The following is a 56,848-nucleotide window of genomic DNA, read 5'->3' on the forward strand; positions in this document are numbered from 1 at the left end:
AGTAGGCATGGCCGAGCCGGTCGTTGCGGCCGGTGCCGCCCTCGGCGATCTTGAGCGCCTTCGGGCTGATGCAGATCAGGCCGAGGCCGGCCGGCAGCATGAAGCCCTTCTGGGAGCCCGCGATGGCGCAGTCGACCTTCCAGTCGTCCATGTAGAACGGCAGCGAGCCGATCGACGAGATGCCGTCCACGAACAGCAGGGCCGGGTGGCCGGCGGCGTCGATCGCCTTGCGCACCGCGCCGATGTCGCTGGTGACGCCCGTGGCGGTCTCGTTGTGGACGACCATGACGGCCTTGATCTTATGGTCCTTGTCGGCGCGCAGGGCCTCCTCGATCTTCTGCGGATCGGCGCCGGTGCCCCACTCCTCCTCCTGGACGACCACGTCGAGGCCGAGGCGCTGGGCCATGTCGACCCAGAGGTGGCTGAACTGGCCGTAGCGCGAGGTCAGCACCGTGTCGCCGCGGCAGAGGGTGTTGGACAGGGCCGATTCCCAGATGCCGGTGCCCGAGGACGGGAACAGGATGACCGTCCCGGCGGTCGAGCCGAACACCATCTTGGAGTCCTGGAGCAGCGGCTTCACCAGCTCGGGGAAGCTCGGCGAGCGGTGATCCTCCGACGGCACATGCATGGCGCGCAGGACGCGCTCCGGGATGTTCGTGGGGCCGGGAATGAAGAGGTGGTTGCGACCGGGGCGCCGAGTTGCGGCCATGATGTTTCCTCCGAAAAATCCATTGTGCGCGGGCGTGAACCCGCGCCGGGTTGTCCAAGCGTCCTCAGGGAGTCGGTCCGGCGCCGTCGAAAGCGGCTCGCGCCGCGCCCCCTCGAACGCCATCCTCTGCCGTGATCGGGGGGCCTCCGCGGAGCGGCAGGCGGCCTCACGCCGCTCGCGTCGCGGCACGCCCCCGCGCGCCGGTCGCCTCCGAAATGCCGTCCCGTCCAACGGCCTCAGGGCCGTCCTCGCCGCCTTCCTGTCAAGGTCCGGCCGAACTCGTGCCGAGCCGCCGGTTCCTGGTATTATGAGCGGGCGAAGCTCGAAAGGAAAACCGGAAAAACTTCCAGAACTTGGCAAAAAAATTTTTTGTGCGGCGCAACGAAGCCGAGGTCCGGTTGAGATGCTTTGCGGCGCCGCAACGCGGACGGGTGGCCCCGCCGGGACTCCGCGTCATCAAACTGAGATGGGATCGCGCTCTGGATCCCGGCACCGTTCAGCCGCCGGGAGAGGGTTGCCGTGGCCGAGGTTGAGGAGATGCCGGTCCGCGTGCGGACGCTGTTCCTGTCCGACCTGCATCTCGGAACGCGCGGCTGCCAAGCCGGCCTGCTCCTGTCGTTCCTGAAGGATTACGACGCCGACACGATCTATCTCGTCGGCGACATCGTGGACGGGTGGCAGTTGCGCTCGGGCTGGTACTGGCCGCAGGAGCACAACGACGTGGTGCAGAAGCTCCTGCGCAAGGTCCGCAAGGGCGCGCGGATCGTCTACCTGCCCGGGAACCACGACGAGTTCCTGCGCGACTATGTGGGCACGAGCTTCGGCGGCATCGAGCTGGCCGAGACCGCGATCCACGAGGCGGCGGACGGCAAGCGCTACCTCGTGATCCACGGCGACCAGTTCGACATGGTCGTGCGGCACTCGCGCTGGCTCGCCCATCTCGGCGACGGCGCCTACACCCTGGCCCTGTCCCTCAACACCTTGATCAACAAGGTGCGGCGGCGCCTCGGCCTGTCCTACTGGTCGCTCTCCGCCTGGGCGAAGCTGCGCGTGAAGAACGCCGTGAGCTTCATCGGCCGCTTCGAGACGATCCTGGCCGAGGAGGCGCGCCGCCAGGGTGCCGACGGGGTGATCTGCGGCCACATCCACCATGCTGCGGACCGGCCGATCGGCGACCTGCGCTACCTCAACACCGGCGACTGGGTGGAATCCTGCACCGGTCTCGTGGAGCATTACGACGGCCGGATAGAGGTTCTGCACTATCCGAGCCTCCTGCGGGCGCAGGCGGCCGAGGCCGTGCCGCAACCCCTGGCGGGCCGGCGCGCGGTGGCTTGAGGGCACCGCCGTGAAGCTTCTGATCGCCAGCGACGCGTGGCATCCCCAGGTGAACGGCGTCGTCCGCTCCCTGGAGCAGATGGTCCGCCGCGCCCCGGAACACGGCTTCGCGACGGCCCTGCTCTCCGTGGCGGATTTCCGCTCGCTGCCGCTCCCGGGCTATCCCGAGATCCGCCTCGCCTATGCCAGCCGGGAGCGGGTGGCGGCGCGCTGGACGGCGGAACGGCCGACCCACGTGCATATCGCCACGGAGGGGCCCGTGGGGTTGGCCGTGCGGCGCCATTGCCTGGCGCACAACCTGCCGTTCACGACGAGCTACCACACCCGCTTCCCGGAATATCTCGCGGCCCGCGCGCCGGTGCCGGAAGCGTGGTCCTACGCCTATCTGCGCCGGTTCCACAGCGCGGCGCGGGGAACGATGGTCAGCACCGCCTCGCTCCAGGGTGAACTGGCGGCGCGGGGATTCGGCCGGCTGATGCGCTGGACCCGGGGCGTAGACACGGAACGGTTCCGGCCCGCCGGACCGGGGACGCCCGTGCCGGCGGAACTCGCGGACCTGCCCGGGCCGCTGTTCCTCTATGTCGGGCGGCTGGCGGTGGAGAAGAACGTCGCCGCCTTCCTCGCCCTCGACCTGCCCGGCACCAAGGTCGTGGTGGGCGACGGGCCGGACCGCGCGCGCCTACGGGGTCTCGCGCCGGGGGCGCGCTTCCTCGGCACCCGCACCGGCGCGGACCTCGCGGCGGTCTACGCCGCCTGCGACGTCTTCGTGTTCCCGAGCCTCACCGACACGTTCGGCATCGTGCTCCTCGAGGCCCTGGCCAGCGGCCTTCCGGTGGCGGCCTTCCCGGTGCCGGGCCCCAACGACGTGGTCGGCGGCCGTCGCGTCGGGGTTCTCGATCAGGATCTCCGGGCTGCCGCGCTGGCGGCCCTGCGGCTGTCGCGGGCCGAGTGCCGGGCCGAGGCCCTGCGCTGCGGCTGGGACGTGAGCGCGCGGCAGTTCTTCGGCAATATCATCGAGGCGCATGGCGGCGCGCGCGGCACCCGGGACGCCGCCTGACCCGTGACGGCGCCCGCGCGGGATGGCAGGACGGCGTCATGCCGCCCGCCAAGCCGTCCGCCCCGCCCATCGCCAAATCGACTGCCAAATCGACTGTTAAGTCGGTCGGCAAGTCGGTCGCCGCCACGTCGCCGACCAAGCCGATGGCGGGCCGGCCGCCCTTCGATCCCAACCGGGCCGCAGCCTACCCGGCGGTGATCGGCTGCGACGAGGTCGGTCGCGGCGCACTCTGTGGGCCGGTCGTGGTGGCCGCGGTCTGGTTCGATCCGGCGGCGATCCCCGCCGACCTGCTGGGCGCCCTCGACGACAGCAAGCGCGTCCCGGAGCCGGCCCGGGAACGTCTGGCCCCCATGATCCACACCCATGCCCGGGTCGCGGTGGCGGCGGGCTCCCGGGCGCTGATCGACCAGATCAACATCCGCGGCGCAACCCTCGATGCAATGGCGCGGGCGGTCGCCCGGCTCGGCCTCGCCGCGCCCGTGCTGGTCGACGGGCGCGACGCCCTGCCGGGCCTTCCGGGTCGCGCCGTGGTCGGCGGCGACCGGCTGGTGCCGCAGATCGCCGCCGCATCGATCGTCGCCAAGGTGTTCCGCGACCGGCTGATGCGGCGCCTGGCTCAGCGCCATCCCGGCTACGGCTGGGAGCGCAACGTCGGCTACGGCACGGCCGTCCACCGCGCCGGCCTGACGCAACTCGGCCGCAGCCCGCATCACCGGCTCAGCTTCACCCGGGCCTTCGACTGATCCCGGCCCCCAGGGGTCACGCAGCCCGGACGCCGGCCAGGAAGCGACCGACCTCGACGGCGAGCTGCTCCGACTGACGCGTGAGCGCGGTCGCGGCCGTCAGGACGTGGTCGGCCGCGCGCCCCGTCTGGTCGGCTGCCTGCGCAACCCCGGCGATGGTGCCGGTCACCTCCTGCGTCCCCGTAGTGACCTGCGTGATGTTGCGGACAATCTCCTGCGTGGCCACCCCCTGCTGCTCCACCGCCGCCGCGATCGCGGCGGCCACCGCACTGATCTCCCCGATCCGGCCGGTGATCGTCCCGATCGCCTCCACCGCCTGACCGGTGACGGTCTGGATGTCGCAGATCTGCCGCCCGATCTCCTCGGTGGCGCGGCCTGTCTGGGCTGCGAGGTCCTTCACCTCGGTGGCGACCACCGCGAAGCCCCGCCCCGCCTCGCCGGCCCGCGCCGCCTCGATGGTGGCGTTGAGCGCCAGCAGATTCGTCTGCGCGGCGATGCCGGCGATCAGCTCGACCACCGCGTCGACCCGGGCGGCCGCCGTGTTCAGCGCGGCCACCAGCACGGCGGTCCGGTCGGCCTCGCCGACGGCGGCCCGTGCCAGTTCGGACGAGCCCTGGACCTGGCGCGCAATCTCCTGGACGGAGGTGCCGAGTTCCTCCACGGCGGCGGCCACGGTTCTGACGCCGGTGGACGCCTCCTCGGCGGCGGCGGCCACGGTATCGGACTGGCTGGCAGTCTGCTGGGCGGTCGTGGTCATCTGCCAGGCCGTGGTCTGCAATTCGGCCGCGGCGGCGGAGACCTGACCGACGATGCCGGCCACCGCCGACTCGAAACCCTGCGCCATCGTGAGCGTCATGCTCCGACGCTGCGCCTCCGCGGCCAGCGCCGCCTCGGCCGCCTCGGCCTCCAGGGCGCGGGTGCGGACGAGGTTGTCCCGGAAGACCTGCACGGCCGCCGCCATCGCGCCGATCTCGTCCCGCCGCTCGCGGGCCGGGATCGGCACGTCGGCGTCTCCTCCCGCGAGCGCCTGCATGGCCTGGGTCATGGCCCGCAACGGCCGGAGCACCCAACGGAACACGATGACGATACCGCCGACCGCCAGCAGGACCGCTGCGGTCAGGAACAGCACGGCCCCGAAAAGCGCGCGCTGCGACTCGGCGGCGAGGAGCTGGGCCCGGTCGATCATCGCGTCGAGACCCGCGTGGGCCAGATCGAGAAGCGCCCTCCCGTCGGCGATGTCGCGCGCGCGCAACGCATCGGCCTCGATGCCGGGCGCCCTGCCCCGGCTGAGCGCGTCCGTGATCGCGACGCGCCGCCGCGCCGACTCGCCCTCGAAGTTGCTGGCCTGCGCCTTCTGGAAGGCGGCACGCAGGGCGACCGGGACGTCTTCCGTGAACAGGTCGACGACTTTACCCCAGTCCGCCATCAGGCGTCCCCGCTCCTCGGCCGCCGCGATGATCTCCTCCTGCGACCAAGCCGCCTTGGCGGCCACCGAGGTTTCCATACGGCGCCAGGAATTGCCGAGTGCGACCCGCGTCGCCCAGCTGGCACGCTTGATGTCGAGGGCCTGCGCGACCGCCGTGTCCCGGCGCGGGATGGCCGCGTCCACCGCGGCGTTGGTTGCCGCGAAGGCATTGAGGAGGCTCGTGACGGCTGTGTCGAAGGTCTGTCTGAACGCCGCATCGCGGCGTTCCCTCGGGAGCGCGACGACCGCGTCGATCTGTGGCCTCAGCGCCGCCAAGGTCGCCTGCGCGCTCCGAAGGGGCTCCAGAGTCGCCTGGACCGACGGCACGGCGAGGTCGCGCACAAGGGTCCAGAATTCCGTCTCCGCGTCCATCAGGGCCTGCCGCTCGGACAGCTGATCCGCCCTGTCGGCCACCGAGATCGGACCCTCGACGGCCAGGACCTTCTGAACGATGCCCCGCGCCATGCGGGTCGCGATCACCGACCGGAGCAGCGTGCGGCTGACCCGCGTGAGCGTGACGACGCGCTGCCCCTCTCGCGCGTGCTCCACAGCGCTGAGGAGCGTGTCTGTACGCACGGCAAGCAGCATTACTCCCATACTCAGCAATACTAATCCGATAATCGATCCTATTGAAAATCTGAAATATCGAGACAAAGCGCAAGTCCTTCTCAATGAAAACATAGAAAACGACTTCATAGATGACAAAAGATCTTTGCTGTCAACCTCGAATTCAAGACTCAATCGAAATATGTATTTTGGCAATTAAGATTAAACCTAGAGTCAACAAGCCGAGTATTCGCGCAATCGAAGTCCGGATTGACGCGACGAGTGCGGTACGTCGCCATTTCGAGCGGAATTGGAGATGGATGATCGATAAGCTGCTGCACCGACGGCGGATTCATCTGGCCCGGCAGGCGCTCCGCTCATACGATCCTGGCCAGCCGGGCTCGACGCCGCGCCGTCTCAGAACAGCGACAACTGTGCCCCCGGTCTGCGGAAGAACTCCCGGTTCAGCGCCATCCGCCCGAAGGCGAAGCCGAGTCGCGTGCCGGCGAGCCGGACCCGCTGGCCGATCATCGCCGCGTAGGCCCCCTCCCCGCGGAAGCGGTGGCCGAAGCGCGGGTCGTTCTCGCGCCCGCCCCGGGCTTCCCGCAGGAGTGCGAAGGCCCGCGCCCTGCGCTCCGGATAGTGCTCGGCGAACCAGTCGGCCACGAGGTCGGCGACTTCGCCGGGGAGGCGCAGCAGCGCGTGGCCGATGCGACTCGCCCCGTGCGCACGCGCCTCGGCCAGGATCGATTCGATCTCGTGATCGGTCAGGCCGGGAATGATCGGCGAGACGTTGACCATGACGGGCACCCCGGCCGCGCTCAGCGCGCGCATCGCCGCGAGCCGCTTGTCCGGCCGCGGCGCCCGCGGGTCGAGGCGGCGGGCGAGGTCCGGATCCAGCGTCGGCAACGAGATCGCCGCGAGCACGAGATTGTCCGCCGCCATCGCCGCCAGGATATCGAGGTCGCGCAGCACGAGGTCCGACTTGGTGGTGATGCTGACGGGATGTCGGGCGTCCCGCAGCACCTCCAGCACCGCGCGGGTGATCCGGTGCGCGCGCTCGACGGGCTGGTAGGGATCCGTGGCGGTGCCGAGGGCGATCGTCTCGGGCCGGTAGCCCGGCGCGGCCATCTCGCGGGCCAGCAGCCTTGCGGCGTCCGGCTTGGTGAAGATCCGCGACTCGAAGTCGAGCCCCGGCGACAGGCCGAGCCAGGCATGGGTGGGGCGCGCGTAGCAGTAGATGCAGCCGTGCTCGCAGCCCCGATAAGGGTTGATCGACCGGTCGAAGGGGATGTCGGGCGAGCTGTTGCGGGCGATGATCCGCGTGGAGCGCTCCGGGGTGACCTGCGTGCGCAGGGGCGCCGGCGCGTCCGCCATCCCGGTCTCCTCGTGGAACGTCTCTCGCCGGGCCGGCTCGTGGCGGCCGGTGGGATTGGCCGTGGCACCACGCCCGCGCCGAGCATCCCGCGGCACGCCGCTCGGGCCGAGTCGCTGGGCGGGCCGGCCCGAGACGTCATCGGGTATCGACACCATGGCGACTCGTCTCCTGCCCGATCCCGCTCGGAACATAGAGCGAACAGCCGTCGGCCGAACGCCTCTTTTTCAGGCAGACACAGCTTTGTCGCCTGTCCGGACAGCGACACGGCCGCCCGACGGCGGCCGGGCGGTTTACGGCGGCGCAGAATCGTCTATGCGCGCGCTCATGCTCTCCGCCGTGACCTATCTGGCCGACCCGGCCGATCCGGACGCGATCGATCGCCTGGCCGACACGCTCAGCGTGCTGGTCTCCGGCGTGGCCGGCGGCCTCATCGGCGACGCGGTGATCGTTTCGGGCAGCGAGAGTGAAGCCGTGGCAGCCGTCGCGGAGGCCACGGGCGCGACGCTCGTGCTGCACCGGAGCGGCAATCCCTACGCCGCGGGCGCTGCCGCAGCCCGCCGGGACTGGATCCTGTGCCTTGAGGCCGGGGACGTTCCGGCCGAGGGCTGGATCCGCACCCTCGACCGCTTCGTCGGGACGGCGCGGCCGGAGACGGCCCTCGGCCGCCTGCACCGTACGGCCGCGGGCTGGCTCGAACGGCTCGTGGGCCGGTTGGAGAGCGTGATGGGCGCCCGGCAGGCCCGGGCCGGGGACGTCGTCCGGCGCGAGGCCCTGCGGAGCGGCGGCCCGTTCGCGGCGCGCCTCAAGGTCCGGCCCTTGATCGCCCGGATCGAACGCGCCTGACCGGCAGAATCTTGCGCCGGCCCTCGTTGTTGTCGGTCAGTCCGCCTCTACAACACTTGAAGCGCGGCAGAAATTTCGCCGACTCTACATCTGTGGAAGCGGGCTGACCCGGCTCGATCTGGAAGGATGGTGCAATGGAATCGTCGGGCCTGATGGGGCGCAAATCGGTCGACGACATCGTCGAGAGCGGCGAGGGCGAGCAGCAGCTCTCGAAGTCGCTCGGCGCCCTCTCGATCACCGCGATGGGCATCGGGGCGATCATCGGCGCCGGCATCTTCGTTCTCACCGGCACGGCGGCGGCCCAGTATGCCGGACCGGGGATCATGCTGTCCTTCGTGCTCGGCGGCATCGCCTGCGCCTTCGTCGGCCTGTGCTACTCCGAGATGGCCGCGCTGATCCCGGTGGCGGGGTCGAGCTACACCTACACCTACGCGACGCTGGGCGAGTTCTTCGCGTGGCTCATCGGCTGGGACCTGATCCTCGAATACGCCATGGGTGCCGCCACCGTGGCGGTGGGCTGGTCGGGCTACGTCATCAGCATCCTGAAGACCGTCGGGATCGTGATCCCGGCCCAGTTCGCGAACGCGCCCGGCACGCCGATCGACGGCGGCGGGACGGCTCTGTTCAACCTGCCGGCGGTGCTGATCGTGGCGCTGATCACGATTTTGCTGATGCGCGGGACCAAGGAATCGGCGCGCTTCAACAACATCATGGTCGCGGTGAAGCTCACCGTGGTGGTGGCCTTCATCGCGCTGGGCTGGGGCCACGTCGACACCGCGAACTGGAGCCCGCTGATCCCCGACAACGACGGCACCTTCGGGCATTTCGGCGCCAGCGGCATCCTGCGCGGCGCCGGCGTGGTGTTCTTCGCCTTCATCGGCTTCGACGCGGTCTCCACCGCCGCCCAGGAGGCGCGCAAGCCCCAGAAGGACATGCCCATCGGCATTCTGGGCTCGCTGGCGGTCTGCACGATCCTGTACGTGCTCGTCGCCGCCGTGCTCACCGGCCTCGTCCCCTACAAGGAGCTGAACGTCCCCGACCCGATCGCCAAGGGCGTCGACGTGATCGGCATCGGCTGGTTCGCCCTCCTGATCAAGCTCGGGGCGCTGACCGGGCTCACGACGGTGATCCTCGTGCTGCTCTACGGCCAGAGCCGGATCTTCTTCACCATGGCCCAGGACGGCCTGCTGCCGAAGATGTTCTCCCACGTCCATCCGACCTATCAGACGCCGTATCGCAGCCAGGCGCTGATCGGGGCCGTGGTCGCCGTGGTGGCGGCCCTGGTGCCGATCCACATCCTCGGGGAGATGGTGAGCATCGGCACGCTCGCCGCCTTCATCCTCGTCTGCGGCTCGGTGCTCTACCTGCGGCGGACCGAGCGCCACATGAAGCGGCCGTTCCGGGCCCCCGCCGTGCCGGTCGTGCCGATCCTCGGCATCCTGTTCTGCCTGCTCCTGATGATCGGCCTGCCCCTCGACACGTGGCTGCGGCTGGTGATCTGGATGGCGATCGGCCTCGTCGTGTACTTCTTCTACGGCCGCAAACACTCGGTCCTACGCCGGAAGGAGGGGAACGCGGCGTAGGTCAGACGGACCGGCCCCTCACGATCCTCCATGACGATCCCGTCATTCCGGGCCGCCGCGGGCGGGCCCGGAATGAGGCTCATCCTCACACCGCGATGCTGGCCCCGCGCCGCAGGTGCTCGTCGAGACGCGGCATGATCTCCACGAAGTTGCAGGGCCGGTGCCGGTAGTCGAGCTGCTGGGCCAGGATCCCGTCCCAGGCGTCCCGGCAGGCGCCCGGTGAGCCCGGCAGCACGAACACGTAGGTCGCGTGCGCGACCCCCGCGGTGGCGCGGGATTGCAGGGTCGAGGTGCCGATCTTGTCGTACGAGATCCGGTGGAACACGGCCGAGAAGCCGTCCATCCGTTTCTCGAACAGCGGCTCCAGCGCCTCGGGGGTGACGTCGCGGCCGGTGAAGCCGGTCCCGCCGGTGGTGATCACCACGTCGACGCCGGGATCGCGCAGCCACGCCTCCACCTGGCCGCGGATCGCCGGGACCTCGTCCGGCACGATCGACCGGGCCGCAAGACGATGCCCCGCCTCGGTGAGGCGCTGCGTCAGGGTGTCCCCCGAGCGGTCGTCCTCCGGGCGGCGCGTGTCGGAGACGGTCAGGACCGCGATGTTCAGGGGGATGAAGCGGCGGGCGTCGGTCTGATCGGCCATCGTGCGGGCTCTCCGGGACGGAAGACCGATATGGGCCGGCCGAAGCCGCTTGTCGCCCCCGGGCGGCCGCGTCCACGTCCCACTTGCGGTGCACGGCAAACTCGGCTGTGCTCTTCCGATCCCGTCGGAGATCGCTCCCCATGCACATGTACGGCAACTGGCGCTCGGCTGCGGCCTTCCGGGTGCGGATCGCCCTGAAGCTGAAGGGCATCGCCTACGAGGAGACCTTCATCGATCTCGACGCGGGCGATCAGCACAAGCCGGAGTTCCGGAGGATCAACCCGCAGGGCGCGGTACCGGCCCTGTTCGACGGCGACGGGCCGCCGCTCACCCAGTCGCTCGCGATCCTCGATTACCTGGAGGAGACGCGGGGCGGCGTGCGCCTCCTGCCGGAGGAGCCCCGGGCGCGGGCCCGGGCCCGCTCGCTGGCACAGGTGGTCGCCTGCGACACCCACCCGCTCTACGTGCCCCGGGTGCGCACCTTCCTGATGGAGCATTACGGTCTGCCCCGGGAGCGGATGCTGGATTTCCTGCGCAACGCCTTCACGACCGGCCTCGTGACCCTGGAGACGCGGCTGTCCACCGAGGCGGGCACGGGACGCTTCTGCCAGGGCGATTCGGTGAGCCATGCCGATCTCTGCCTCGTCAGCCTCTGGGTCGGGACCGGCATCTTCGGCATCGACACGGCGGCCTACCCGACAGTCGCGCGAATCGCCGAGGCCTGCCTCGACCTGCCCGCTGTCGCGGAGGCACACCCGTTGCGTCAGCCGGGTGCCCCGTCGGCGTGATCGCACGCCACGCGTGCGCGTGAATCCGCGCTGGTGACCTGGGGCCGCGACAAGCGGTTGTGGAATTCGGCGGCCCAGGCCGTGTAAGGAGGCCGGCGATTAATCCCGGTCCGGGGAAAGAAAGAGTGTCGATGGCATCCGTCGAGAACGAGTCCGGCCTGCATCGTGTCGTGGTGGTCGGCGGCGGCGCCGCCGGCCTCCAGCTGGTGACGAAGCTCGGCGACAAGCTCGGGCGCGGCAAGCGCGCGCACATCACCCTCGTGGACCGCGCCCGGACGCATATCTGGAAGCCGCTGCTTCACGAGGTGGCGGCCGGCAGCCTCGATGTGGGCCACCACGCGGTGGATTACCTGCATCACGCCCACATGCACGGCTTCCGCTACCGGATCGGGCGCATGACCGGCCTCGACCGCGAGGCGCGCACGGTCCAGCTCGCGGCGAGCCACGACGCGGAAGGGCGCGAGGTCACGCCCGAGCGCGCCGTCCCCTACGACACGCTGGTGATGGCGGTGGGCTCCACCACGAACGATTTCGGCACGACGGGCGTCGCCGAGCATGCCATCGCCCTCGACACCCAGGAGCAGGCGGTGCGCTTCCACCAGCGCCTCGTGAACGCCTCGCTGCGGGCCCACACCCAGGTCGGCCCGGTCCGGCCCGGCCAGCTCCACGTCACGGTGATCGGCGCGGGCGCCACCGGAACCGAACTCGCCGCCGAGTTGCACCGGACGCTGCGCCACGTCGTCTCCACCGGGCTCGACAAGATCGACCCGGGCAAGGACATCCGCATCACCCTGGTGGAGGCCGCGGACCGGATCCTGCCGGCGGTGCCGCAGCGCCTCTCGGCCGAGGTGATGCAGCTCCTCAACAAGATCGGCGTCGACGTGCGCGTGAAGGCCCGGGTGACCGAGGTGCGCGCCGACGGCGTCCAACTCGCCGACGGGACCTTCATCCCGTCCGAGCTGGTCGTGTGGGCGGCGGGGGTGAAGGCGCCGCCGTTCCTGCAGGGCATCGGCGGCCTGGAGACCACGCGGACCAACCAACTGGTGGTGACCCCGACGCTGCAGACGACCCGCGACCCGGATATCTTCGCCATCGGCGACTGCGCCTATCTGGTGGAGGCCGGCTCCGACACGCCGGTGCCGCCCCGCGCCCAGGCGGCCCACCAGCAGGCGAGCCACCTCATCAGCCAGATCCCGGCCAAGATCGCCGGGAAGCCGCTGAAGCCGTTCCGGTACAAGGATTTCGGCTCGCTGGTCTCGCTCGGCGAGTATTCGACCGTGGGCAGCCTGATGGGGTTCGTCCGCGGCAAGAACATGCTCATCGCCGGCCTGTTCGCCCGCATGATGTACCGCTCGCTCTACAAGATGCACGAGCGGGCGCTCCACGGCACGGCCAAGACGGTCCTCGACACCCTGGCGCGCGCGCTGACCCGGCGCACCGAGCCGCGGGTGAAGCTGCACTGACCGTCGCCCCACGAACCGAGGACGGGCGCCCGGGCGGACCGGGCGTGACACAGAAGGGAAGCCCCATGATCCTGGTAAGCGTGATGTATCCGGCCGGCCCGAGCTTCGACATGGGCTACTATCTCGGCCATCACATGCCGCTGGTGCGCGAGCGCTGGTCGTCCCTCGGCCTGCACGAGGCCAAGGTGGTCAAGGGCGCCGGCACGCCGGACGGCGGCACCGCCCCGTTCCAGGTGATGGCGCTGCTGACCTTCGCGTCGGTCGACGCCTTCCAGAAAGCCGTCGCCGCCCATGGCGAGGAGATCTTCGCGGACATTCCGAACTTCACGTCGGCGCAGGCCCAGGTTCAGATCAACGACTTCGCGGAAAGCCCGTGATCGACATCGTCAAGGCTGTTCAGGAGGCCGATCCGAGCCTCGGCACCTACGTGGTCGTGCTGCGCACCGACGCCCGGGCCCTCGACGGCCCGGAACGCTTCACGCCGGACGCGCAGGCCTGGATCGCCGACAAGGCGCCCAGCGGCCGGCTGGCGCGGGTGCGGATCCTGCTCGCGCCCTATCCGGGCGCGGAACCGGCGGAGCGGGAGGTCACCGTGGCGGCCTTCACCGACGCCCGGGAGCTCGCCGCCTTCGCGACGACCTGGACCGGCGACCCGCTGCCCGAGACCGACGAGGCATAGGTCCCAACCGCGCGGGGCGGCCCCTGTCGGGGCGCCGGCCCGCGCCTCAGCCGCGTCGCATCAGGCCGCGCGCAGCTGCCGGATGGCGCGCAGCGCCGTCGCCCGCTGGATTTCCAGGCGCCGGATCAGCGGCATCAGGTCGGCCCCCGCATGGGCGGCGGCCTCGACCTCGCGGCACAGGCTCGACAGGCCGACGAAGCCCAGGAGCCCCGCCGCCGCCACCAGGGCGTGCGCGTCGTGAGCGATCTGAAGACGGTCGGTCTCGCTCGGCCGGAACCGCTCGGACAGCTCGTTGGCCAGGAGATCGAGCAGCGCCCCCACCCGGTCGGAGCCGAAGCTCGCCGTCATTTCGGTGAGAACCGCGGCATCGAGGACGGCGGAATCGATGTCGGGTACGGTGCGCGGCTCCTCGGCCCGCGCCGGGCGGCGCGCGCCCGGGGCCGTCCAGCGGCTGATCGTGGCGAAGAGATCGGCCCGCCGGAACGGCTTGCCGACATAATCGTCCATCCCGGCCTCGCGCAGTTCCTCGATCTGCGACGGCAGGACGTTCGCCGTCATGGCCACGATCGGGATGTCGCAGGCGGGCGGCGCCAGGGCGCGGATGCGCCGGGTCGCCGTGAGCCCGTCGACCCGGGGCATCTGGACGTCCATGAGCACGAGATCGTAGGCGCGCCCCGCCGCGACGGACGATCCGACCGCCGTGATCGCCTCGGCCCCGTCCCCGGCGACATCCACCGTGTAGCCCTGGGATTCGAGCACCGCGCAGGCCAGTTCCTGGTTGAGCGGGACGTCCTCGACCAGGAGCAGCCGGATCGGGGAGGCCGGCACGGCGCCGGCCGCCGGGGCGGCCACGGACTGCGACCGCAGCAGCGCCGGATCCGCCTCGATCCGGTCCTCCGCCGCGTCGGCGCCCTGCTCGCCCCGCGGCAGCACCAGGCGGAACCAGAAGGTCGAGCCCTCCCCCTCGCGGCTCACGACGCCGATCTCGCCGCCCATCAGGGTCACGAGGTGCCGGGAGATCGCGAGACCGAGGCCGGTGCCGCCGAACCGCCGGCTGATGGAGCCGTCGACCTGACTGAACCGCTTGAACAGCCTGTCCTGCTGCGCCGGCGCGATGCCGATGCCGGTATCGATCACGGAAAACCGCACCGCGTCGCCGGGGCGACCGTCGGCGGCGCGATCATCGCCTTCCCGCTCCACGGTCACCGTGACGGAACCCTCGGGCGTGAACTTCACGGCGTTGTTCAGGAGGTTGAGCAGCACCTGACGCAAGCGTCCCGCGTCACCGATCACGAAGGTCGGAAGGGCCGGGTCGATCCGGGCCTCGATGGCGAGGCCGCTGCGCAGCGCACTGCCGCGCACGATCGAGACCGTCCCGTCCACGATCGAGACCAGCGGGAAGGGGACCGGATCGAGGGTCAGCTCGCCCGCCTCGATCTTCGAGAAGTCGAGGATGTCGTTGACGACCGTGAGCAAGGCCGCTCCGGAACTCTGGATCAGCTCCAGGCGCCGCCGGTCCTCGCTCTGGATCGCATCGCCGTCGAGGAGCAGCTCGGCATAGCCGAGGATGCCGTTGAGCGGCGTGCGGATCTCGTGGCTCATCGCGGCGAGGAACTCGCTCTTGGCCGCGCTCGCGCGCTCCGCCTCGGTGCGGGCCGCCTCGACCGCCTTGCGCTCGGTGATGTCGAGATGGAGGCCGACCATGCTCTGAGGGTGCCCCTCGGCGCCGCAGAGCGTCCGCCCGCGCGCGTAGAGCCAACGCCCGCCGGCCCGGAATTCGGCCGCATAGGAGGTCCCGGACTCGACCGCCCGTCGGATCTCGATCCAGACATCGGCGACGTCGTCGGGATGAATCAACGCGGTCCATTCGGACGCCGACAGCGTGTGCGCAGCGCCGTTATCCCGCAGACCGTGCATCCGGGCGCTTTCCGGGCTCAGCGTGACGAGCCCCGTGCGCATGTCCCAGTCCCAGGTGCCGGCCTCGGCCGCGTCCAGGGCGATGCCCAGCAGGCCGCGGGCCTCCTCGACGGCGAGCCGCGCCGTGATGATGTCGTCGACATCGAGTGCGGTCCCGAGCCACTCCGCCACAGCGCCGTCCGCCGGATCGAGGCGGATCGGAATCAGCGAGATCTTGTGCCACCGGTAGAGGCCGTCGTGGCGGCGGATCCGCCACTGGCCGCTATAGCCCGTCCCGGTCTCGACCGCCCGGGTCCAGGCCGCCTCCATGGCGGGCGCATCCTCCGGGTGGTTCCGGATCAGGCGCTCCGCGCGCTCGGGCCCGATCGGCCCGTAATAGGACTGGAACTGGGCGTTGGCGTAAGTGGACTGTCCGTCCCCGACCCGCATGGTCCAGACCAGCAGCGGCAGCGCTTCGGCGAGGCCGCGATAGCGCAGCTCGCTCCGGCGCACCTCGTCTTCGGCGCGCCGGCGCTCGGTCACGTCGATGAGAACGCCGACGAGGCCGGCATTGGGGTCCTCCCCCCGGCACATGCCGCGGACGACCACGTCGCGGAGCTCGCCGTCCGGACGGATCAGCCGCGCCTCGAAATCGAATCGCGTTCTGCGGGCGACCGCGTCGGCGACGATCGCCTCGAGCCGGGCGCGGTCGTCGGGATGGTAGATCTGCGAGAAGGCGTCGAGACGCGGCGGCGGTGTCGCGGGGTCGCGACCGGCGATGGCGTAGAGGCTGGCCGACCAGACCGGCTGACCGTCCGAGAGGTCCACGCGCCAGTTTCCGACGCTGGCGAGTTGCTCGGCCATCAGGAGCTGGTGGTTCGCCGCCTCCTGAGTGCGGGACCGGGCATGGATCTCGCGATGCTGCTCGCGGATCACCGCCTCGCGGATCGCGGCCTGCGCGATCTCGCGTTCGCGCTTGGCATTGGCCTCCGTCAGCCTCAGATGGGCCACGACGATCGCGGCGAGGTCGCGGAAGGCGGCGGCGTCCGCCGGCGAGAGACCGGCTCGGGGTTCCGGGTCGGCGAGGCAGAAGGTGCCGATCCGCAGGCCGGGCTCGAGGCTCAGCGGGATACCGGCATAGAACCGGATCCCGTCCGGCGCAGCGACGGCGGGCAGGTCACGGAAGCGCACGTCGAGCCGGGTGTCGGGTACGACGAGCAGGGCATCGCTGCGAATCGTGTGCTGGCACAGGCTCTGATCCCGCCGCATCGTGGTCGGCAAGGCCTGGCAGGGCGTCTTGAGCCACTGATGCGTGTCACCGAGGAAGGCCACGAACGCGTGGCGCACGCCGAACAGACGGCAGGCTGTCCGGCAGACGGCCTCGAAATGCGGCTCGGGCGGCGTGCCCACGATCCCGAGGGCCTCAAGGGCGGCGAGCCGATCGCCCTCGTTGTCCGGCTGTGTGTTCACGTACCGTCTCCGGGTGCGGATTGGCAGCTCGGCCGGAGCCGAGCGATGCCGCGCCTAGCGCCGCGTTTCAAGCGCACCCGCCTGCGGCGCGCCCGCGCGCAGCCGCGCCGCCTCCAGCGCCCAGACCATGCCCAGCATCATGTAGACGTGGCGCCACTTCTCGATATCGATCTGGACCGCCTGCAGGAAGAACATCAGCAGCGCCGGCCAGACGATCTGCGCGTGCGCCCGGACGGGCGACGGCCGTGCCAGGAGCCGGAACCCGACGATGCCGGTGATCACCACGAGGCCGATGAACACCGTGCCCCCGAGCCAGCCCCCGTTGGCGAAGGAGCCGATATACGAATTGTGCGGTTCGAGCCCGAAGATCAGCCGCCAGTGCATCGGCCCCATGCCGAACGGCCGCTCCAGCAGCATCGCGAAGCCGCGGATCTGGTTGCCGAAGCGGCCGGTCTCGCCCTGGTCGTAGTCCTGGGTCAGGGCCGCGCGGGTTTCGAACATCTTGTGGACGTGGTCGACCGAGAGCAGCCCGATCACCGCGACGGTGCCGAGGACGACCGTGGCGAGGGTCAGGAGCACGATGCGGCGGCGCAGGCGCGGGGCGGTGCTGCCGGCATAGACCGATCCCACCATCAGGAGCACCGCGACGACGCTCCCGCCCCAGGAGCCCCGCGAGAACGACAGGAAGATGCCGGCGACGATGATCAGCAGGCCGACGAGCGAGACCAGCGGTCGCCGGGTCGAGCCGGTGAGCAGGCCGTGCATCAGGTAGAGGGCGCCGAGCGTCAGGAAGGAGCCGAACACGTTCGGGTCCTGGAAGGTGCCCGAGGCCCGGTCGTATTTGTAGAACAGGTCCTCGATCCCGAGCCACTGGAGATAGCCGACGATGCCGAGCACCGCCGAGAACACGCAGCTCGCCGTGTAGGCCTTGAGCGCCAGCTCCATCCGGGCGTGGGTGTCGTCCGCGAAGAACATCGCGAAGAAGATGCAGGTGATCGCGAGGTAGATCAGCTGCACCGTCCAGGTGACCGGGAACTCCTCGTTCAGGTAGGGCAGCAGCGCGGAGACGATGGCCGCGAGGTAGAGCAGGAGGAGTGCGACCAGCGGCACCGCCCCGCGGTGCAGCCGCACGCCGAGGCAGAGCCAGAGCAGGATCGTGGGGATCGCCACCGCGTCGTACGGGGAGGTCTCCGAGAAGGCGAAGCAGGCGAAGAAGATGAACGCCGCAAACAGCGCCTTGGCCAGCCCCTCGACGGCCACGATGAGCGGGAGTCCGCCCGCGATCCCGGACGGGACCGGGCCTGCAGGCGCTGCGGTGTGGGCCATGGCTACGCGGGCTCCACGGGCCGGTTACGCTGGCCCGCTCGTGCCGTGATGCCATCCAATCGTTGAGAATCGCCTTCGGGCGGCGCTCAGGGCCCGGCCGCCCCCGTGGGAGGCGGCCGGTCGGCTCACGCGCGGCAGGCCTCGAAGCCCTCCGTGATCGCCGCCGGATCGAGGTTGCGCCCGATGAACACCACCCGCGAGACCCGCTTTTCGTCCTTCCCCCAGTCGCCCTGCACGTCGCCGTCGAGGATCATGTGCACGCCCTGGAAGACGAAGCGCTTCGGCTCGTTCGGGAAGGCCACGATCCCCTTGCACCGGAGGATGTCCGGACCCTGCGACTGGGTCAGGTTCGAGATCCACGGCATGAACTTGTCGGGATCGACCTCACCCTCGATCTTGGCCGAGACCGAGCGGATGTCGGAATCGTGATGGTGGTGGTGTCCCGCCTCCAGGAAGTCGGGTTCGACGTCGAGGATGCGGTCGAGGTCGAAGGCGTTGCGCTCCAGCACGGCCTCGAGGGGCACCGCGCAGTTCTGCGTGCGGTGGAGCTTGGCCAGGGGGTTGATCGTGCGGATCTCGGCCTCGACCCGGTCGAGGTCGGCCGGGGAGACGAGATCGCTCTTGTTGAGCAGGATCACGTCCGCGAAGGCGATCTGGTTCTTCGCCTCGGGCGCGTCCTTCAGGCGGTCGGACAACCATTTGGCGTCGGCCACCGTCACCACCGCGTCGAGGCGGGCGGCCTCGCCCACGTCCTGGTCGACGAAGAAGGTCTGCGCCACAGGGGCCGGATCGGCGAGGCCGGTGGTCTCGACGATGATCGCGTCGAACTTGCCTCGGCGCTTGACCAGCCCATCCATGATCCGGATCAGGTCGCCGCGCACCGTGCAGCAGACGCAGCCGTTGTTCATCTCGAACACTTCCTCGTCCGCGCCGACGACGAGGTCGTTGTCGATGCCGATCTCGCCGAACTCGTTGACGATCACGGCGTAGCGCTTACCGTGATTCTCGGTGAGGATCCGGTTGAGGAGCGTGGTCTTGCCAGCGCCGAGATAGCCGGTGAGCACGGTGACCGGGATCTTGCCGGCGGCTGAGCCGGATGCGGCCGGGGCGGGAGCGTTGCTCGTTTCGGACATGACGGGTTCTTCGGTGACGGAATCGGGATCGGGCGGGTCAGGCCCCGCGAGCGTTGTCATATTGTAACAAATCCCGTCAAAGGAAGACGGGGCCACACGGTTTCGCGACTGGGGCGCCAGATCGATTGCCTGTCTGACAAGCTTTGCTCTAGGCACGCGTTGCTGCCGGGAACCATCCCGCGCAGCGCCATAGAAAAGCACCAGCGATCGCATTGATCTTGGCGTCGTCCTGGCACGAATCGTACCCTCGTCAATCAGCCCGGTCCCTCGCCCGGACCTAGAAGATCATCCGCATGGACGCCCGAAATCCGCTGGACCAGGACGAGGCCGTCACCGTGCCCCCGCGCAACCGTCGGTGGTCCGGCCTCCTGGTCGTCGCCGTCCTGCTCGCGGCCGCTGCGGGCCTGGCCTTCGCGTTCTCCGACCGGACCCGCGAGACGGCCTCGAACCTCGTCGCCGCGCTGACGGGGCTGTTCGCACCAGCCAACCCTGACCCGGGCATCGATGTGGAGAAGGCCGGCCCGGTGGAACGGGTGTTCCGGCCCTCCAAGGAGCAGCGCGCCGCCTTCGAGATCCTGCCGGTCGCCAACCTGGTGTTCCGGCCCGAGGGCACCGCCGAGGGACGGATCGCCCTCAACGAGGACGACAACGTCCCGGTCGTCTCGCCCTATGCCGGCCGCGTGACGAAGGTCCTGGCCCGCGCCGGCGACGACGTGAAGGCCGGCGACGTTCTGCTGACGCTCGAGGCCACCGACATGGTCCAGGCGCAGAACGACTATCAGGCGGCCGTGAACAACCTCCAGAAGCAGCAGGCGCTTCTGAAGCTCGATCAGACCATCGCGCAGCGGCAGCAGGAGCTGTTCCAGGCCCACGCGACGGCCCTGAAGGACTACCAATCGGCCCAGAACGACGTCATCGCCGCCCAGAGCGACCTGAAGACCGCCGAGGGCGCCCTCGACGCGGTGAAGAACCGTCTCCGGATGCTGGGCAAGACCGACGCCGAGATGGCCGCCTTCGAGAAGAAGGGCACGATGAGCGCCGAGACGCAGATCCGGGCACCGATCGCCGGCACGATCGTCCAGCGCAAGGTCGGCACCGGCCAGTACCTCTCTGCCTCCAGCGACCCGGTCTTCGTGATCGGCGACCTGTCGACGGTGTGGCTCGTCGCCAACGTCCGCGAGAGCGAGATCCCGAAGATCCGCATCGGCCAAGAGGTCGAGGCGAAGGTGGCGGGCTTCGGCGCCCGGGTGTTCAAGGCCCGGGTGAACTACATGGCCTCCAGCCTCGACCCGGCGACGCGGCGGCTGGCCGTGCGCAGCGAGGTCGACAACCCGGACCGGGTGCTGCGCCCGGAGATGTTTGCCACCTACACGATCATCACCGGCAAGGGCGAGCCGAGCCCGAGCGTGCCGGTGGCCGCCATCGTGTACGAGGGCGACCGCACCCATGTCTGGGTGGCGCGGCCCGACGGAGCCGTGGAGGCGCGCGACGTCAAGCTCGGCCTGATCAACGGCGACAATGCCCAGGTCGTCCAGGGCCTGCGCGCGGGCGAGCAGGTGGTCACCCGGGGGGCCCTGTTCATCGATCGGGCGGCCACCGGCGACAAGGCGTCCTGAGCGGGGATCCGGTCCGATGAACGCCCTGATCACCTTCTCGCTGCGCCAGCGCGTGCTGGTGGTGCTGCTGTTCGTCGTGATGCTCGGCGTCGGCTACGGCGCCTACACGCAGCTCAACATCGAGGCCTATCCAGACCCGGTCCCGCCGCTGGTCGACGTGATCACCCAGAACCCGGGCCAGTCCGCCGACGAGATCGAGCGCTACATCACCATCCCCCTGGAGGTGGCGCTCGCCGGCATCCCCAACGCCCAGGTCGTGCGGACGATCTCGCTGTTCGGCCTCTCGGACGTGAAGGTCCAGTTCAACTACGAATACACGTACGAGCAGGCGCTGCAGCGGGTGCTCAACCGCCTGTCGCAGGCGCCGACGCTGCCCAACGGAGCGACGCCGCAGATCTCGCCGACGAGCCCGGTGGGCGAGATCATGCGCTACAAGCTCGTCGGCCCGGCGGGCTACTCGCCCATGGACATGAAGACCCTGCAGGACTGGGTTCTGCAGCGCCGGTTCAAGGCGATCCCCGGCGTCGTGGACGTCACGGCCTTCGGCGGCAAGGCCAAGGAATACGAGGTCGCGGTCGACCTGAACCGCCTCCAGGCCCAGGGCCTGACCCTGGTGCAGCTGACCAACGCGCTGAACAACGCCTCGATCAACGTCGGCGGCCAGACGCTGAACGTCGGCCAGCAATCGGCGGTGGTGCGCGGCATCGGCCTGATCCGCGACATGGACGACATCAAGGACACGATGATCAGCCTCGTCAACGGCACCCCGGTGCTGGTGCGGGACGTGGCGGAGGTGCGCGTGTCGAACGCCCCGCGCCTCGGCATCGTCGGCCACGACAACCAGCCCGACATCGTCGAGGGCATCGTGCTCATGACCCGCGGCGGCAAGAGCCTGCCGACGCTGGAACGGGTCGAGGCCGAGATCGACAAGATCAACAGCTCCACGATCCTGCCGCCCGACGTGAAGATCGAGCGGATCTACGACCGCTCGGGCCTGATCCACACCACGACCCACACGGTGATGCACAACCTCGTCTTCGGCGTGGTGCTGGTCTTCGTCGTGCAGTGGCTGTTCCTGGGCTCGCTCACCAGCGCGATCATCGTGGCAGCGACGATCCCGTTCGCCCTCGGCTTCGCGATCCTGATCCTGGTGGTGCGCGGCGATTCGGCGAACCTCCTGTCGCTGGGCGCCATCGATTTCGGTCTGATCGTCGACGCCACCGTGATCATGGTGGAGAACGTCTTCCGCCACATCGCCGAGCCCGACCACGTGAAGGGCGAGACGCCGCCCGACGGCCTGACGGGCCGGCTCGGCACCATCGCGGTCGCCGGGCGCGAGGTGAACCGGGCGATCTTCTTCTCGGCGACGATCATCATCGTCGGCTTCCTGCCGCTGTTCACGATGACCGGCGTCGAGGGCCACATCTTCGGCCCGATGGCCAAGACCTACGCGTACGCGCTGCTCGGCGGCCTGCTCGCCACCTTCACGGTCTCGCCTGCGCTCTCGGCCCTGATGCTGCCGAAGAAGCTCGAGGAGCGCGATACGCTCATCGTGCGGGTGCTGCGCGTCGGCCATGAACGCGCGCTGGCCTTCGGCCTGCGCAACCGCGTCCTGGCGCTTGCCGTGATGCTGGCGGTGCTGCTGGTCTCGGGGCTCACGGCCCGCAATCTCGGCCTCGAATTCCTGCCGCGGCTCGAGGAGGGCAATCTCTACGTGCGCGGGACGATGCCGGCCTCGATCTCGCTGGAGGCCGGCAACGCCTACGTCCAGCGCATGCGCAAGATCTTCCAGGAGGTCCCGGAGGTCACCACCGTCCTGTCGCACCAGGGCCGCCCGAACGACGGGACCGACGCCACGGGCTTCTTCAACGTCGAGATCCTGGCGCCGCTCAAGCCCATCGACCAGTGGCGCAAGGGCCTCGACAAGGAGACGCTGATCCAGGACCTGAGCAAGAAGCTGGAGGCGGAGTTTCCCGGCATCGAGTTCAACTTCTCGCAGTATATCGAGGACAACGTCCAGGAGGCCGCCTCGGGCGTGAAGGGCGAGAACTCGGTCAAGATCTACGGCAACGACCTCACCCAGCTCACCAAGACCGCCAATGCCGTGAAGGCAGCCCTCGCCAGCGTCCCGGGCGTCACCGACCTGTCGGTCTTCGAATCCCTCGGCCAGCCGACGGTGCGGATCGATGTCGACCGCCACAAGGCCGCCCGCTACGGCCTCTCGATCAGCGACGTGAACACCACCATCCAGGCGGCGATCGGCGGCCAGACCGCGGGCGACCTCTACGAGTACGGCTCGGACCGTCACTTCCCGATGCGGGTGCGGCTCGCCAAGGAGTACCGCTCGTCGCTGGCCGGCATCCGCAACATCGCGGTCGGTGCCCAGAACCCCAACGGCGGCGTCATCCAGGTGCCGCTCTCCGAGATCGCCGATGTCGACCTCGTCTCGGGGGCCTCGTTCATCTACCGCGAGGACCAGGAGCGCTACATCCCGGTGAAGTTCTCGGTGCGCGGCCGCGACCTCGGCAGCGCGGTGATCGAGGCGCAGCGCAAGGTCGCCGACGCGGTGGACCTGCCGCCGGGCTACCGGCTGGAATGGGTCGGGCAGTTCACCAACCTGAAGGAGGCGGCCACCCGGCTCAGCCTCGTGGTGCCGATCACGCTGCTGCTGATCGCGCTGCTCCTCTACATCAACTTCTCGTCGGTGGCCGACATGCTGCTGACCCTGTCGGTGATCCCGATGGCGATGATCGGCGGCATCTTCGCCCTGGCGCTGACCGGCACGCCGTTCTCGATCTCGGCGGCGATCGGCTTCATCGCGCTGTTCGGGATCTCGACCATGGAGGGCGTGATCCTGCTCGCCTACTACAACCAGCTGCTCGACGAAGGCTGGAAGCGGCAGGAGGCGGTCTGGCACGCCGCCGTGGTGCGCATGCGCCCGGTGATGATGACCTGCGTGGCGGCCTGCGTCGGCCTGCTGCCGGCGGCGGTCTCCACCGGCATCGGCTCGCAGGTGCAGAAGCCGCTGGCGCTCGTGGTGGTGGGCGGCATCATCCTGGCGCCGAACCTGATCCTCGTGGTCGTGCCGGTGCTGATCTCCCTGTTCTCCCGACGGCACCCGAACCCGGACGCACAGGCCCGGTCCGCGCATCGGGCCGCCGCGTGAGCCGGTTCACGACCGCACGGGCGGGGGCTCTGCCCGTTGCAGGGGCGCCACAACGGCATCCCCGCGGGCGCCAACAGGGGACAGTTGCATTGACTTGGATGCGGTCCGCGCCGCTCTACCGAGGTGGGGTTTTCGGGGGCGGGATGGTGGACTTTGCGCCGGGACGGTGCAGACGGGCAGCCGCTGTGCTGGCGGCCTCCCTGTGCCTGTCGGCCTGCGCGGTCGGCCCGAACTTCGTGCCGCCCGAGGATCCGCCGGTCGGCCGCTACACCAAGGAACCGCTGCAGAATCCCTCCGCGGCCGACAAGATCCGGACCCGGCAGGGCGGCTCGGCCGACCAGAGCTTCGTCTCCGGCGCCGACATCCCCGGCCAGTGGTGGACCCTGTTCCACTCGAAGGCGCTGAACCGCCTCGTGGAGCAGGCCCTCGCCAACAACCCGACGCTGGAGGCCGCGCAGGCCTCCCTGCGGGTGGCGCAGCAGAACGTGCTGGCCCAGAAGGGCACGCTCTATCCGAGCCTGACCGCGACCCCGCAGATCCAGGGCGCCCAGGCGCCCGGCCTCGACCTGCAATCGCCCCTCAACAACCAGAACCAGTATCTCTACAGCCTCTCCACGCCGCAGGCGGTGGTCTCGTACAATCCGGATGTGTTCGGCGGGAACCGCCGGCAGATCGAGTCCCTGGAGGCCACCACCGAGAACCAGCGCTTCCAGCTGGAGGCGGCCTATCTGAGCCTGACCGCCAACGTGGTCGCCGCCGCGATCCAGGAGGCGTCCCTGCGGGCGCAGATCGACGCGACCCGCAAGGTGATCCAGGCGCAGACAGAGGTGCTGCAGCTCTACAACAAGCAGCTCTCCCTGGGGCAGATTGCCGGGGCCGACGTGGTGCAGCAGCAGGCGGCGCTGGCGCTGTCGCAGCAGCTGCTGCCTCCGCTGGAGAAGGCGCTCGCGCAGCAGCGCAACCTGCTCACCGCGCTGGCCGGGCGCCTGCCCTCGGACGAGGTCTCCGAGACCTTCGACCTCGCCGCCCTGCGCCTGCCGACGCGGCTCCCGGTGAGCCTGCCCTCGCGGCTCGTGCAGCAGCGGCCCGACGTGAAGGCGGCGGAGGCCCTGGTGCAGCAGGCGAGCGCCACGGTGGGCGTCGCGGTGGCGAACCGCCTGCCGCAATTCAGCCTGACCGCCACGGGCGGCTCCAGCGCCACCCGGATCGCTCAGGTCACAAGTCCGGGGGCGGCGTTCTTCACGATCATCGGGCAGGCGACGGCGCCGATCTTCGATGCCGGCACCCTGTTCCGGCGGCAGCGCGCCGCCGAGGAATCGCTGACGGTGGCGCAGGCGCAGTACAAGGCGACGGTGATCACCGCCTTCCAGAACGTCGCCGACGCGCTGCGGGCGCTCCAGGCCGACGCGAAGGCCGTGGCCGCCGCCGACGCGGCGGTGAGCGCCACGAACCAGAGCCTGGGGCTGATCCGCAAGCAATACACGGCGGGGGCGATCACCTCCTCGCAGGTGCTGATCGCCCAGCAGGGCTACCTCTCGGCGCTGGTCACCTCGGCCGCGGCGCGCGCCACGCAGTACGCCGACACCGCCGCCCTGTTCGTGGCCCTGGGCGGCGGCTGGTGGAACCGCGCCGACGTGGCGCCGCCCCCGCCCGAGAAGGACCCGCTGAAGTTCCTGTGATTGGTTGCCCCGTGTCGTGACCGACCGCGTCCTGACATTCGCCCCCGTCCCGGGGGCCACCCTGATCCTGGACGACCGCTCGGGCCGCCCCGCTACCGCGTCAGGTGTACATCGCGATGGCGTCCTGCAGCATCTGGTCGGTGGTGCTCATGACCTTGGTGTTGGCGGTATAGGCCTGCTGGGTCTCGATCATCTTCGAGAACTGATCCGAGATGCTGGCGTTCGACTGCTCCACGGAGCCGGCGGCGATGGTCGCGCCGTTGAGGCCGTAGCTCGGCGTGCCCGACTGACCCGTCGCCACGTAGGTTCCCCCGTCGAGGGAAGCGAGATTGTCCTGCAGTCCGAACTGCGCCAGCTGAAGCGAGCCGAGCGCCACGGAGCTGCCATCCGCGGCCGTGCCGGTGAGCGTGCCGGCCGGCGAGACCGTGAGGCTCGACAGGGTATTGGCGCCGGTGGGGACTTGGACGGGGGCGGTCGCCGACGGGCCGGCGAACAGGTAGTAGCCCGCACCGTTGCTGAGATAGCCGCTGGCGTCCGGAGCGAAGTCGCCGCGTCGCGTGTAGCCGGTATCCCCGGTGAAGCTCGGGCTCTGGGTCGTCCCGGTGTTCTTCCGGACGATGAAATAGCCGTTGCCCGAGATGGCGAGATTGGTCGATACGCCGGTCGACTGCACCGTACCCTGGATGTTCAGGCTGTTGCGCGTGCCCGGCGACACCCCGCCGGCCAGCTGTGTGCTGCGATCGGTCTCGGCCAGCATGTCGGCGAAGCTCGTCTCGGTGGACTTGAACCCCGCCGTCTGGGTGTTGGCGATGTTCCCCGAGATGTTGTTCAGGGCGAGCGACTGCGCCGAGGCGCCGGAAATCGAATTCGAGAGCGCGGTGAAAAGGCCCATCGGGGTCTCCATTCGCCGGAGCGGCACGGCTCCCGATCCGACGACGACCCATAGGCGTGCGCTATGGTTAACCGACGGTGTGTATGCACATGTTGCTGAGCCGGCCCGGGGGCGTCGGGGGTAGCGGGGCGACGCAATCCCGCCGCGCCGAGCCCGATCCGGTCGCACTGGCCCGGGTCGCTTCGCTCCACCTGCGGCGACCGTGGAGGCGTCAGGCCCCGAGGGCGCTCAGCACGATCTCCCGCCGATGCGGCCGGTCGCGGTGCTCGATCAAGTAGATCCCCTGCCACGTGCCGAGCGCCAGCGTTCCGTCGACCAGCGGGATGGTCAGGGCCGAATCGGTGACGAGGGTGCGGATATGGGCCGGCATGTCGTCCGGTCCCTCGGCGCCGTGGACGTAGCCGGCCTGCCGCGGCGCGAACCCGTCCAGCGCGGTCATCAGGTCGGTCTGGACGTCGGGGTCGGCATTCTCCTGGATGGTGAGCGAGGCCGAGGTGTGCCGGCAGAACACCGTGACGAGACCGTCCCGGATGCCGCTGCCGCGCACGAAGGCCGCCACCGCGGCGGTGAAATCCGTGAAGCCCGGCCCCGCGGTTGCGATGGTGAGGCGCCCGCTCGCGCGGCGCTCCAGGGCGCCGGAGGCCAGCGCCTCGACCGGACCGATCGTGCCGGCCCTGGTGTTTCCCCGTCTCATCCGGTCTCCTCCATCAGGGTCGCCCCCGGCGCGATCTCGCGCTCGCCGCGAGCGAGGATCCGTTCCAGCACGTCGATCCGGTCGGCCTCGGCGGGCGGCTTGTCCCAGCGGATGCGGCTGACCCGGGGGAAGCGCATCGCCACCCCCGATTTGTGCCGGGTCGAACGCTGGACGCCCTCGAAGGCAATCTCCAGCACCAGCCCGGCGTCGCGTCCATGGGCGACCTCGCGCACCGGGCCGAAGCGCTTGGTGGTGTTGTTGCGGACGTAGCGGTCGAGCTTGGCGAGTTCCGCGTCGGTGAAGCCGTGATAGGCCTTGCCCACCGGCACCAGCTCGTCGCCGCCCTCGGGCGCCGCCCGCCAGACCCCGAACGTGTAGTCCGAGTAGAAGGACGAGCGCTTTCCGTGCCCGCGCTGGGCGTACATCATCACGGCATCGACGATGTGCGGCTCGCGCTTCCACTTCCACCACGGTCCCTTGGGACGGCCCGGCAGGTAGGGGCTGTTCCGGCGCTTGAGCATCACGCCCTCGATGGCGTCGGCATCCTCGCCCGCCCCCACCGAGGCCGGATCCGCCCGTGCGGCTGCCAGCGCCGCCCAATCCGCGAAGGGCACACGGGGCGAGATATCGATCCGCGCGTGGTCGAGGCGGGTGACCAGCGCCTCCAGCTTCTCCCGACGGGCCTCGAAGGGTTCGGCCCGCAGGTCCTCGCCCGCGAGGGTGAGGAGGTCGTAGGCCCGGACATGGGCGGGAAACTCCTCCAGGAGCTTGGCCGTCACCGCCTTCCGGTTCAGGCGCTGCTGGAGGACATTGAAGCTCTGCACGCGCCGCTCGCGCAGGATCAGCAATTCGCCGTCGATCGCCCCTGTGAAGGTGATGGACTCGGCGAGATCCGGGAACGCCCCGGTGATGTCCTCGCCGGTGCGGGAATAGACCTTTCCGACTTGCTGACCCGCCCGGTCGGGGCCGCCGACGAGCTGGACGCGGATGCCGTCCCACTTCCACTCGGCCGAGAAGGCCTCGGGCTCCAGCTTCTCGAGGTCGGCCTCCTCCTCGATCGGGTGCGACAGCATCGGCGGCCGGAACGGGGCGGGATTCAGGGTCTCGGGCCGCTCGGCCCGGCCCTCGACCCAGGCGAACAGGGTCGCGAAGGGCGGGGTCAGCCCGTGCCAGACCTCCTCCACGGCATCGGCCTCGTGGCCGCCCAAGGCGCCGACGGCCGTCTTGGCGAGCCGCGCCGAGACACCGACCCGCAGGTTGCCGGTGACGAGCTTCAGGAGCGCCCAGCGCCCGGTCTCGTCGAGGGCATCGAGCCAGCCGGCGAGGTGACGGGAGAGCTCGCGCTTGGGGATCGTGCTGAGCGTCTCGACGACTTCGGCCAAGCTCGGTGGCGGCGGGTTGTTGTGGCCGATCCCGGCGGCCCCATCCCCTCCCGCCTCTGCGGGGGGGGAGAGAGATGGGACGGGCCAGATCAGCGCCGTCGTCTCGGCGAGATCCCCGACGTAGTTGTGCGACAGCCGGAACAGGACCGGGTCGATCCGCTCCTCGACGAGTCCGCGGATCAGCGCCGGCTTGGCCTCGCGGAAGCTCAGCGTGCCGGTCATGGCACCGAGCGCGTAGCCGCGTTCAGGATCGGGGGTGCGCGAAAAATAGTCCTGCAGCATCCGCAACTTGGCGTTGCGGCGCGGCTCGTAGGCGAGGCGGTCGAGGAGGTGGGCGAATGCGTTCACGCCGCCGCCTCCGTCCCGGAGCCGGCCTCGACGGAGCCCGGCTCGGCCTCGCCGTCATCGCCGTAACCGAGCAGGTGGAGGGGCTTGGCCTTGATGCCCTGCGTCCCGCACCAATGGACCAGCGCATCCTCCTGACCGTGCGTGACCCAGACCTCGCCGGCACCGGTGTCGCGGATGGTGCGGCACAGGTCCGGCCAGTCGGAATGGTCGGAGATCACCAGCGGCAGCTCGACGCCCTTCTGGCGGGCGCGGGCGCGCACCCGCATCCAGCCCGAGGCGAAGCAGGTCACGGGATCGGGGAATTTCCGGGACCACAGATCCTGGATCGACGAGGGTGGGCAGATCACGATCGCCCCCTGCAGGTCCTTGCGCTCGGCAGCCACGACCTTGGGCGTGTCGCCCAGCGGCACCCCTTCCTCCTTGTACAGCGTCGTCAATTTCTCCATGGCGCCGTGCAGGTGGATCGGGCGGTCCCAGCCCTCCTCCCGGAGAAGCGCCATCACCCGCTGCGCCTTGCCGAGCGCGTAGGCGCCGACGATGTGGGCGCGTTCGGGGAACAGCCGCGCCGAGTCGAGGAGCTTGCGGACCTCGCCCCGCGTGTCGGGGTGCGTGAAGACCGGCAAGCCGAAGGTCGCCTCGGTGATGAACACGTCGCAGGGCACCACCTCGAAGGGCAGGCAGGTCGGATCCGGCGCCCGCTTGTAGTCGCCCGAGACCACGACCCGAACCCCGTCCCGTTCGATGGCGATCTGCGCCGAGCCGAGCACGTGGCCCGCCGGCGCGAAGCGCACGGTAACGTCGCCGACGCGGAGTGCCGCACCGAGCGGCGCCTCCTGCCGCTGGCGGCAGAACTCCGCGCCGTAGCGCACCGCCATGATCCGCAGAGTCTCGGGCGTCGCCAGAACCTGTCCGTGGCCGGCGCGGGCATGGTCGGCGTGCCCGTGGGTGATCAGCGCGCGCTCCACCGGCCAGGTCGGATCGACGTGGAAGCGCCCGAGCGGGCAATAGAGACCCTCGCGGGTCAGGGTGAGGAGATCGCTGGCGCGTATCGGCATCGGGTCCGTGCAGCCGGTGGAGTCCGCCGGTGGCCCCGATATATAGGCGCCCCCGACCCGGCAGACGCATGGCCTCGCAGCTCAGTTCCGGCGACCTCCTCGCCGATCGCCGCTATCGCTACGCGGAGGCCTGCTTGGCCGACGGCGACCATGCGGGCGCCGCCGACCTCGCCGAGCAGGTCCTGGACCTTGCTCCGCGCTACGCGCCCGCCTGGCTCCTGCTGGGCCGGGCGCGGGAGGGTCTGGCGGCCTCCGGCGCCGATCCGGCCCTGCGTGCCGCGGCGGCACGCGCCTATGCCAGCGCCCTCGAGATCGATCCGGAAGACGGGCTGGGCGTGCGCACGCATCTTGTCCGCCTGGGTGTCGGCGACGGCCTCCCGGTCCTGTCGCCCGCCTATGTCCGGGCTCTGTTCGACGACTACGCGCCGCGTTTCGAGCACCACCTCGTGGAGGGCCTGGGCTATGTCGGCCCGCAACGCGTCCGCGACGCCCTGCCGGGCGTCCCGGAGCGCTTCCCGGTCGCGCTCGATCTCGGCTGCGGCACGGGGCTGATGGGCACCGTTCTGCGCGACCGGGTCGATCATCTCACCGGGATCGACCTCTCCCCCGGGATGCTGGCAATGGCGCGGGCCAAGACGTGGCGGGATCGGCCGCTCTACGACCGCCTGATCGAAGGCGACCTCGCCGCCGCCCTGGCGGACCTGCCGGAGGCCTGCGCCGATCTCTGCCTCGCCGCGGACGTCCTGATCTACGTGGCGGACCTCGCTGCGTTCCTGACGGGGATCGGCCGGGTCCTGCGACCGGGCGGGCTCGGCGCCGTCACGGTGCAATCCCACGACGGTGCCGGCTCGGTCCTGGGCAAGGACGGACGCTATGCCCATGCCGATGCCCACATCGCGGCGACGGCCGCCGGCGCCGGACTGGAGATCCTGACTCTGCGTCCCGCCCACATCCGGCGCGAGGGTGGGCGGCCGGTGCCGGGGCGCGTCGTTGTGCTGCGCCGCACATCGGCATGAAACCGCTTGGCTCTTCGTCCATTGTTTGTCGGCCGTGAATGGGCGCGGCCGCTCGATCGGGGGATCAGCATGGCGGATTACGGAAACAGGACAGGCCGCGCGACACCGGAGCGGAAGCCAGAACCGCCGGCCGACAAGTCCTTTCCGGCCGATCCGCGAACCCGCATCCCGTTCGCGATCGCGTTGGCCGCGCTCGCGGGCTGCGCCGATTCCATCGGCTTCCTGGAATTCTCGCAGCTGTTCATGTCGTTCATGTCGGGCAACACCACCCGCTTCGGCGTGGCGGTGGCCAATGGCGACTGGGAGAACGTCACCCGCGTCGCCAGCACCATCTGCATGTTCTGCTTCGGCGCCTTCCTGGGGACTTTGATCGCCGCCTGGGTCGGGCGCTGGCGCCTCGCCGTGCTGCTGACGCTCCAGGCCCTGCTGCTCGCCGGCGGCCTGCTGATGCCGTGGGGCACCTTCGCCTATCCGCTGCACGCCTATCCCATCGTCCTGGCGCTGGGCCTTCAGAACGCGACGCTGCAGGACGAGGGCGGCCGCTCCCTGGCGCTCACCTACGTCACCGGCGCCGTGGTGCGTTTCGGCACCGGCTGCGCCAACCTGCTGCTCGGCACGGTGGCGCCCTCCTTCTGGATCCAGGCGCCGCTCTGGGCCGGTCTCAGCACCGGCGCGGTGGTGGGCGGTCTGCTCGACATCCGCTACGGCGAATCGGCCTTCCTGTTCCCGGCGGCGCTCGCCGCCATCCTGGCGCTGATCGCGATCGTGCTGACCATCGCCAAGCCGGGCAGCACGCTGGTGGCGGGCTCCTCTCCGGCGCCCGATGCCAGCCCCAAGGCCGAGGTCATCGACGCGATCCACTGAGATCCCACCGGGGCGGGTGCGGGATCAGCCGTCGGAATCCCGGTAGCTGCCCCGGCCCTGCTTGATCACGGCACGGCTCTTCTTGGCGACGATCCGCCGTTCCTTGGAGCCCTTCGTGGGCTTCGTCGCCCGGCGGATCGGGGGCGGCGGCTTGGCGGCCTCGGCCACGAGGTCGACGAGGCGCTGCAGGATCTCGGCCCTGTTGCGCTCCTGCGTCCGGTGCCGCTGCCCGATGAGGACCAGGACGCCGTCCTTGGTCATGCGCCGCCCCGCGAGCCGCACCACGTTCGCCTTCACGCGGTCATCCACGGAGGGCGAATCCAGGACCGGCCAGCGGAGCTGGACCGCCGTCTCGACCTTGTTGACGTTCTGGCCGCCCGCGCCCGAAGCACGCATGAAGGACAAGGTGATCTCGTCCTCCGCGATGGCGATGCGCGGCGTCACCCGCAGGGACATGGCGGCCTCTCCGAGAGGATCGTCAACGGCCGCCGCGCCCGCGTATCGGGCGCGGGGCGGAGGATGCAGAGGGGTATCCCCATAACCACATTCCCCTCAATCCGCTGCCCCGCCCACGCCACCGACCCGGGCGGACCGAGGGCTGCCCGCGGGCGGCCGCGCAGCCGGGTCAGGCGGCCTCGGCCGGCGTGCGGGCGCGCACGGCGAGGGCGTGGAGACCGCGCTTGAACGCATCGTCCAGGACTGCGTTCACCAAGCGGTGCCGCTCCACGCGGCTCTTGCCCTCGAACGCCGACGCGACGATGTCGAGCCGATAGTGGGTCTCGCCCCCCGGCCGTGCCCCCGCATGACCGGCATGCAGATGCGACTCGTCGATCACGTCGAGGCGCGCCGGCGCGAGTTGCTCCCGCAGCCGCGTCTCCATCCAGTCCCGCAGGGTGCCCCCCGCGCCCGCACCATCCGTCATCCTGCCCTCGCGTCGCGTTCGTGGGCTGCCGTCAAGCCCGATCCCGCGCATGCGTCATCAGGCCCGGTGCCCTTGTGTCTTAGGTCTGCCCCCTCATAATCGGCCCGTCATGGATCTCAACTCGCGCCTGTTCGACAGCATCCGGATCAAACCGTCCTGCGACGAGCCGAAAGCCGCGGCCGAGGGCGTCTGCGAGAGTCCGGGCTGCACCCATCCGGGTCTGTACCGGGCGCCCAAGGGCCGGAAGGCGGAGGGCCAGTACTGGCGCTTCTGCATGGACCACGTCCGCGCCTACAACGCGACCTACAACTACTTCGACGGCATGAACGATGCCGCCGTCCAGGCCTATCAGAAGGACGCGATCATCGGACATCGCCCGACCTGGGCGATGGGCGTGAACCGGACCGGCCAGGCGAAACCGGCGGACGAGCCAGCCCGCGACTGGGCCTATGTCGATCCGCTGGGCATCCTGCGCGGCGAGGGCGTCGGCGATGCCCGCCGGCGCGCGCGTCAGCCCGAGGAGCCGCGCAAGCCCCGCCACTCGGCCACGGTCCGCCGGGCCCTCGACGTGATGGGCCTTGAGGAAGGCGCGGATTCGGCCGCCATCAAGGCGCAGTACAAGATCCTGGTGAAGCGCTTCCACCCCGACGCCAACGGCGGCGACCGGTCGTTCGAGGAGCGGCTGCGCGACATCATCCGGGCTCACGACGTGCTGCGTGGAGCCGGACTCTGCTGACCGGCACGAACCCTGCACGCCGGTTCGCATCCGGGATAGGGCAATCCGCACGGCGCGACCCTATATGGGGTCGATGCCGGTCGGTGGCGCCCGGGCGCGTCGCCGTCTAAGGATGGCTTCGCCCCGCCGCGGAGGCCCGGCTCGACGTCCTTTCGCGCGGATGCTCCACTGCTAGGGAGTGGAGCGACCGCGCCTCACGAGGTTCCGAATGCTCTCTGACGATACGCCCGCCGCGCTGCCCGACCGCACCGTCTCCGTCCGCGATGTCTTCGGCATCGACCTCGACCTCAAGGTCCCGGCCTATGCCGAGCCCGAGGAGCACGTGCCGGATCTCGATCCGGACTACATCTTCGACCGGGAGACGACGCTCGCGATCCTGGCGGGTTTCGCGCGCAACCGCCGCGTGATGGTCACCGGCTATCACGGTACCGGCAAGTCGACCCATATCGAGCAGGTGGCCGCCCGGCTGAACTGGCCGTGCATCCGCATCAACCTCGACAGCCACGTCTCGCGCATCGACCTCGTCGGCAAGGACGCCATCGTCCTGAAGGACGGCAAGCAGGTCACCGCCTTTCAGGACGGCATCCTGCCCTGGGCGCTGCAGAACAACGTGGCCCTCGTGTTCGACGAATACGATGCCGGCCGCCCGGACGTGATGTTCGTGATCCAGCGCGTGCTGGAACTCTCGGGCCGCCTGACGCTCCTCGATCAGAAGCGCGTGATCCGCCCGCACCCGGCCTTCCGGCTGTTCGCCACGGCCAACACGGTGGGACTGGGCGACACCTCGGGCCTCTATCACGGCACCCAGCAGATCAACCAGGGTCAGATGGACCGCTGGTCGATCGTCACGACGCTGAACTATCTGCCCCACGACCGCGAGGTCGACATCGTGCTCTCGAAGGCCACGCATTACCGGAGCGACCAGGGCCGCGACATCGTCAACCGGATGGTTCGGGTGGCGGATCTCACGCGCAACGCCTTCATGAACGGCGATCTGTCCACCGTCATGAGCCCGCGCACGGTGATCACCTGGGCCGAGAACGCCGACATCTTCAAGGATATCGGCTTCGCCTTCCGGGTGACCTTCCTGAACAAGTGCGACGAGCTGGAGCGGACCCTGGTGGCCGAGTTCTACCAGCGCGCCTTCGGCAAGGAGCTGCCCGAGAGCGCGGTGAACGTCGCGCTGAGCTGATCTGCATGGAGGACGCGATGGCGCATCCGGCCCCGACCCGCGAGGACGCTCCGGCGGCTCCGCATGCCGAGGGGCGGACGCGCTACGCGGATGATCTCTATAGCTGGGTTCAGGAGCAGGTGGCGTTGCTCCGCGCCGGCCGGGTGGACGCCCTCGACCTCGACAACATCGCCGAGGAGCTGAGCGACGTGGGCCTGAGCGACTATCATCGGCTCACCAGCGCTGTGGAGATCGTCGTGCTCCACATGCTGGAATGGGATCATCAGCCGGAACGCCGCAGCCGCAGCTCGACGCTCAGCATCGCCGAGCACCGTGAGCGCATCCTGATCCAGCTGCGGAAGAAGAGCCCCGGGTTGAGATCCAGCCTGGACGAGCGCAGCGCGACGGGTTCCGCCTCGGTCGCCTCGGGGCGGCCCGGCAGATGAGGCGCTCGCCCAAAACCCTGCCCGCGGAGTGTCCCTACAGCTGGGACGACATCCTGAATCGCCCCTTCGAAGTCGACGTCGACCGGTAGCCCGCATGTCCATCTCCAACCGCAAGCCCGGCGAGCGCCGCGAACCCGTGGCCGAGCCCCTGAAGCGCTCGGTGGCCGGCTGCCTGCGCGCCATCGCCCGGCGCTCCGAGGTCGAGGTCACCTACGCCACCGACCGGCCGGCGCTCACCGGCGACAAGGCCCGGTTGCCCGAGCCGCCGCGCAAGCTCTCGGCGCAGGACGTCGCGGTGCTGCGCGGCAATGCCGACGCCATGGCGCTGCGGCTCGGCTGCCACGACGTCGCCGTCCATCGCCGCCTCGCCCCCGAGAATGCCGCCGCCCGGGCAGTCTACGACGCGGTCGAGCAGGCCCGGGTCGAGGCGATCGGCTCGCGCCGGATGGCGGGCGTCGCCAGCAACATCTCGGCGATGCTGGAGGACCGCTACCACCGCGGCGGCAAGTACGAGACCATCACCGACCGGGCCGACGCCCCCATGGAGGACGCGGTCGCCCTGATGGTGCGCGAGCGCCTGACCGGCCAGAAGCCGCCTGAGGCTGCAACCAAGATCGTCGAACTGTGGCGCGAGCATATCGAGTCCAAGGCCGGCCCGAATCTCGACGGGCTGATCGGCTCGATCGAGGACCAGCGCAAGTTCGCCCGCTCGGTGCGCGATCTCCTCACCTCCCTCGACATGTCGGACGAGACGCCGTTCGACGCCGAGGATGACGAGAACGACGACGAGAACGACGCCCAGGACGAGGAGCAGAACCCGAGCGAGGGCGATTCGGAGGAGAAGAGCCAGGGCGAGCGCGCCGAGATCGAGACCTCCGAGGAAGCGTCCGACGAGATCGAGGACGGCGCCCAGGAATCCGCCGATGCGCCCTCGGGCGAGCTGCCCGAGGAGGCGGAGGATGCGGAATCCGAGGAGGCCTCGGAGGCCTCGCGGCCGCCCCAGCGGCAGGGCAACGAGGCGCGCGGCCCCGAATACCGGGTGTTCAACCCTCGGTTTGACGAGGTCATCCACGCCGAGGAGCTGTGCGACGCCGACGAGCTGGCGCGCCTGCGCTCCTACCTCGACAAGCAGCTCTCCCATCTACAGGGGGTGGTCGGCCGCCTCGCCAACCGGCTTCAGCGCCGCCTCCTCGCCCAGCAGAACCGCGCCTGGGACTTCGACCTGGAAGAAGGTCAGCTCGACCCGGCGCGGCTCGTGCGCGTGGTCATCGACCCCTACCAGCCCCTCTCCTTCAAGCAGGAGAAGGATACGAACTTCCGCGACACGGTCGTCACGCTGCTCCTCGACAATTCCGGCTCGATGCGCGGCCGGCCGATCACCGTGGCGGCGACCTGCGCCGACATCCTGGCGCGGACACTGGAGCGCTGCGGCGTGAAAGTGGAGATCCTGGGCTTCACCACCCGGGCCTGGAAGGGCGGCCAGAGCCGCGAGGCGTGGCTCGCCGCCGGCAAGCCGCCGAATCCCGGCCGCCTGAACGACCTGCGCCACATCGTCTACAAATCGGCCGACGCCCCCTGGCGGCGGGCGCGCAAGAACCTCGGCCTGATGATGCGCGAAGGTCTGCTCAAGGAAAATATCGACGGCGAGGCGCTGGATTGGGCGCACAAGCGCCTGCTCGGCCGGCCGGAACAGCGCAAGATTCTGATGGTGATCTCGGACGGCGCGCCGGTGGACGATTCGACCCTGTCGGTCAATGCCGGCAACTACCTCGAACGGCACCTGCGCTGGATGATCGAGGAGATCGAGACGCGCTCGCCGGTGGAACTGCTCGCCATCGGCATCGGCCACGACGTGACGCGGTACTACCGCCGCGCCGTGACGATCATCGACGCCGAGGAACTCGGCGGGGCGATGACCGAGAAGCTCGCGGAGCTGTTCGAGGAGAACGGCACGCCGGCACCGACCGGCCGGATGCTGCGCGCGGCGGGCGGGCGGCGCTGACCGTCCGCGGGCCTTCTTCGGCCTCGAGGCCCATCCGCTCCGGCCTCTCATCCTGAGATGCCGGAGCGCCGCGGAGGCCGCGAAGGAAACCTCCGTCAGGCCGCCCGATCCCTGGAGCCCTCCTTGGCGGCCCGCTGACGCGGGCCCCTCAGGATGCGGTCGTGAACGGGATTTTCCGGATCACTGTGCCTGTTGCGCGCAAGCGGAAACCGCCGCGGCCTCGGGGGCCACGGCGGTTCGAACCGTCCGATGAAGGATGGCGTGAAGCCCGGAGACTCAGGCCGCGACGGCCGGGGCCTCGGCGAGCTTCTTGTGGATCTCGCGCTTCAGGAGGCGGGCGGTCTGCGACAGGTCGCCCTCGCCAGCCTTGATCAGGAAGGCGTCGAGCCCACCGCGGTGCTCCACGGAGCGCAGGGCGTGCGCGGTGACCCGCAGACGGACGCGCTTGCCGAGCGCGTCGGACTGGAGAGTGACGTTGCACAGGTTCGGCAGGAACCGGCACTTGGTCTTGCGGTTCGAGTGGCTCACGAGGTGGCCGACCTGAACGGCCTTGCCGGTGAGTTCGCAGCGGCGCGCCATGATAAAAAACGATCCCGTCTCGTTCCGCCCGAATAGACCCGATCGCGACCGGCGCGATCATCGTCGCAGCAGGCGGCGCCCATTGCGTGTTCCAGGTCCGGCGGAGTCCTGTTGAAGGCGCGAGCCTATAGGCGACGAAGGCGCGCCGCGTCAAGGTGCCCGCCGACCGCAGAGCCGCCCGGGCCGCCCCGGCCGCCCAACGGTCTGTTAACCACGATGCCGGGATATAGCCTTCTTCCACCTGCAGGAAGGTGCCTCTCCCGGCTCCGGGCCTCGAGAGGCGTCCGACGCGCGGGGGTGTTCGAGAGGGTGTGTCCGAGCGCGTGTCTTGGGCCGCCCGCCCTGGGATGCGATCCGGATCATGAGCGCCACGCCAATCCGTCGGATGATCAAGCCTGTGACAAAGCACGCTGCCGGGCGCCTCGCGGGCAGCCTCCTCGCCCTCGCTGCCCTCATGGCTCCGGCCGATGCCGCCTCGCGGGCGTCGCGCGCGAAGCGGGCCGCCGGGGCTGCCGCGACCGTGGCGGTCGATTACGGCATCAACCTCGCCGGCCTGCCGATCGGCACGGCGCGGCTGGCCGGTTCGTTCGACCGCGACCGCTACCTCATGGACGTGTCGGCGGTGCTCACGGGCCTCGTCGGCGCGATCACCGGCGGCAAGGGCTCGGCCCGGGCCTCCGGAAGCTTCGCGGCGGCACCGCAGCCCGGCGCCTTCGCCATCGCGACCCAGACGGCCAGTTCCGGCATCGCGGTGCGCATGGCCCTGGCGCACGGCAACGTGGTCCAGGCTGAGATCACGCCGCCCCTCGTGGACATGCAGGACCGCGTCCCGGTCACAGCCTCCAACAAGCGCGGCATCATCGACCCGGTCAGCGCCCTGCTGATGCCGACTCAGGGACGCGGCGAGCCCCTCGATCCGGAAAACTGCAACCGCACCCTGCCGGTCTTCGATGGCGCCACCCGCTTCAACGTGGTGCTGAGCTACGCCGAGACGCGCCCGGTTCAGAAGCCCGGCTATGCCGGTCCGGTGCTCGTCTGCAACGCCCGCTACCAGGCGGTGGCCGGCCACCGCCCGGACCGGCCGGGGGTGAAGTTCATGGAGGAGAACCGCGAGATGTCGGTCTGGCTCGCCCCCGTCGAGGGGACGCGGGTCCTGATCCCGCTGCGCATCTCGGTGCTCACCACGATCGGCACCAACATCATCGAGGCGACGCGCTGGAGCCAGGGCGGCAATGCGGGCACGACCGGGACGGCCGGCGCCGCCGGTACCAGCGTCGCACAGGCGAGCCTGCCCGGGCAGTAGCGGCGGTTTGACCGCCCGCGGCTTTCCCGGCACGTCCGCGCGGCGCGACAGCCGCGCCAGGGAGGTCAGCCAATGCCCAAGGGCTACATCATCGTCCGGATGACGGTCACCGATCCGGAGACCTACAAGGACTACGCCGCCCTGGCCTCCGAGGCCATGCGCAAGTATGGCTGCACGCCGCTGGTGCGCGGCGGCCGCTGCGAGGCGCTGGAGGGCGAGGCCCGTCCGCGCAACGTCGTGCTGGAATTCGAGTCCTACGAGGCGGCGCGCGCCTACTATTTCTCGCCCGAGTACCAGGCCGCCGTCGCCAAGCGCCGGCCGGCGGGGATCGGCGAGGTGGTCCTCGTCGAAGGCGTCGACTGATCCGCCTGGCGTTCGGAGCCCGCGGTCGATGCAGCCCGCGCCGCCCTCAGCCCGGAGCGCCGCGCCCTCGGGCAGCGCGAGGCCTGAAACCGTGGCGCTCTCCCTCAGGTGCCTGCGGGCCCAGAGGAGGCGGCTCCGGAGCGCGCGGCCGGAGGTGGAGGAAATCTTCACGTTCCCGGCGATAATCGGCGGATGCGCCCGCTTGCTCTCCGAATCGCCCTCGCCTTGGCCGTCGTCACCGGCCCGGCGGCCGCGCAGCCCCTGAGCGCCGGCACCGCCGATCCGGGCTGCGGCGGCGACGCTTTCTCGTCGGCCGAAGTCGTCGAGCACCGGCCGCCGCGGCGCGGCCCCCTCGTGGCGGTGCCCGACACGCTCTGCGCCGACGTGGCACCGCAGCCGGGCACGCCGACGACGCAGATCGACATCTTCCCGATGATCACGCCCCAGATTGGACCTGGCGGGGGCGGCATCCCATATGAGGGCGGACCGTCCCGGCCCTACCGTCCCTGAGACGCGGCCGGCCGGTCGAACCCGCCTCCCCGCCCGCGCCGCGACGGCGCCGCGACGGCCTTCCCGTTCGAAGGAACCGCCGACCATCGACGCGCTGCTCCGCCCCTCGCCCAGCCGCTCGCTGTCCCGCGATGCCCGCGCCCGCGGCGTCACCGCGGTCCTCGGGCCGACCAACACCGGCAAGACGCATCTCGCCATCGAGCGGATGCTCGCGCACCCGACCGGGATGATCGGGTTGCCCCTGCGGCTTCTCGCCCGGGAGGTCTACCTGCGCGTCGTCGCCAAGGTCGGCCCCGAGAAGGTCGCGCTGGTCACCGGCGAGGAGAAGATCAAGCCGGACCGGCCGCGCTACTGGATCTGCACCATCGAGGCGATGCCCCGCGACCTCGACGTGGCCTTCGTGGCCATCGACGAGATCCAGCTCGCCGCCGACATGGACCGCGGCCACGTCTTCACCGACCGCCTGCTCTACGTCCGCGGCCGGGAGGAAACCCTCCTGATCGGCTCCTCGACCATGCTGCCTTTGGTTCAGGACCTGATCCCCAACGTCCACACCACGACCCGGCCGCGGCTCTCGCAACTGACCTTCGCGGGGGAGAAGCGGCTGTCGCGCCTGCCCCGGCGCACCGCGATCGTCGCGTTCTCGGCCGAGGAGGTCTACGCCATTGCCGAGCTGATCCGGCGTCAGCGCGGGGGCGCCGCAGTGGTGCTCGGCGCGCTCTCCCCCCGGACCCGCAACGCCCAGGTCGAGATGTACCAGGCGGGCGACGTGGACTACCTCGTCGCAACCGATGCCGTCGGGATGGGCCTCAACCTCGACGTCGACCACGTCGCCTTCGCGGCGAACTGGAAGTACGACGGCACCCGCTTCCGCAAGCTCACCCCCGCCGAGATGGGCCAGATCGCCGGCCGCGCCGGGCGCCACCTCGCCGACGGCACCTTCGGCTCCACCGGGCGCTGCCCGACCTTCGAGGCCGAGCTGGTGGAGCGGCTCGAGAGCCACGACTTCGATCCCCTCCGCATCCTGCAATGGCGCAATCCGGACCTGCGCTTCAGCAGCCTGGAGGGCTTGCAGGCGAGCCTCGACGAGCACCCGCGCGAATCGGGGCTGACCCGCGCCCCCATGGGCGAGGATCAGCAGGCCCTCGAGATCCTCATGAAGGAGGACGACATCCGCGACATGGCGCGCAGCGCCGCCACGGTGAGGCGGCTCTGGGACGTCTGCGGCGTGCCGGACTACCGCAAGGTCCACCCGCAGGTGCACGCCGATCTGGTGGCCCAGCTCTACCGATTCCTCATGAAGGGGATGGCCGGCCGCATCCCCGACACGTGGTTCGCCGAGCAGGTGGCCATGATCGATCGGACCGACGGCGACATCGACACGCTGTCCCGTCGGATCGCCCAGGGACGCACCTGGACCTTCGTCGCCAACAGACCCGACTGGCTGCGCGACCCGGAACATTGGCAGGGCGAGACACGTCGGGTAGAGGACAGACTGTCCGACGCCCTGCACGAACGCCTCGCGAGCCGCTTCGTCGACCGGCGCACCAGCGTCCTGATGCGGCGCCTGAGAGAGAACACGATGCTCGAAGCCCAGATCACCGCCGACGGTGACGTCACCGTCGAGGGTCAGCATGTCGGCCACCTTCACGGATTCCTGTTCGTTCCCGATGCCAGCGCCGAGGGGCACGAGGCCAAGACCCTGAGGAGCGCCGCCGAGAAGGCGCTCGCGGGCGAGATCGAGGCGCGGGCCGAACGATTCGCCGCGACCGCCGATTCGACCCTCGTGCTCTCGCATGACGGCACGATCCGGTGGACCGGCGCGCCGGTGGCCAAGCTCACCCCCGGCGAGAAGCTGTTCGCCCCGCAGATCCGTCTGCTGGCGGACGACAGCCTGACCGGCGCGCACCGCGAGAAGGTGGAGGCCCGCCTGGATGCGTGGCTGAAAGCCTACATCGTGCGCCTGCTCGGCCCTCTGATGGAGATCGAGACCGCGGCGGACCTTACGGGTCTCGCCAAGGGCATCGGCTACCAGGTCGTCGAGGCGCTGGGCGTGCTGGAACGCTCGAAGGTGGCGCACGAGATGCGCAGCCTCGATCAGGACGGCCGCGGGGCGCTGCGCCGCCACGGCGTCCGCTTCGGCGCCTACCACATCTTCCTGCCGGCCCTGCTCAAGCCGGCGCCGCGGACGCTCGCGGCGCAGCTCTGGGCCCTGCGCAACGGCGGCCTCGACCAGCGCGGCCTCGACGAGATCGCGCATCTGGCCGGCTCCGGCCGCACCTCGATCAAGGTGGACCGCGAGATCGCCAAGGGGCTGTACCGCGCCGCCGGCTTCCGGGTCAGCGGCGAGCGCGCGGTGCGCGTCGACATCCTGGAGCGGCTCGCCGACCTGATCCGCCCGGCCATCGCCTATCGCCCCGGCACCACCCCGGGCGCCCCACCGGACGGAACGGCCGACGGCGACGGCTTCGTGGCCACCGTCGGCATGACCTCCCTGGTCGGCTGCTCGGGCGAGGATTTCGCCTCGATCCTGAAGTCCCTGGGCTACAACGTGGAGACGCGTCCGGGCCCCGCCATCACGGTGCCGCTCGTCCCCGCCGCGGCCACGGCGCCGGCCGCACAGGCCGCCCCGGCCGAGGCGTCTTCCGACGAGGCCATTGCCGCGCAGGCGGATGCCGCGGAGCCGGCCGGCGACGAGGCCCCGGCCGCGGAGGACGGCGAGACCGCCGCGGAACACGCCTCCCCGGGGGATGAGGTCCCGGCCGTCGAGGCCGAGGCGTCCCCGACCGAGGATCAGGCGCCGGACCTCGCAGCCGATGCGACCGCCGGAGAGCAGGCCGAGGAGCCCGCGGGCGATGCGCCGCACGCGGAGGCGACCGGCGCCGGATCGGAGCAACCGGACCAGGCTCCCCAGGAGGCTGCGCCGGCCGCCGAGCCGGTCTCCGCCACCGAGCAGGCCGCGCCCGGCTCGGCCGAGGCGGAGCCCGATGCGGCCGATGCGGCCGAAGGCAAGGCCGCGGAGGGCGAACCCGCCGCGGAGGTTCCGCAGATCGACGTCTGGCGCCTGCAGCGGCATCAGCGCCCGGCGCACCAGCGTCCGCAGAATCGCCCCCGCGGCGCGGGACGCGGCCGGGATGCGGGCCAACCGGGCCAGAACCCGGGCCAGGGACGCGCGGATGGCGGCCGGCTGGAGCAGCGTCGCGCCGAGGGTGGCGAGGGCGGCCCGCGGCCCGGACGGGATCGCGGTCCACGCCGCGACCGGTTCGAGGGCGGTCGGCCGGAACGCCGCGACGATCAGCGCAATGCGGAGCAGCGCCATGCCGGCCCGCGGCCTGACCAGCGGCCGCCCCGGCGCGAGCGGGCGCCCGACCCGGATTCGCCCTTCGCCAAGCTCGCCGCGCTGAAAGCGCAGCTTGAGGCCGGCGACGGCGGGAAGCGCTGACCTTCACCGCGGATGCGGGAGGACCGGCAGCGCCTCGACAAATGGCTGTGGTTCGCGCGCTTCGCGCGGACCCGGTCCCTGGCAGCGCGGCTGGCCTCCGACGGGTTCGTCCGGGTGAACGGCAGCCGGGCCGAGAACCCGGCGCGGGCGATCGGCATCGGTGACGTGGTGACGGTGGCCGCGCCGCACGCGACCCTGGCTGTAAGGGTCCTCGGCCTCGGCGTACGGCGCGGCCCCGCCCCGGAAGCGCGGCTGCTGTACGACGATCTGTCCGGCGGCGGGCCGCCGGTCGAGACGCACGAGTGATGAGGCTGTGCCACAGCCCCCGCGCGAGCGGACCGTCGCGGACCGCATGCGGCGCACACGCGCTTGTCAGCCCGGGAGGCAGGGTCTAGAGCCGTTGGCCTCCGAAGCCCGGCTCCGCGCCGGGCCTCACCGGCGTTCCCCTCGCAGCGCCCACTGGCGCGCGCAGGCCGTCCCCAGGCTCTGCCCGGGCCAAGTCGAGTTTTAGGACGAAGACATCCGATGACCTACGTCGTCACCGACAATTGCATCAAGTGCAAATACACGGACTGCGTCGAGGTCTGTCCGGTGGATTGTTTCTATGAAGGCGAGAACATGCTCGTCATTCATCCGGATGAGTGCATCGATTGCGGCGTGTGCGAGCCGGAATGCCCGGCCGAAGCGATCAAGCCCGACACGGAGTCGAATCTGGACACGTGGCTGAAGCTGAACGCCGACTACGCCAAAACCTGGCCGAACATCACGCAGAAGAAGGAAGCTCCGGCCGACGCCAAGGAGTGGGACGGAAAGGCCGGAAAGCTGGAGGCGCATTTCTCGCCGAATCCTGGATCTGGCGACTGAGCTTGGGACGAATTCACAGGATCTGACGCGCATGCGCCCGCGGCTTTCCAGTGGGCGGGAAGTTTTTTCAGCCCCGCCGCTTCGCTGAAGGCCCCCTCGGGGCTGCGTCATACGAAGCCCAGATACGCGGCCAGGTCATTCCTGTCCCATGGCACCAGTGTAAAACTCTTTGACGCCGCGCTTGGTCCGCGCGTGCGTCTTCAGGGATGCTTTGATCTGCGCGCCGGATTGTGGTAGACAATCCGCCTGCCGTCGCTTGCGCCTGACGTGCTCCCTCCGGCTGAAACGCCTTCGATTTTCGGTTGTTAGGAGTAGTACGCGATCGGCCGCCGAAGGAGACTTCGGCGGACGCGCCAGGTGTTTGCACGGCCGCGCCGGGGAATGACCGGGATCGTCGCGCTGGGCGTGGGGGTTTCGGGAGCGGCGAGGCAGACCGGGTGTCCCGCCCGGAAGAACACGGTTTCGCGCGGCGCCGAACGCTGCGCGCCAGTGGAGGCCCTTCTCGCATGACCACAGCCAAGAAGACGACGACCACAGGCCGGCAGGGCTTCAAGACCGGCGAGGCTGTCGTGTATCCGGCCCACGGCGTCGGTCGCATCACCGCGATCGAGGAGCAGGAAATCGCGGGCTACAAGCTTGAGCTGTTCGTGGTCTCGTTCGAGAAGGACAAGATGGTCCTGCGCGTCCCCACAGCGAAGGCCAACAGCGTCGGCATGCGCAAGCTCGCCGAGCCGGAACTGGTGAAGAAGGCTCTCGACCTTTTGACCGGCCGTGCCCGGATCAAGCGCACCATGTGGTCGCGCCGCGCGCAGGAATACGAGGCCAAGATCAACTCGGGTGATCTGCTCTCCGTCACCGAGGTCGTGCGCGACCTGTTCCGCTCCGAGGCCCAGCCCGAGCAATCCTATTCCGAGCGCCAATTGTACGAGGCGGCTCTGGACCGGATCGTGCGCGAGATTTCTTCGGTCAACCGCATCACCGAGACCGAGGCGCTGAAGCTGATCGAGCAGAGCCTCGCCAAGTCGCCCCGCCGGGCGAAGAACGAGGCCGAGCCCGAAGCCGAGGCCGAGGGGGACAGCGAGGGCGACGACCTTCAGGAGGAAGCCGCCTGAGGCGCGCATCGCATCGCGACAACGACATTCAACCCGGCCCTGGTGGCCGGGTTTTTTCTTGCGTCCGCGCAGCCGGCTCCCCCCAACGGCCCTGACCGTTCGCGAAGGCCTGGGCTGGACGGCGCGGGGCGGGATCCCATGTCTTCCAGACGGAACACGAATTCGTGGCCGCTGCGTTGTCGCATTGTGGGGCATCGGGACGGAACTTTCCCGTTTTGCCTTCCGTTGTCGGTTGCCTGGCGTCACCCCCCGGTGGCGCCTGCGCGTCGGGCCCTTGGGTCCGACGCCGCAACAGCACTCGGCAACAAGAGGCAGGCGGATGGCTGAGATCGCGGGAATTCGACGGCAGTTCATACGGACTGCCATGGAGGCGCCCTTCCTGGCCCGGGAAGAAGAGCGGGGCCTCGCCGTCCGATGGAAGGACGAGCGCGACGAGCGGGCCCTCCACCGTCTGATCTCGGCCCATATGCGCCTCGTCATCGCCCTGGCGGGGCGTTTTCGTCACTACGGCCTGCCCATGGCCGACCTCGTCCAGGAAGGGCATGTCGGCCTGATGGAGGCCGCGGCCCGGTTCGAGCCGGAGCGGGACGTCCGCTTCTCCACCTATGCGACGTGGTGGATCCGCGCCTCGATCCAGGATTACATCCTGCGCAACTGGTCGATCGTACGCGGCGGGACCTCCTCGGCGCAGAAGGCGCTGTTCTTCAATCTGCGCCGGCTGCGCGCCCGGTTGATGCAATCCACCGAGGAACATGTCGGCGACGAGATCCATCGCCGCATCGCCAGCGCGATCGGGGTATCCCGTGACGACGTCGCCCTGATGGATGCACGCCTGTCCGGCCCCGACATGTCGCTCAACGCCCCCGTGGGCGAGGACAGCGACGCGTCCTCGGAGCGGATGGATTTCCTGGTCGACGGGGCCGACCTGCCGGACGAGACCGTGAGCGCCACGGTCGACGGCGAGCGCCGCCTCAGCTGGCTACAGCAGGCTCTGACCGTCCTGTCCGAGCGTGAGCTGCGCATCCTGCGCGAGCGCCGCCTCGCCGAGGATCAGGCGACCCTCGAAGCCCTCGGCCAGCGGCTCGGCATCTCCAAGGAGCGGGTCCGCCAGATCGAGAACCGGGCCCTGGAAAAGCTGCGCCGTGCGCTCGCCGACCGCTTTCCCGCCGCCACGGGCAGCCCGCATATCGGCTGAGCGGCACGCAGCGTCATCATCACGAAGCCCGGCCCGGCGGCCGGGCTTTCGTGTTTCAGAAGGGTCGCCCATGCGACGGGCCGCCGTTGTCGGGCCGGCTGCGCGACATCTCCGGCGCAGCGGGTGTGCCTGCGGATATACCTGCCTGCGCGTGCGATGACGGGGGCCGGTGCCGTGGTCGCGAGCGGGATACCGCCGCGCGCCCGTTACGCCTCCTGAACGACGGGGCTGCGCCGCTCCCGCCGGCGCCGGCGGCGGCCGGCCTCAGGGGTGGCGTCGAGCCAGATCACGAGCGCCAGGGCGACGAGCGCCGGCACGCCGAGGGCCAGGAAGGCACCGGTCCAGCCGAACAGCCCGTATGACAGGCCGCCGTACCAACTCGAGAGCGCGCCGCCCACGCCCTGCACCGCGTTGACGCTGCCGAGCGCCGTCTGGGTCCGGCCCGATCCCCAGGTCAGGTCCGCCACCACCACGGGCACCGCCACCCCGACGATGCCGGAGGCCACGCCGTCCAGCACCTCGGCGGCGATCAGCCACACCGGATCGTCGATCAATCCGGACATGAGCGCGCGCACCGGCAGCACGGCGAAGGCCACCATCAGCAATTGACGGCGTCCGCGCCTGTCGGCCAGCGAACCGGCAAACAGAGCCACGGGCACCATGACGAGTTGCGCCACCATGACGTAGCGCGCCGTCCACGTCGTGGCGTCGGCCGCGGTCGCCACGAGCTTCTGCCCGAGCAGCGAGAGCATGCCGCCGTTCCCCAGGTTGAACAGGGTCAGCGCCACGGTCAGCACCAGCAGACGGCGGTTGCCGAGAACCTGACGCAGGCCGCTGCGCTCGGGTTCGTCCGCGTCGTCCTCCTTCCAACCGACGGCGCGGCGCCGGTTCCAGGCGCCGGCGGGCGTCGTCAGCGTGGCGCCGATCGCCGCCACAGCCATGCCGCCGAGGACCCAGAAGGCGATCGCAGGCCCGAAATAGCCGGTGCCGAGGCTGATGCCCCCCGCCGCGACCAGGATGCCGATGTGGTTGAAGGCCTGGTTGCGGCCCTGCTGGGCGGGGAAGCGGTCCTTCCCGACGATGCCCAGGGTCAGCGACGCGACCGCCGGCAACAGCAGGGTGCCGCCGGCCGCGGCGAGCAGCTGCGCGCACAGGACCGCCGGAAAGCTGCGCGCCGGGAGGAGCAGCAGCGTGCCCGCCAGGATCGCCCCGCAGGCCAGGGCGATCAGCAGGCGTGGCCGGGGAAACCGATCCACCAGGGCACCGAACGGGCCGCTCAAGAACAGCGTGCCGAACCCCACCAGCGTGACGACGAAGCCGACCCGGGCGGGACTCCACGAGGCGGATTCCGCCAGCCAGGTTCCCAGAAAGGGGCCGAGGCCGCCCTGGATGTCCCCGATGAACAGGTTGATCAAGGCGAGGTTTGTGGTGGGGGCCATGCGATCCTGGAGCCGTTTCGGGCCCCGGACGTGAACGGGGACCCCGGAACGGTCAAGCCCGGAACGCAGCCTCCGTCGCGGAGCAGGGCGGCGACACCCTCATGCGGGGCGACGTGCGGCGTCTTCGGCGAGAGAGCGGGCGAAACCCTGCACGGTCCGCGGCGCGGCCGCCCTGACCGGGACCGGGGCCCTCGTCGGCGGCGGCGATGGGCAGGCTCGCGGTGGCAGCCCTAGCGCCCAGCACGGCACCCGAAGGCGCCGGGAAGGTCGGCGGCCGGTTCGGGCTGCCAGACCTGCCGGGCAGCTTCGTCGCACTGAGCGCCGCGCTCCTGAGCGGACGCCCTATGCGCGCGGGCGGCGGCCTCTCGGGGTCCCGGCGGCCGCCGCGCGGCCGCCGGTCGTCACCTCAGGAGGCGAGCGGGCCCTGGGCGCCCTGCTGCTCCATCACCTTCTGCCGGTAAAGGCCGACGAAATCGATCGGGTCGATGTACAGGGGCGGGAAGCCGCCGTTGCGCACCGCCTCGGCCACGATCTGGCGGGCGAAGGGGAAGAGCAGGCGCGGGCACTCGATCATCACCGCCGGATGGATCTGGTCGGCCGGGATGTTGAGCAGCCGGAACACGCCGGCATAGGTCACCTCGAAGGCGAACAGCACTTCGTTCTGGATCTTGGCGTCGCCCTCGAGCTTCAGCTCGACCTCGAAATCGGTCTCGGAGAGCTGCTGCGCGTTGACGTTCACCTGGATGTTGATCTGCGGCCCCTGGCCCTCCTTGGGCTGAAGGGAGCGCGGGGCGTTCGGATTCTCGAAGGAGAGATCCTTCGTGTACTGCGCCAGGGCATTGATGGTCGGCACATCGCCCTGCGGCATGCCGCCGCCGTTGCCGTTCGCTGCCGGGGAATCGGCCATGCGGATCATCCTTCTCGATCGACCGGCGAGGCCGGCGCGGGTTGTTGTCGCGGCGGGAGCCGCTGGATCACGCCGCGGAACTACCCAAACGGCAGGGCCGCTAACACGCGCGCCGGGCCTGGACAAGCGAAGTGACAGGCGAGGTGACGGGGCGCTGGCGCCGGCGGCACCGGCAACCCATATCGCGATTGCGTGCGGGACCAGTTGACCCCGACGATACAACCGGCTCGCTCCCGGCGCGTTGGTCGGATATGAGTCGGCCATACCTATGCGCGCTTAGCCGGCGCCGCACCGGGCATGACCTGAGCAAGGGGCACAGGGTCTCGCCGCGGCCACCATCGGATCGGTGATGCAGGACAGTTTCGACGTAACGACGATCATCTTCCTGGCGCTGGCCGTCTTCGTGATTTGGCGTCTGCGCTCCGTGCTCGGTCAGAAGACAGGCGCCGAACGCTCGCCGTTCAAGCCGGTCGACCGCAGCCGCACCGAACCGCAGGCGCGTTCCGACGGCGACAACGTCGTCCGGCTGCCGGGTGCCGACCGGGTGCAGGCCGCGCCGCCGACCGCCGCCGCGCCGCGGGACTGGCGGGGGATCGCCGAGCCGGGATCCGAGGTCGCCCGCGGCCTCGAGGCCTGCGTCCAGGCGGAGCCCGGGTTCGACCCGCGCGCCTTCGTCGAGGGCGCGAAATCCGCCTACGAAGCCATCATGATCGCCTTCGCCAAGGGCGATCGGAAGACCCTGCGCGGCCTGCTGTCCAAGGAGGTCGGCGAGGCCTTCGAACGCGCGATCGCCGAGCGGGAGCGCAACCGGCAGACCCTGGAGACCACCTTCGTCTCCATCGACAAGGCCGAGATCGTGGCCGTCGAGGTGCGCAACCGGGTGGCTCACGTCACCGTGCGTTTCCTGTCGAACCTCATCACCGCCACCCGCAACGCGGACGGCAAGGTGGTGGACGGCAGTGCCGAGACGGTGGTCGAGGTTCCGGATGTCTGGACCTTCTCCCGCACCCTCGGCTCGCGGGACCCGAACTGGCAGCTCGTGGCCACCGAGGCCGGCGCCTGAGCCCGTGACAGGCGTGCCGTGACGATCTTGCCGTGCCGATTCACCATGCCCGGTCCGGAGCAGTCCCGGCCGCCCTCCTCGCGTTCCTGCTGAGTCCATCCGTGTCCGCCGCGCCAACGGCGGTCGGCGGTGCGGTCCTGCGCCCCGTCGCCCCGGCGGACCTGCCGGGCTTTCCCGGTGCGCAGGCGGAAGCGGCGCTCGACGCCTTCCGGCGGGTCTGCGCGGCACCGGCGCCTGCCCAGCCCCAGCCGGACGGCGTCGCGGGCGATCCGGCCGCCCTCGCCGAGGCCTGCACGGCCGCGGCCGGCCCCGTGCCGGACGCCGCCGCGTTCTTCCGCGAGCGGTTCGACGCCTTCCGCATCGATCGGCCCGGCGCGGAACGGCCCGGCTTCCTGACCGGCTATTTCGAGCCGGAGCTCACGGGCTCCCTCGCGCCCGGGCCGGATTTTCCGACGCCGGTGCTCGCCCGTCCCGACGACCTGATCTCCCTTGCCCCCGGCGAAACCCGTCCGGGGCTCGATCCGACCCTGCGCGCCGCGCGGGCCACCGCGGACGGATTTGCCCCCTATCCCGACCGCGCCGCCATCGACGACGGAGCCCTCGGGGCGCATGCGAAGCCGATCCTGTGGCTGCGCGACGCGGTCGATCTGCTGGTCCTGCAGGTCCAGGGCTCCGGGCGCGTCCGGCTACCGGACGGTCGCGCGGTGCGGGTGCTGTACGACGGCCGCAACGGGCGCCCCTATACGGCGGTGGCCAAGCTGATCGTCCAGGAGGGGCATCTGCCGCTCGAGGGCCTGACGCTTGCCCGCTGGACCGGCTGGCTGCGCGCGCATCCCGAGATCGCCAAGCGCCTGATCCGCACCAACGCCTCCTACATCTTCTTCCGCCTCGCCCCGGTCGCGGATCCGGCCCTCGGGCCGCCCGGCGCCGCGAACGCGCCGCTCAGCCCGGGCCGCAGCCTGGCGGTCGATTCGACCCTCTGGCGGTACGGCCTGCCGTTCTGGCTCGCAGGGCCGCTGCCCGGCGCGGCGCAGGACGGAGCCCCGGACGCGCCCGGGCGCCTCGTCATCGCCGCCGATACCGGATCGGCGATCGTCGGCCCTGCCCGCGGCGACCTCTTCGTCGGCACCGGTCCTGCGGCCGGCGTGGTCGCCGGAAACCTCCGCGACGCCATCGGATTCGTGGTCCTGCTGCCGCGCCGCGCCGCTGCGCCCGGAGCCGCGCCGTGAGGCCCCCGCGCCGCGGGCGCCGCCTGACCGCGGGCGAGGCCCGCCTCTGGGACGCGATCGCCAAGCTGGTGACGCCGTTGCCGGGCCGCGCGTCCCCGACCCCCGAGCTTCCCCGACCGCCGGCGCCCCCGACCGCCGCCATGCCGCCCCTGTCGGCCCCGATCCTGAAGCCCAGTGCGCCGCCAACCGCCAAGAGGCCGCGGGCGAAGCATCCGCCGAAACCGGCACCGGAGCCGCCGCGTCCGGCAACCGCCGCGCCGTATCAGCCGCCGCCGCAGCGCCACAGCCCGAGCACCAGCCTGGAGCGGACCGCCAAGGTCGGCCTGCGCCGCGGACGACTGGCGATCGAGGCGCGGATCGACCTGCACGGGATGGTGCAGACGGAGGCCCATGCCGCGCTGACGGGCTTCCTGCTCCGGGCGCGGGCCGCCGGGCATTCCTACGTGCTGGTCGTCACCGGCAAGGGCGGACCGGATTACGCGGAGGCCTTCGCCGAGCGCGGGGTGCTCCGCCGCAGCGTGCCGCACTGGCTGCGGGGGCCGGAACTGCGCGGCATCGTCCTCGGCTTCGAGGAGGCCGCCCGCCACCATGGCGGCGGCGGCGCGCTCTACGTCCGTCTGCGGCGCCGATAGGGGTCCGGAACCCGGCGCGCAGCGGCCTGTTCACCGGTGTCCGCAGCCTGCGCGGCAAACCGCGCCGGAGCCGCGCGGTTGCGGCCCGGACCGATCCCGCCGATATCCGGAGCCGGCGCATGAGGCGCCACGCACGCAAAGTCGCGAGAGAGATGCCGGAGCTTCCCGAAGTCGAGACGGTGCGGCGGGGCCTGGCGCCCGCCCTGGTCGGAGCCCGCTTCAGCCGTGTCACCCTGCGCCGGGCCAACCTGCGCTTCCCCTTCCCGGATCGCTTCGCCGCCCGGCTGGAAGGGCGGACCGTGACGGACCTCGCGCGCCGGGCGAAATACCTCACCGCCGCGCTCGACTCGGGCGAGACCCTGGTCATGCATCTCGGCATGAGTGGGCGGTTCGACGTGGCCCTGCCGGACGGCAGCAACCTGTCGCCGGGGGATTTCTACCTCGAAGGGGCCCAGGGCACGCCCAAGCACGACCATGTGGTCATGGCGATGAGCACCGGCGCCACGGTGACCTACAACGACGCCCGCCGCTTCGGCTTCATGGATCTAGTCCCGAGCGCGGATCTCGCCGGCTGCCGCCACTTCGCCAGGATGGGCATCGAGCCCCTCGACGGACTGACGGGGGCGGTGATCGCGCAGCTCTTCCGCCACAAGATCGCGCCGCTGAAGGCCGCCCTGCTCGACCAGCGCCTGATCGCAGGCCTCGGCAACATCTACGTGTGCGAGGCGCTGCACCGGGCGCGCCTGCACCCCGAGGCCCCGGCCGGGAGCCTCGTCCGGCCCGACGGGCGCCCGACGCCCAAGGCCAACGCCCTCGCCAAGGCGATCGTGAAGGTCCTGCAGGAGGCCGTGGAGGCCGGCGGCTCGACCCTGCGCGACTACGCCCACACGGATGGCAGCGCGGGGGCGTTCCAGCACGCCTTCCGGGTTTACGACCGAGTCGGATTGTCCTGCAGCCGGCCGGGATGCGGCGGTTCCATCACCCGCATCGTCCAGGCGAACCGCTCGACTTTCTTCTGCGCGACCTGCCAGCCCCCGGACTGACCGCAACGAACCTTGCGTCGAACCGTGCGTCACTGCGCCGCGAAACGGCAATTTCGCCACAAACCCGGCTAGGGTCTAGCGCCTCGACGTGCGCACCCGGTTGCGGGCAGCCGATCCCGGCCCGCAACGCGTGACGGGTCGCGCGGGCCCAGACAGGATCCCGATGTTCTTCCGCCGCTCAAAGACGCCCGCGCCCGAAACCACCGCGCAGGATCCGACGGGCGAGCCCGCCCTGCCGCAGCGGCTCTCGCCGCGCTCCCCCGGCGAGGCGATCAAGCCGACGGTCGCGCCCCCGCCCCCGGAGAAGCCCCAACGCGAGCGGAGCGGCCTCGTGGGCCTCATCAGCGGAGCCCTGACCTTCGCGGTCGTCATCGCCATCGCGGCGATGATCGGGATCACGCTGTTCCAGCGGCAGGTGCGCGAGCCGGGGCCGCTCGCGGCCGACAAGGTTGTTGTGATCCCGACCCACAGCGGAACGGCGGAGATCGCCGAGACCCTGAAGCGCGAGGGCGTGATCGACCATACCGGCCTGTTCGAGTTCGCCGCCCGCTTCGGCGGCCGGCCGGCGCTCCGGGCCGGGGAATACGTGTTCAAGGCGCATGCGAGCATCTCCGACGCCCTCGACACCATCGCCACCGGCCGGCAGGTCCAGCACGCCATCACCTTCCCGGAGGGCCTGACCTCCGAGCAGATCGTCAGCCGCCTCAACGACAATGACGTGCTCACCGGCGAGATCAACGAGATCCCCCCGGAAGGTTCGCTCCTGCCCGACACCTACAAGTTCGAGCGCGGGGCCACCCGTCAGCAGATCGTCAACCTGATGAAGGCCAAGCAGCGCGAGGTTCTGAACCAGATTTGGCTGCGGCGCAGCGCCGACGTGCCGGTGCGGACCCCGGCCGAGATGGTCACCCTCGCCTCCATCGTGGAGAAGGAGACCGGCCGCGCCGACGAGCGGCCCCGGGTGGCCGGCGTCTTCATCAACCGCCTGAACAAGCGGATGAAGCTGCAATCCGACCCGACGATCGTCTACGGCCTCGTGGGGGGCCGCGGCACCCTCGGGCGCGGCATCCTCCGGTCGGAGATCGACCGGCCGACGCCCTACAACACCTACGTCATCGAGGGCCTGCCGCCGGGGCCGATCGCCAATCCCGGCCGGGCCGCCCTGGAGGCGGTGGCCAACCCCTCCCGGACGAAGGACCTCTACTTCGTGGCGGACGGCACCGGCGGCCACGCCTTCGCCGACTCCCTCGAGGCGCATCAGCGCAACGTCGCCCGCTGGCGGGCCGTGGAGAAGAGCCGGCAGGCGCCGCCGGACGCCGTCGACAAGGTCGAGCCGGGTCCGGATCCGGCGACGCCGGGCCGCGCCTCGGCCTACGCGCCGGGCGGTGCGCCCGCGGCCAACGGGATCAACACCAACGCGGCCTTCGCCGCGGATACGGGCACGCCGGGTTCGCGGGCCTTCGACGCCTCCGAGGGCACGCGCCTCGATCCCCTGAAGAACCGCAGCTACGACCTGGGCTCGCCCAAGACGGTGCCGGCCCTGAGCGAACCGGCCCCGGCGCCCCGGGGCCGGCGCTAGGGACCGGCTCCGGCCGGATTGCTGCGACGCGTCGTCGGACGTGACGCAGCCGCGCCGGGCTCACGCAGGGCTCACGCAGGGCTCAATGCGCCTTCGGGTTTCGCGGCCGCCCCTGCCCGTCCGGAGGAGGACCCGACAGGGACGCCGCGATCTGGCGTCCCAGCTCATACAGCAGGGCCTCCAGCAGCGGCTGCACCCGCTTCGCCTCGTCGAGCCCGAGATCGCCGAGGCGCTCCCACAGACGCATCGCGCCATCCGCCATCTGCTCGACGACGGAGCCCTGCTCGGCCGGCGCCCCGAGAAAGCCCGCCGGGGGCTCGAACGGCCCCTCGGTCCGGCTGTCGGTGATGTCGATCACGATCCCACGCCCATAGACCAGCCCGTCCGCGCGGCGCTCGAACCGGCCGCGGGCCAGCACCCAGCGTACGAGCCCGGGGGCGGGCACGATGCGATGCTCCCACGCGAAGAGGCCGCCCTCGTCGCGGACACGGCGGCGCTGAATCTGGTCCCGGGCGAGATCCTCCGGATGGAAGAGCGCGGAGAGCTGCTCCCAGCTCACGCCCTGCGCCGCCTCGGCCTCGGTCAGCCCGAAGATCCGGGCCATCGTCGCATCCCCGCGCACGCGTCCCAGATGCGGCACGTCCTCCCACATGCCGACGCCCAGCGCGGACATGCCGAACGGCGTGAGCGCGGACCTGGTCAACACTGATCGTGGCATGCGCCATCCGGGTTCTTGTGAAAACGACCCGGACCTACGAACACAACTTGATCTTGAAATGCAATGTTGGCGGCGTCGTACGAAAGTCGATCCGTGACGTCCTCGGTGGCGCGGGGGCGACGGGACCCGCGCGCGGGCCGGGATGGGTCCGTCGCAGGGACCGGCCTCTTCCCCGTGGAGAGATCCGTGCTACAGGCCCCGATCTTCACGGGGACGGGGGTCGGCGTGGCCCAGATCACGAGCATGACCGGTTTCGCCCGAGCGGCCGGCAGTACGGGACCGGTCCACTGGGTCTGGGAGGTCCGCAGCGTCAACGGGCGCAGCCTCGACGTGCGCACCCGTGTGCCGGCCGGCTATGACGGGCTCGGCGAGACCGCCCGCACCGCCCTGCAGAAGACCCTGACCCGCGGCCAGTGCCAGCTGACCCTGACGCTCACCAAGCCGGAGACCACCGCGCGGGTGCGGATCAACGAGACGCTGCTGGCGAGCCTCGCCCAGGCGGTGGCCCGGGTGCCGGTCCCCGAGGGTGTGGCCCCCGCCACGATGGATGGGCTGCTCGGCGTCCGCGGCGTGATCGAGGTCGAGGACGAGGCGGCGGACACCGACGCCCTCGCCCGGGATCTGGCCGCAGGCGTGGTCCAGCTGGTCGCGGATCTCGTCGAGGCCCGCCGCGCGGAGGGGCGGCAGCTCGAACAGGTCGTCATCGGCCAGGTCGACCGGATCGCCGCGCTGACCGAGGCCGCGGAGGCGAATCCCGCGCGTCAGCCCGAGGCCGTGCGGGCGCGTCTGGAGGCGGCCGTCGCGGCGCTGGGCGGCAGCGGCCTCGATCCGGACCGTCTGCATCAGGAGGCGATGCTGCTCGCCGGCAAGGCGGACGTGCGCGAGGAACTGGACCGGCTTCGGGCCCATGTGACGAGCGCCCGGGAGCTGCTGGCGGCCGGCGGCGCGATCGGCCGGCGCCTGGACTTCATCGCCCAGGAGTTCGGCCGCGAGTCCAACACGCTGTGCGCCAAGGCCAACGACATCAGCCTGTCGCGGATCGGCCTGGACCTGAAGGCCGTGGTCGAGCAGTTCCGCGAGCAGGTCCAGAACATCGAATGATGCCGGATCAGGATGTGAGAGTACGGATGCGAAACGTCGGGGAGCCACGCGCATGACCGAGCAGGGTGGGAGCGTCTCCGATTCCATCGCGCGGCGGGGGTTGATCCTGATCCTCTCCTCGCCCTCCGGGGCGGGGAAGACGACCCTGACGCGGGCGATCGCCCAGGATCCGAGCTGGGCGCTGGACCTGTCGATCTCCGTGACCACGCGGGGGCGCCGCCCCTCCGAGATCGACGGGCGACACTACCACTTCATCGATCGCGAGGCCTTCGACGACCTGCGCAACCGGGACGACCTGCTCGAATGGGCGGAGGTCCATGGCAATTTCTACGGCACGCCCCGGCGGCCGGTGGAAAAGGTGCTCGGCTCCGGCCGGGACATGATCTTCGACATCGACTACCAGGGCACGCGGCAGGTGCGCTCCAAGCTCGCCCAGGACGTGGTGACGGTCTTCATCCTGCCGCCCAGCATGGCCGAGCTGCGCCAGCGCCTGGAGCGCCGGGCGGAGGATTCGGCCGAGACGATCGAGAAGCGTCTCGCCAATGCCCGGACCGAGATCCAACGCTGGGTCGAGTACGACTACGTCATCGTCAACGACGACCTGCAGGACGCCTTCCGGGCCCTCCAGGGCATCCTGGCGGCGGAGCGGCTCCGGCGGACGCGCCGCACCGGCCTCACCACCTTCGTCGAGGGGTTGCTGGCGGAGACGCCGTGACGCGGACC

The 56,848-nt window shown here is 70.5% G+C and carries 50 protein-coding genes (1 of these 50 running past the window's edge); 33 read left to right on the forward strand and 17 right to left on the reverse strand.

The window, feature by feature from the left end; all coding sequences use genetic code 11:
• Window positions 1-709: the 5' portion of an aminotransferase class V-fold PLP-dependent enzyme gene (locus BM396_RS07655; protein ID WP_043385155.1), read on the reverse strand. Its footprint begins 500 nt before the window's first position; only the first 709 of its 1,209 coding nucleotides appear in the window; the start codon lies at window positions 707-709; its stop codon lies beyond the left edge, outside the window.
• A gap of 519 nt (window positions 710-1,228) precedes the next feature.
• Here BM396_RS07655 and BM396_RS07660 point away from each other — a divergent pair.
• The 3 genes from BM396_RS07660 to BM396_RS07670 all read left to right on the forward strand — a co-directional run bounded on the left by BM396_RS07660 (window position 1,229) and on the right by BM396_RS07670 (window position 3,844).
• On the forward strand, window positions 1,229-2,044 hold the full coding sequence (locus tag BM396_RS07660) for a UDP-2,3-diacylglucosamine diphosphatase (RefSeq protein ID WP_043355706.1): 816 nt from the start codon (window positions 1,229-1,231) through the stop codon (window positions 2,042-2,044).
• A gap of 10 nt (window positions 2,045-2,054) precedes the next feature.
• Window positions 2,055-3,101 (forward strand): glycosyltransferase family 4 protein, encoded by a 1,047-nt coding sequence (locus BM396_RS07665; RefSeq protein ID WP_043385150.1) that lies wholly within the window; start codon window positions 2,055-2,057, stop codon window positions 3,099-3,101.
• A gap of 143 nt (window positions 3,102-3,244) precedes the next feature.
• Window positions 3,245-3,844 carry a ribonuclease HII gene (locus BM396_RS07670; protein ID WP_043385177.1) on the forward strand — a complete coding sequence of 200 codons (600 nt, stop codon included), beginning with the start codon at window positions 3,245-3,247 and terminating at the stop codon, window positions 3,842-3,844.
• Window positions 3,845-3,860: 16 nt separating this feature from the next.
• Here the strand turns inward: BM396_RS07670 and BM396_RS07675 are convergent, their stop codons facing one another.
• Window positions 3,861-5,885 carry a methyl-accepting chemotaxis protein gene (locus BM396_RS07675; protein ID WP_348273014.1) on the reverse strand — a complete coding sequence of 675 codons (2,025 nt, stop codon included), beginning with the start codon at window positions 5,883-5,885 and terminating at the stop codon, window positions 3,861-3,863.
• A 387-nt stretch (window positions 5,886-6,272) separates the two neighbouring features.
• The gene (locus BM396_RS07680; RefSeq protein WP_051976158.1) at window positions 6,273-7,388 is read right to left on the reverse strand and encodes a PA0069 family radical SAM protein; all 1,116 of its coding nucleotides are present in this window, start codon (window positions 7,386-7,388) and stop codon (window positions 6,273-6,275) included.
• Between the two features lie 157 nt (window positions 7,389-7,545).
• Here BM396_RS07680 and BM396_RS07685 point away from each other — a divergent pair, with 157 nt between their 5' ends.
• Both BM396_RS07685 and BM396_RS07690 read left to right on the forward strand, forming a co-directional pair.
• The gene (locus BM396_RS07685; protein WP_081948715.1) at window positions 7,546-8,076 is read left to right on the forward strand and encodes a hypothetical protein; all 531 of its coding nucleotides are present in this window, start codon (window positions 7,546-7,548) and stop codon (window positions 8,074-8,076) included.
• Window positions 8,077-8,210: 134 nt separating this feature from the next.
• Entirely contained in the window at window positions 8,211-9,659 is a 1,449-nt protein-coding gene (locus BM396_RS07690) for an amino acid permease (RefSeq protein ID WP_043385144.1), read from the forward strand.
• Window positions 9,660-9,744: 85 nt separating this feature from the next.
• On the opposite strand, the gene moaB is transcribed toward BM396_RS07690, so the two are convergent.
• Complete coding sequence (moaB, locus tag BM396_RS07695; RefSeq protein WP_043355725.1) at window positions 9,745-10,302, reverse strand: molybdenum cofactor biosynthesis protein B; 558 nt, start codon at window positions 10,300-10,302, stop codon at window positions 9,745-9,747.
• Between the two features lie 140 nt (window positions 10,303-10,442).
• Here moaB and maiA point away from each other — a divergent pair, with 140 nt between their 5' ends.
• From maiA to BM396_RS07715, 4 genes are all read left to right on the forward strand, one after another.
• Complete coding sequence (gene maiA, locus BM396_RS07700) at window positions 10,443-11,090, forward strand: maleylacetoacetate isomerase (RefSeq protein ID WP_043385141.1); 648 nt, start codon at window positions 10,443-10,445, stop codon at window positions 11,088-11,090.
• Window positions 11,091-11,221: 131 nt separating this feature from the next.
• Window positions 11,222-12,553: an NAD(P)/FAD-dependent oxidoreductase gene (locus tag BM396_RS07705; RefSeq protein WP_043355729.1), complete on the forward strand. Its 1,332-nt coding sequence runs from the start codon at window positions 11,222-11,224 to the stop codon at window positions 12,551-12,553.
• Window positions 12,554-12,618: 65 nt separating this feature from the next.
• Window positions 12,619-12,930: an EthD family reductase gene (locus tag BM396_RS07710; protein ID WP_043355731.1), complete on the forward strand. Its 312-nt coding sequence runs from the start codon at window positions 12,619-12,621 to the stop codon at window positions 12,928-12,930.
• Window positions 12,927-13,232 carry a hypothetical protein gene (locus BM396_RS07715; protein ID WP_043355733.1) on the forward strand — a complete coding sequence of 102 codons (306 nt, stop codon included), beginning with the start codon at window positions 12,927-12,929 and terminating at the stop codon, window positions 13,230-13,232. Before BM396_RS07710 ends, BM396_RS07715 begins: the two co-directional genes overlap by 4 nt.
• A gap of 60 nt (window positions 13,233-13,292) precedes the next feature.
• Here BM396_RS07715 and BM396_RS07720 read toward each other — a convergent pair whose 3' ends face one another.
• The 3 genes from BM396_RS07720 to BM396_RS07730 all read right to left on the reverse strand — a co-directional run bounded on the left by BM396_RS07720 (window position 13,293) and on the right by BM396_RS07730 (window position 19,057).
• Window positions 13,293-16,598 (reverse strand): GAF domain-containing hybrid sensor histidine kinase/response regulator, encoded by a 3,306-nt coding sequence (locus BM396_RS07720; protein WP_043385138.1) that lies wholly within the window; start codon window positions 16,596-16,598, stop codon window positions 13,293-13,295.
• A gap of 54 nt (window positions 16,599-16,652) precedes the next feature.
• Complete coding sequence (locus BM396_RS07725; RefSeq protein WP_043355737.1) at window positions 16,653-17,924, reverse strand: O-antigen ligase family protein; 1,272 nt, start codon at window positions 17,922-17,924, stop codon at window positions 16,653-16,655.
• 125 nt (window positions 17,925-18,049) lie between these two features.
• Window positions 18,050-19,057, reverse strand: coding sequence for a CobW family GTP-binding protein (locus BM396_RS07730; protein WP_043385135.1), 1,008 nt, complete (start codon window positions 19,055-19,057; stop codon window positions 18,050-18,052).
• Between the two features lie 293 nt (window positions 19,058-19,350).
• On the opposite strand from BM396_RS07730, the gene BM396_RS07735 reads away from it, so the two are divergent.
• The 3 genes from BM396_RS07735 to BM396_RS07745 all read left to right on the forward strand — a co-directional run bounded on the left by BM396_RS07735 (window position 19,351) and on the right by BM396_RS07745 (window position 25,518).
• Window positions 19,351-20,673 carry an efflux RND transporter periplasmic adaptor subunit gene (locus tag BM396_RS07735; protein ID WP_043385132.1) on the forward strand — a complete coding sequence of 441 codons (1,323 nt, stop codon included), beginning with the start codon at window positions 19,351-19,353 and terminating at the stop codon, window positions 20,671-20,673.
• A gap of 16 nt (window positions 20,674-20,689) precedes the next feature.
• Window positions 20,690-23,839, forward strand: coding sequence for an efflux RND transporter permease subunit (locus BM396_RS07740; protein WP_043758984.1), 3,150 nt, complete (start codon window positions 20,690-20,692; stop codon window positions 23,837-23,839).
• Between the two features lie 143 nt (window positions 23,840-23,982).
• Window positions 23,983-25,518: an efflux transporter outer membrane subunit gene (locus BM396_RS07745; protein WP_043358068.1), complete on the forward strand. Its 1,536-nt coding sequence runs from the start codon at window positions 23,983-23,985 to the stop codon at window positions 25,516-25,518.
• Between the two features lie 100 nt (window positions 25,519-25,618).
• Here BM396_RS07745 and BM396_RS07750 read toward each other — a convergent pair whose 3' ends face one another.
• The 4 genes from BM396_RS07750 to BM396_RS07765 form a co-directional block, all read right to left on the reverse strand.
• Window positions 25,619-26,410, reverse strand: coding sequence for a flagellar hook basal-body protein (locus BM396_RS07750; protein WP_043358075.1), 792 nt, complete (start codon window positions 26,408-26,410; stop codon window positions 25,619-25,621).
• A gap of 211 nt (window positions 26,411-26,621) precedes the next feature.
• Window positions 26,622-27,104: a secondary thiamine-phosphate synthase enzyme YjbQ gene (locus BM396_RS07755; protein ID WP_043385125.1), complete on the reverse strand. Its 483-nt coding sequence runs from the start codon at window positions 27,102-27,104 to the stop codon at window positions 26,622-26,624.
• Window positions 27,101-28,834 (reverse strand): cisplatin damage response ATP-dependent DNA ligase, encoded by a 1,734-nt coding sequence (locus BM396_RS07760; protein ID WP_043385122.1) that lies wholly within the window; start codon window positions 28,832-28,834, stop codon window positions 27,101-27,103. Before BM396_RS07760 ends, BM396_RS07755 begins: the two co-directional genes overlap by 4 nt.
• Window positions 28,831-29,889, reverse strand: a complete 1,059-nt coding sequence (locus tag BM396_RS07765) for a ligase-associated DNA damage response exonuclease (RefSeq protein WP_043358063.1) — start codon at window positions 29,887-29,889, stop codon at window positions 28,831-28,833. Before BM396_RS07765 ends, BM396_RS07760 begins: the two co-directional genes overlap by 4 nt.
• 68 nt (window positions 29,890-29,957) lie before the next feature.
• Here BM396_RS07765 and BM396_RS07770 point away from each other — a divergent pair, with 68 nt between their 5' ends.
• A complete protein-coding gene (locus BM396_RS07770) occupies window positions 29,958-30,905 on the forward strand; it encodes a methyltransferase domain-containing protein (protein ID WP_043385120.1) in 948 nt (315 codons plus the stop codon).
• A 69-nt stretch (window positions 30,906-30,974) separates the two neighbouring features.
• Window positions 30,975-31,769, forward strand: coding sequence for a YoaK family protein (locus BM396_RS07775; RefSeq protein ID WP_043358073.1), 795 nt, complete (start codon window positions 30,975-30,977; stop codon window positions 31,767-31,769).
• A 24-nt stretch (window positions 31,770-31,793) separates the two neighbouring features.
• Here BM396_RS07775 and arfB read toward each other — a convergent pair whose 3' ends face one another.
• Together arfB and BM396_RS07785 are read right to left on the reverse strand one after the other, a co-directional pair.
• Window positions 31,794-32,225 (reverse strand): alternative ribosome rescue aminoacyl-tRNA hydrolase ArfB, encoded by a 432-nt coding sequence (gene arfB / locus BM396_RS07780; RefSeq protein ID WP_043358059.1) that lies wholly within the window; start codon window positions 32,223-32,225, stop codon window positions 31,794-31,796.
• Between the two features lie 169 nt (window positions 32,226-32,394).
• Window positions 32,395-32,691 carry a BolA family protein gene (locus BM396_RS07785; RefSeq protein WP_043385118.1) on the reverse strand — a complete coding sequence of 99 codons (297 nt, stop codon included), beginning with the start codon at window positions 32,689-32,691 and terminating at the stop codon, window positions 32,395-32,397.
• A 109-nt stretch (window positions 32,692-32,800) separates the two neighbouring features.
• On the opposite strand from BM396_RS07785, the gene BM396_RS07790 reads away from it, so the two are divergent.
• The 4 genes from BM396_RS07790 to cobT all read left to right on the forward strand — a co-directional run bounded on the left by BM396_RS07790 (window position 32,801) and on the right by cobT (window position 37,046).
• Entirely contained in the window at window positions 32,801-33,427 is a 627-nt protein-coding gene (locus tag BM396_RS07790; RefSeq protein ID WP_043358056.1) for a J domain-containing protein, read from the forward strand.
• Window positions 33,428-33,635: 208 nt separating this feature from the next.
• Window positions 33,636-34,619 (forward strand): cobaltochelatase subunit CobS, encoded by a 984-nt coding sequence (gene cobS, locus BM396_RS07795; protein ID WP_043358054.1) that lies wholly within the window; start codon window positions 33,636-33,638, stop codon window positions 34,617-34,619.
• Between the two features lie 17 nt (window positions 34,620-34,636).
• Complete coding sequence (locus BM396_RS07800) at window positions 34,637-35,044, forward strand: DUF29 domain-containing protein (RefSeq protein WP_244538837.1); 408 nt, start codon at window positions 34,637-34,639, stop codon at window positions 35,042-35,044.
• Window positions 35,045-35,138: 94 nt separating this feature from the next.
• A complete protein-coding gene (gene cobT / locus BM396_RS07805; RefSeq protein ID WP_043385115.1) occupies window positions 35,139-37,046 on the forward strand; it encodes a cobaltochelatase subunit CobT in 1,908 nt (635 codons plus the stop codon).
• Between the two features lie 276 nt (window positions 37,047-37,322).
• Here the strand turns inward: cobT and rpmB are convergent, their stop codons facing one another.
• Window positions 37,323-37,625, reverse strand: a complete 303-nt coding sequence (rpmB, locus tag BM396_RS07810) for a 50S ribosomal protein L28 (protein WP_043351177.1) — start codon at window positions 37,623-37,625, stop codon at window positions 37,323-37,325.
• A 454-nt stretch (window positions 37,626-38,079) separates the two neighbouring features.
• Between rpmB and BM396_RS07815 the strand changes: the two genes are divergently transcribed.
• The 8 genes from BM396_RS07815 to BM396_RS07850 all read left to right on the forward strand — a co-directional run bounded on the left by BM396_RS07815 (window position 38,080) and on the right by BM396_RS07850 (window position 46,414).
• A complete protein-coding gene (locus BM396_RS07815; RefSeq protein ID WP_051044790.1) occupies window positions 38,080-38,928 on the forward strand; it encodes a DUF3108 domain-containing protein in 849 nt (282 codons plus the stop codon).
• Window positions 38,929-39,000: 72 nt separating this feature from the next.
• Window positions 39,001-39,291: a DUF1330 domain-containing protein gene (locus BM396_RS07820; protein WP_043385113.1), complete on the forward strand. Its 291-nt coding sequence runs from the start codon at window positions 39,001-39,003 to the stop codon at window positions 39,289-39,291.
• A 192-nt stretch (window positions 39,292-39,483) separates the two neighbouring features.
• On the forward strand, window positions 39,484-39,801 hold the full coding sequence (locus tag BM396_RS07825; protein ID WP_043351171.1) for a hypothetical protein: 318 nt from the start codon (window positions 39,484-39,486) through the stop codon (window positions 39,799-39,801).
• A 205-nt stretch (window positions 39,802-40,006) separates the two neighbouring features.
• Complete coding sequence (locus BM396_RS07830; RefSeq protein ID WP_043385168.1) at window positions 40,007-43,243, forward strand: helicase-related protein; 3,237 nt, start codon at window positions 40,007-40,009, stop codon at window positions 43,241-43,243.
• 12 nt (window positions 43,244-43,255) lie between these two features.
• Window positions 43,256-43,549, forward strand: coding sequence for an RNA-binding S4 domain-containing protein (locus tag BM396_RS07835; RefSeq protein WP_043385109.1), 294 nt, complete (start codon window positions 43,256-43,258; stop codon window positions 43,547-43,549).
• Window positions 43,550-43,768: 219 nt separating this feature from the next.
• Window positions 43,769-44,107 carry a ferredoxin FdxA gene (fdxA, locus tag BM396_RS07840; protein WP_043354612.1) on the forward strand — a complete coding sequence of 113 codons (339 nt, stop codon included), beginning with the start codon at window positions 43,769-43,771 and terminating at the stop codon, window positions 44,105-44,107.
• Window positions 44,108-44,613: 506 nt separating this feature from the next.
• Window positions 44,614-45,219, forward strand: a complete 606-nt coding sequence (locus BM396_RS07845; protein WP_043354614.1) for a CarD family transcriptional regulator — start codon at window positions 44,614-44,616, stop codon at window positions 45,217-45,219.
• A gap of 319 nt (window positions 45,220-45,538) precedes the next feature.
• Window positions 45,539-46,414, forward strand: a complete 876-nt coding sequence (locus BM396_RS07850) for an RNA polymerase factor sigma-32 (protein ID WP_012320644.1) — start codon at window positions 45,539-45,541, stop codon at window positions 46,412-46,414.
• 206 nt (window positions 46,415-46,620) lie between these two features.
• On the opposite strand, the gene BM396_RS07855 is transcribed toward BM396_RS07850, so the two are convergent.
• Both BM396_RS07855 and secB read right to left on the reverse strand, forming a co-directional pair.
• Window positions 46,621-47,853: an MFS transporter gene (locus BM396_RS07855; protein ID WP_043354617.1), complete on the reverse strand. Its 1,233-nt coding sequence runs from the start codon at window positions 47,851-47,853 to the stop codon at window positions 46,621-46,623.
• 406 nt (window positions 47,854-48,259) lie between these two features.
• Complete coding sequence (gene secB / locus BM396_RS07865) at window positions 48,260-48,760, reverse strand: protein-export chaperone SecB (protein ID WP_012320646.1); 501 nt, start codon at window positions 48,758-48,760, stop codon at window positions 48,260-48,262.
• A 349-nt stretch (window positions 48,761-49,109) separates the two neighbouring features.
• Here secB and BM396_RS07870 point away from each other — a divergent pair, with 349 nt between their 5' ends.
• From BM396_RS07870 to mltG, 5 genes are all read left to right on the forward strand, one after another.
• Complete coding sequence (locus BM396_RS07870) at window positions 49,110-49,823, forward strand: Tim44/TimA family putative adaptor protein (protein ID WP_043354619.1); 714 nt, start codon at window positions 49,110-49,112, stop codon at window positions 49,821-49,823.
• Between the two features lie 32 nt (window positions 49,824-49,855).
• Window positions 49,856-51,052 (forward strand): murein transglycosylase A, encoded by a 1,197-nt coding sequence (locus tag BM396_RS07875; protein ID WP_170867472.1) that lies wholly within the window; start codon window positions 49,856-49,858, stop codon window positions 51,050-51,052.
• Complete coding sequence (locus tag BM396_RS07880; RefSeq protein WP_043354621.1) at window positions 51,049-51,684, forward strand: Smr/MutS family protein; 636 nt, start codon at window positions 51,049-51,051, stop codon at window positions 51,682-51,684. Before BM396_RS07875 ends, BM396_RS07880 begins: the two co-directional genes overlap by 4 nt.
• Before the next feature lie 152 nt (window positions 51,685-51,836).
• Window positions 51,837-52,727: a bifunctional DNA-formamidopyrimidine glycosylase/DNA-(apurinic or apyrimidinic site) lyase gene (gene mutM / locus BM396_RS07885; RefSeq protein ID WP_043354623.1), complete on the forward strand. Its 891-nt coding sequence runs from the start codon at window positions 51,837-51,839 to the stop codon at window positions 52,725-52,727.
• 163 nt (window positions 52,728-52,890) lie between these two features.
• Entirely contained in the window at window positions 52,891-54,306 is a 1,416-nt protein-coding gene (gene mltG, locus BM396_RS07890; protein ID WP_043354625.1) for an endolytic transglycosylase MltG, read from the forward strand.
• 82 nt (window positions 54,307-54,388) lie between these two features.
• Here mltG and BM396_RS07895 read toward each other — a convergent pair whose 3' ends face one another.
• Window positions 54,389-55,012, reverse strand: coding sequence for a PAS domain-containing protein (locus tag BM396_RS07895; RefSeq protein ID WP_244538840.1), 624 nt, complete (start codon window positions 55,010-55,012; stop codon window positions 54,389-54,391).
• Between the two features lie 255 nt (window positions 55,013-55,267).
• Here BM396_RS07895 and BM396_RS07900 point away from each other — a divergent pair, with 255 nt between their 5' ends.
• Together BM396_RS07900 and gmk are read left to right on the forward strand one after the other, a co-directional pair.
• Window positions 55,268-56,125, forward strand: a complete 858-nt coding sequence (locus BM396_RS07900; protein WP_043385162.1) for a YicC/YloC family endoribonuclease — start codon at window positions 55,268-55,270, stop codon at window positions 56,123-56,125.
• A gap of 52 nt (window positions 56,126-56,177) precedes the next feature.
• A complete protein-coding gene (gene gmk, locus BM396_RS07905; RefSeq protein ID WP_043385106.1) occupies window positions 56,178-56,840 on the forward strand; it encodes a guanylate kinase in 663 nt (220 codons plus the stop codon).
• The last annotated feature ends 8 nt before the right edge of the window (window positions 56,841-56,848 follow it).

It is taken from the genome of Methylobacterium sp. UNCCL125 (genome assembly GCF_900116795.1).
Classification (GTDB): Bacteria; Pseudomonadota; Alphaproteobacteria; order Rhizobiales; family Beijerinckiaceae; genus Methylobacterium; species Methylobacterium fujisawaense.

Excerpts from the sequence above, each read along its gene's own strand:
- BM396_RS07900 (WP_043385162.1), top strand. The coding sequence starts at position 55,268 with ATGACCGGTTTCGCCCGAGCGGCCGGCAGTACGGGACCGGTCCACTGG.
- arfB (WP_043358059.1), bottom strand. The coding sequence starts at position 32,225 with ATGTCCCTGCGGGTGACGCCGCGCATCGCCATCGCGGAGGACGAGATC.
- fdxA (WP_043354612.1), top strand. The coding sequence starts at position 43,769 with ATGACCTACGTCGTCACCGACAATTGCATCAAGTGCAAATACACGGAC.
- BM396_RS07745 (WP_043358068.1), top strand. The coding sequence starts at position 23,983 with ATGGTGGACTTTGCGCCGGGACGGTGCAGACGGGCAGCCGCTGTGCTG.
- maiA (WP_043385141.1), top strand. The coding sequence starts at position 10,443 with ATGCACATGTACGGCAACTGGCGCTCGGCTGCGGCCTTCCGGGTGCGG.
- BM396_RS07830 (WP_043385168.1), top strand. The coding sequence starts at position 40,007 with ATGCTCGCGCACCCGACCGGGATGATCGGGTTGCCCCTGCGGCTTCTC.
- BM396_RS07870 (WP_043354619.1), top strand. The coding sequence starts at position 49,110 with ATGCAGGACAGTTTCGACGTAACGACGATCATCTTCCTGGCGCTGGCC.
- BM396_RS07790 (WP_043358056.1), top strand. The coding sequence starts at position 32,801 with ATGGATCTCAACTCGCGCCTGTTCGACAGCATCCGGATCAAACCGTCC.
- BM396_RS07855 (WP_043354617.1), bottom strand. The coding sequence starts at position 47,853 with ATGGCCCCCACCACAAACCTCGCCTTGATCAACCTGTTCATCGGGGAC.
- BM396_RS07785 (WP_043385118.1), bottom strand. The coding sequence starts at position 32,691 with ATGACGGATGGTGCGGGCGCGGGGGGCACCCTGCGGGACTGGATGGAG.
- BM396_RS07725 (WP_043355737.1), bottom strand. The coding sequence starts at position 17,924 with ATGGCCCACACCGCAGCGCCTGCAGGCCCGGTCCCGTCCGGGATCGCG.
- BM396_RS07755 (WP_043385125.1), bottom strand. The coding sequence starts at position 27,104 with ATGAGACGGGGAAACACCAGGGCCGGCACGATCGGTCCGGTCGAGGCG.
- mltG (WP_043354625.1), top strand. The coding sequence starts at position 52,891 with ATGTTCTTCCGCCGCTCAAAGACGCCCGCGCCCGAAACCACCGCGCAG.
- rpmB (WP_043351177.1), bottom strand. The coding sequence starts at position 37,625 with ATGGCGCGCCGCTGCGAACTCACCGGCAAGGCCGTTCAGGTCGGCCAC.
- BM396_RS07775 (WP_043358073.1), top strand. The coding sequence starts at position 30,975 with ATGGCGGATTACGGAAACAGGACAGGCCGCGCGACACCGGAGCGGAAG.
- cobS (WP_043358054.1), top strand. The coding sequence starts at position 33,636 with ATGCTCTCTGACGATACGCCCGCCGCGCTGCCCGACCGCACCGTCTCC.
- cobT (WP_043385115.1), top strand. The coding sequence starts at position 35,139 with ATGTCCATCTCCAACCGCAAGCCCGGCGAGCGCCGCGAACCCGTGGCC.
- BM396_RS07740 (WP_043758984.1), top strand. The coding sequence starts at position 20,690 with ATGAACGCCCTGATCACCTTCTCGCTGCGCCAGCGCGTGCTGGTGGTG.
- BM396_RS07735 (WP_043385132.1), top strand. The coding sequence starts at position 19,351 with ATGGACGCCCGAAATCCGCTGGACCAGGACGAGGCCGTCACCGTGCCC.
- BM396_RS07850 (WP_012320644.1), top strand. The coding sequence starts at position 45,539 with ATGGCTGAGATCGCGGGAATTCGACGGCAGTTCATACGGACTGCCATG.
- BM396_RS07730 (WP_043385135.1), bottom strand. The coding sequence starts at position 19,057 with ATGTCCGAAACGAGCAACGCTCCCGCCCCGGCCGCATCCGGCTCAGCC.
- BM396_RS07710 (WP_043355731.1), top strand. The coding sequence starts at position 12,619 with ATGATCCTGGTAAGCGTGATGTATCCGGCCGGCCCGAGCTTCGACATG.
- BM396_RS07800 (WP_244538837.1), top strand. The coding sequence starts at position 34,637 with ATGGCGCATCCGGCCCCGACCCGCGAGGACGCTCCGGCGGCTCCGCAT.
- BM396_RS07690 (WP_043385144.1), top strand. The coding sequence starts at position 8,211 with ATGGAATCGTCGGGCCTGATGGGGCGCAAATCGGTCGACGACATCGTC.
- secB (WP_012320646.1), bottom strand. The coding sequence starts at position 48,760 with ATGGCCGATTCCCCGGCAGCGAACGGCAACGGCGGCGGCATGCCGCAG.
- BM396_RS07765 (WP_043358063.1), bottom strand. The coding sequence starts at position 29,889 with ATGCCGATACGCGCCAGCGATCTCCTCACCCTGACCCGCGAGGGTCTC.
- BM396_RS07815 (WP_051044790.1), top strand. The coding sequence starts at position 38,080 with ATGGCTCCGGCCGATGCCGCCTCGCGGGCGTCGCGCGCGAAGCGGGCC.
- BM396_RS07845 (WP_043354614.1), top strand. The coding sequence starts at position 44,614 with ATGACCACAGCCAAGAAGACGACGACCACAGGCCGGCAGGGCTTCAAG.
- BM396_RS07685 (WP_081948715.1), top strand. The coding sequence starts at position 7,546 with ATGCGCGCGCTCATGCTCTCCGCCGTGACCTATCTGGCCGACCCGGCC.
- BM396_RS07670 (WP_043385177.1), top strand. The coding sequence starts at position 3,245 with ATGGCGGGCCGGCCGCCCTTCGATCCCAACCGGGCCGCAGCCTACCCG.
- BM396_RS07750 (WP_043358075.1), bottom strand. The coding sequence starts at position 26,410 with ATGGGCCTTTTCACCGCGCTCTCGAATTCGATTTCCGGCGCCTCGGCG.
- BM396_RS07680 (WP_051976158.1), bottom strand. The coding sequence starts at position 7,388 with ATGGTGTCGATACCCGATGACGTCTCGGGCCGGCCCGCCCAGCGACTC.
- BM396_RS07820 (WP_043385113.1), top strand. The coding sequence starts at position 39,001 with ATGCCCAAGGGCTACATCATCGTCCGGATGACGGTCACCGATCCGGAG.
- BM396_RS07835 (WP_043385109.1), top strand. The coding sequence starts at position 43,256 with ATGCGGGAGGACCGGCAGCGCCTCGACAAATGGCTGTGGTTCGCGCGC.
- BM396_RS07770 (WP_043385120.1), top strand. The coding sequence starts at position 29,958 with ATGGCCTCGCAGCTCAGTTCCGGCGACCTCCTCGCCGATCGCCGCTAT.
- BM396_RS07825 (WP_043351171.1), top strand. The coding sequence starts at position 39,484 with ATGCGCCCGCTTGCTCTCCGAATCGCCCTCGCCTTGGCCGTCGTCACC.
- gmk (WP_043385106.1), top strand. The coding sequence starts at position 56,178 with ATGACCGAGCAGGGTGGGAGCGTCTCCGATTCCATCGCGCGGCGGGGG.
- BM396_RS07705 (WP_043355729.1), top strand. The coding sequence starts at position 11,222 with ATGGCATCCGTCGAGAACGAGTCCGGCCTGCATCGTGTCGTGGTGGTC.
- moaB (WP_043355725.1), bottom strand. The coding sequence starts at position 10,302 with ATGGCCGATCAGACCGACGCCCGCCGCTTCATCCCCCTGAACATCGCG.
- mutM (WP_043354623.1), top strand. The coding sequence starts at position 51,837 with ATGCCGGAGCTTCCCGAAGTCGAGACGGTGCGGCGGGGCCTGGCGCCC.